This is a genomic window from Azohydromonas aeria (assembly GCF_009760915.1).
Taxonomy (GTDB): Bacteria; Pseudomonadota; Gammaproteobacteria; order Burkholderiales; family Burkholderiaceae_C; genus Azohydromonas; species Azohydromonas aeria.
Genome location: NZ_VIDQ01000002.1, coordinates 56,623 through 112,830, shown reverse-complemented (window position 1 = coordinate 112,830; position 56,208 = coordinate 56,623). Strand labels below are relative to the sequence as shown.

The window sequence follows — 56,208 nt, the reverse complement described above, 5'->3', positions numbered from 1 at the left end:
TGATCGAGGCGGCCACGAAACCCACCAGCGCCGAGCCCAGGTTGAAGCCGGTGAACATCAGCGTCACCATGAGCGAGCGGCGCTTCTCGGGCACGTACTCCGACAGCAGCGTGGTGGTGTTGGGCATGGCCGCGCCCAGCCCGATGCCGGTGAGGAAGCGCAGCACCGCCAGTTCCGTCACGTCACGGGCATAGGAAGTAGCCAGCGTCAGCACCGCGAAGGCCAGCACCGACAGCACCAGCACCTTCTTGCGCCCGACCTTGTCCGAGGCCGGTCCGGCCACCAGCGCGCCGAACACCAGCCCGAACGGGGCGGCGCTCATGACGATGCCGAAGGCCGCGCGCGAGATGCCCCACTCCTGCAGGATCGACGGGGCCACGAAGCCCATGATCGCCACGTCCATGCCGTCGGCGGCCACGATGAGGAAGCACAGCGCGAGCACCAGCCACTGGTAGCCGGACATGCCGCGCGCGTTGATGAAGGCGCGCACGTCCACCGGCGCAGTTGTCGTATTCAAGGTCGTCTCCTGGATCGCGTGGTAACCGGACGGGAAAGCCCCGGATGGGCCCTTGGCAAACCTCGACACGAACCGGCCTTGTGCAGGCTCAATACGCGTCTTGCACCGCTGCTGTAACGTCCCTGAGCGGCGAGTTGCGGCTTGCGTTTTTGGAAAGTCGCGACTGTAAGAAGACGACTCACGCTGTCCAAGATGACAGGACCCCGGGCGCGATAACCCTGCGTTATCGGGTAAACCCTATGGTGATCCCGCGCTCCAGAACGCCGGGTTGTCATTCACGCGCAGAGCCGAACCCACTGAGTTCACGCCACAAGTGCCGTCGGTGTTCGACCGCTCGGCCGACCAGGGTGCAAGCGTTCTGCTGCGAGCACTCCGTGCAGATCCTGGCCCGTGTCAAGGAACTCAGCGAAGCGACGCGCCGCCTCGGCAGCGGCCGCCGCCGCTGGATCGGCGTCGGCTCCGTGCCCTCGCTGCTCTACGGCGTGCTGCCCAACGTCATCCACGACTTCATGCGCCAGCATGCCGAGCTCGACGTCGTGGTGTCGGAGCTGACCTCGGTGGAGCAGATCGAGGCACTCAAGTCCGGCCGCACCGCAGTGGGCATGGTGGCTGCGGGCATCGGCATATCGCTCGTGCCCAGCTCCGTGCAGCGGTTCCGACGCGACGACATCGTTTATCGCCCCATCAGCGACGTCGGCATCGTGTCGTCGATGCTGATGACGACCCGTCTGGACGACCAGTCGGAAGACCTGGCAAAGCTGTGCGAGGCGACTGTCCGGGCCTGCGCGAACGAAGCGGAAATGCCAATCCAAAAAGGCGCCGCATTGCCGCGGGCGCGTAGCCGCAAACAAAGCGAAAGCGCTTCACCGCCGGCCAAGCGCAAGCGCCGCGCTGCTTGACCCATCGGCGCGCTGCTCGTGAGCAGCGGTTCGAGCCCCTGAAGCGGATCTTGGGGCAGCAGCAGGGTACCGATCGGCATGAGCGGGGAATTTCAAATTAGTTGAAACCGGCAAACAACCGGGATGCAGGCAGCGCCGGAATCGATGGACAACACTCCATTCATCGAGCTTCGCCGCCCTACCGTGAGCCTGCGCCAGCCCGGCTCAGCAGCAGGCCGAACCCATACCCACCGAAGGAATCAAGCACCCATCATGTCAGGTCCAACAGCCCCGAAACATTGCTCAACCGCCTTTAGAACCGTGCTGGCCCTGGCGATTGCTGCCGCGATATGGCTTTGGACCATCGATGGTTTTGGCGCATCGATGGGGCCCGCTGCGATGATGGCGGGCGCTGCAGGCCTATTTGCATACCTGTGGGCTGAGCGACTGCTGATCGTGGCGGTGGTGACTCTGTCTCCAGTCCTCGCGCTGCTGGGATTGATCGCGGTCTGGCACGCATGACTTACGCCGTCACCGAGCGTTGCGTGGGCTGCAAGGACACGGCCTGCGTCGCGCCATGCCCGATGGGCTGCTTTATCGAAGGACCGGACGTGCTGGCCATCGAGCCGGACGAATGCATCGATTGTGGGATGTGCGTGGCGGAATGCCCCGTGGACGCCATCCGGGCCGATGTCGAGCTTCGTGCCCACGAGCAACCTTTTGTGCAACGGATGCTGCGGCAGGCGCGTGAGGCGAACTGGCCTCGGATCATCGTACCCAAGTGACGGGGCCGACCTGCGGGCCTGTCGCCTTGCACGAGTGATGCAATGGCGCTGCTGCACCGCTGCCGGCGCGCCAATCGGTCGGCTACGACGGCGGCCACTCGAAGGCATAACCCACGCCGTACACGGACCGGATCGGATCTCGCCCGCCTGCGGTGGCCTCGAACTTGCGGCGCAGGTTGCGCACGTGGCTGTCCACGGTCCGGTCCGTGACGGCGCGACCGTCGTCATGCAGGCGGTTGAGCAAATGGTCGCGCGAGAACACACGACCGGGATGCTCAGCCAGGACTTGCAGCAGCCGGAACTCCGCGGGCGTCAAGTCCAGCGGTGCTCCATCCACCGTAGCTCGCAGCGTGGTGGCGTCAAGGCCAAGTCCCGCTGGTGTGGCCGGCGCCGTGCCCGTGGCCCAGGCGCTGCGCCGCAGCTGCGCCTTGACCCGCGCCACCACCTCGCGCGGGCTGTAGGGCTTGCACAGGTAGTCGTCGGCGCCGAGTTCCAGCCCCAGCAGCCGGTCCACCTCCGCGGTGCGCGCGGTGAGCATGATGATCGGCACTTGCGTGAACGCGCGCAGCTCGCGGCACACCGCCATGCCGTCCTGCCCGGGCAGCATCAGGTCGAGCAGTACCACGCAGGGTACGTGCGTGCGTGCCGCCGCCACGGCCTGCAGCCCGTCGTGCACCACCACGCTGTCCAGGCCCGAGGCGCGCAGGTAGTCCGCCAGCAGCGCCGCCAGCTTGGCCTCATCCTCGACGATCAACACGGGCTGCGTCGTCATGCGATGACCTTCTTGTGCGGCAGCACGACTTCCATCCACACGCCCCCCAGCGGCGAAGGATGCGCGGCAATGCGTCCGCCATGGGCCTGAGCGATGTTGCGGCAGATGGCCAGCCCCAGGCCGGCGCCGCCGCTGGCGCGGCTGCGCGAGCCCTCGGCGCGGAAGAAGCGCTCGAACAGGCGCGGCAGCAACTCGTCGGGCAGCCCCGGCGCGCTGTCGTGGACGTTGACTTGCAAGCCTTCGAGCACGGATCGGGCCTCGATGCGCACCACGCCCGGCGCGTCGGTGTAGCGTCGGCTGTTCTCCAGCAGGTTGTCCAGCAGCTGCAGCAGCCGGGACTCGTCTCCCTGCAGCCGCAGCGGCTCGTCGGGCAGCGCCAGCTCCAGGTGCAGCCCGCTGGCCTCGATGCGCGCGCGGTGCGTGTCGGCGGCGCGCCGCAGCAGCGCGTCCAGATCCAGCGGTGCCATGCGGTAGCTCAGGGCTCCCGCGTCCGACAGCGCCAGCTCGAACAGGTCGTCCACCAGCTCTCCCAACCGTTGCACCTCGCCTTGCAGCGAAGCCACGGCGGCCTGGTTGAGCGGCCGGATGCCGTCCTCCAGCGCTTCGAGCTCGCCGCGCAGCACCGCCAGCGGCGTGCGCAGCTCGTGCGACACGTCGGCCACGAACTCGCGCCGCAGCGCCTCGTTGCGCTCCAGCGTGTGCGCCAGGTGGTTGAAGTCGCGCGCAAGCTGTCCCACCTCGTCGCGGCCCGGCACCTGCACCCGCACCTCGTGGTGGCCGGCGGCCAGCAGGTGCGTGGCGCGCGCCACGCGCCGCACCGGCTCCAGCAGCGCCCCGGACACCCACCACGCGATCAGTGCCGACAGCATGAGTGCCAGCACCGCGGTGGCCAGCGTCGCGTGGTTCTGCCCCTGCTGGAATCGCTCGTCTCCGGCGTCGGCGACCTGCTCGAAGGGCGCCAGCACCAGCCATCCCACGACGCGGCCCTGGTACCTCACAGCTTGGCGCCGCATGTCCGGCGTGACGGCGCGGTAGCCCGCCACCCATTGCAGCTGGGCGTCGAGCAGGCCCAGGCGCACCATCGCACCGGTGAGGTCGGACCGGGGCGGGCCTTCGGCCTGTGCCCGCTGTACCACGTCCATGGGGGCCTCGCGCCCGGGCTGCGGCCGCAGCAGCTTGAACCAGCGCTGCGGCGGACCGTCTCGCAGCCTGTCCCAGCTGCCGTGCTCGGCATAGGCCTGCTCCAGGCGTGGCACGACTTCCGCCATGCCTTCGGCCGCCATCTCGTTGAGATAGCCCAGGAAGCCGCGTTCGAAGTTCCAGCGGGCCGCCGCGCTGACCAGCACCACGGCCAGCCCCGCGGTCGCCAGCACGGCCAGGAAGAGCCGGGTCGAGATGCCGATGCGCATGGGGCCGTATTGGACCGCACGCCTGCGTCGTCATGGCGGCAGCCCGGGCGCGGCACCGGTTCTTCAATTTCCCTGCACATTTGCCGCCCAGCATGGCCGCATGCCTCAAGAACAACTGCATTTCCCGGCAGCGGCCGGACGGGTTGCCCACTCCTGGTGGAGTGGCAGTGTCATTTCCCTGGCCTGCGCCGCGGTCCTGGTCCTGGCCGGCTGCGCGCGGGGCGATGCCAAGGCCCCGCCCCAAGCGCCGCAGGCCACCGAGGTCGGCATCGTCACGCTCGCCGCCCAGCCGCTGGCGCTGCGCACCGAGCTGGCCGGGCGCACCGTGGCCGCGCGCATCGCCGAGATCCGGCCCCAGGTCGGGGGCATCGTGCGCGAGCGGCTGTTCCGCGAAGGCTCCGTCGTGCGCGTCGGCCAGCCGCTCTACCAGATTGACGCGGCCAGCTACGAGGCTGCCGTGCGCAGCGCCCTCGCCGGCGTGGCGCGCGCCCAGGCCACGCTTGATGCGGCGCAGTTGAAGGCCCGGCGCCAGCAGGAGCTGATGAATGCCGACGCCGGCACGCGCCAGGACCTGGAGGACGCGCAGGCCGCGCTGCAGCAAGCCAAGGCCGACCTCGACACCGCGCAGGCCACGCTCGCCAGCGCCGAGATCGACCTCGCGCGCACGCGCATCGCCGCGCCGATCGCTGGGCGCATCGAGACCTCCACCGTCACGCCCGGGGCGCTGGTCACGGCGAACCAGACGATGGCGCTGACCACGGTGCAGCAGCTCGACCCGATCCTGGTGGACGTGCCGCAAAGCAGCGTCGAGGTGCTCAAGCTGCGCCGCCAGATTGCCAGCGGTGCGCTGCAAGGCGGCGAGGTTGCCATCCGGCTCAAGCTGGAGGACGGTTCCACTTACGCGCACGCCGGGAAGCTGCAGGTCAGCGGCGTGACGGTGAACACCACCAGCGGCGCCGTCACGCTGCGCGCCAAGGTGCCCAACCCGGACGGGCTGCTGCTGCCGGGCATGTACGTGCGCGCAGTGCTGGAGCAGGCGCAGGACCCGGCGGCGATCCTCGCGCCCCAGGCCGGCATCAGCCGCAATGCGCGCGGCGAGGCCAGCGCGCTGGTGGTCGGCGCCGACGACAAGGTGCAGCGCCGCGCCGTCACGGTGGCCGAGGCCGTGGACGGGCGCTGGCGCGTGACGCAGGGGCTGCAGAGCGGCGACCGCCTCATCGTCGAGGGCACGGGCAAGGTGCGCGAAGGGCAGATCGTGCGCCCCGTGGCGGCCGGCGCCGCGGTCGTGGCCCAGGCCGCGCCGGCGGCCGACGCGGCCTCCGCAGCGCGCTGAAGGAGGAAACGCCCCCATGGCACGCTTCTTCATCGACCGGCCCATCTTTGCCTGGGTCATCGCCATCGTCGTGATGCTCGCCGGCGCCCTGGCGCTGACCACGCTGCCGCTGGAGCAGTACCCCGACATCGCGCCCACGCGCATCAGCGTCAACGCCACCTACACCGGCGCCTCGGCGCAGACGGTGGAGGACTCCGTCACCCAGGTCATCGAGCAGCGCATGACGGGGCTTGACGGGCTGCTGAGCATGACCTCCACCAGCAGCGCCAACGGCAGCGCCAATGTGAGCTTGAGCTTCGTCGCCGGCACCGACCCGAACGTGGCGCAGATGCAGGTGCAGAACAAGGTGCAGCAGGCCATGACGCAGCTGCCCCAGGCGGTGCAGAGCCAGGGCGTGACGGTGACCAAGACCGGCACCGACTACCTGCTCATCGCCAACCTCACCTCCGACGACCCGACGGTGACGGGTGCCGACATCGGCGACTACGTGGCCAGCACGCTGGTGGACCAGTTCAGCCGCATCGACGGCGTGGGCGAGGTCACGACCATGGGCGCCGCCTACGCCATGCGCATCTGGCTCGACCCGGCTCAGCTGCAGAAATACGCGCTCATGCCCTCGGACGTCAGCGCCGCGCTGACGAACCAGAACACGCAGGTCTCGGCCGGCGCCGTGGGCGCGCTGCCCGCGGCAGCCAACCAGGCGCTCACCGCCACCGTCACCGCGCGCAGCAAGCTGCGCACGGTGGCGCAGTTCAACGACGTGGTGGTCAAGTCCGCCACCGACGGCGCCATCGTGCGCCTGGCCGACGTGGCGCGCGTGGAGCTGGGCAGCGAAAGCTACGGCTTCCAGTCGCGTTACAACGGCCGGCCTTCGGCCGGCATGGGCATCAAGCTGGCCTCGGGCGCCAACGCGCTGGCGGTGGCCGAGGCGGTCAAGGCCAAGCTCGACCAGCTCGGCCCCTACTTCCCCAGCCGAATGAAGGCCGAGATCGGCTACGACAGCACGCCCTTCGTGAAGGTGTCGGTGGAGGAAGTGCTGATCACGCTGGCCGAGGCCATGGTGCTGGTGGTGCTGATCATGGGCCTGTTCATGCAGAGCCTGCGCGCCACGCTGATCCCGGCCATCGCCGTGCCGGTGGTGCTGCTGGGCACCTTCGGCGTGCTGGCGCTGGCGGGCTTCTCGGTCAACACGCTCACGCTCTTCGGCGCGGTGCTGGCCATCGGGCTGCTGGTGGACGACGCCATCGTGGTGGTGGAGAACGTCGAGCGGCTGATGACCGAGGAGGGCTTGAGCCCGCGCGAAGCCACGCGGCGCAGCATGGGCGAGATCACCGGCGCGCTGGTGGGCATCGCGCTGGTGCTCTCAGCCGTGTTCGTGCCCATGGCCTTCTTCCGCGGCTCCACCGGCGTGATCTACCGCCAGTTCTCCATCACCATCGTCTCGGCCATGGCGCTGTCGGTGCTGGTGGCGCTCACGCTCACGCCGGCGCTGTGTGCCTCGCTGCTCAAGCCGGGCAGCCACGCACCTGCGCGCGGCGTGCTCGGCCGCTTCTTCGCCGGCTTCAACCGCCGCTTCGACCAGGGCAGCCACGCGTACCAGTCGGTGGTCGGCCGCACGCTGCGGCGCAGCGGCCGGATGCTCGCGATCTATGCCCTGCTGGCCGCCGGCCTGGCCTGGAGCTTCACCAAACTGCCCACCGCCTACCTGCCCGACGAGGACCAGGGGCTGCTGATGGCGATGGTGCAGCTGCCGCCGGGCGCCACCGACGCGCGCACCGCCGGCGTGCTGCAGCAGGTCGAGGGCTACCTGGCCAAGCAGCCCGAGGTCGCGGGCTACATCGCGCTGCGCGGCATGAGCGGCGACCAGTCCAGCGCCAACCTGTTCGTGCGCCTGAAGCCTTGGGGCGAGCGCAGCGAGACGCGGCAGCAGGCACCCGCGCTGGCCGCGCGCTTCACGAAGGAGCTTGCCGGCGTGCGCGACGCTCGCGTGTTCGTGATGCTGCCGCCGGCCGTGCGCGGCCTGGGCAGCGCCGCGGGCTTCACGCTGGAGCTGCAGGACGTGGGCGGCCTGGGCCAGGAAGCGTTGCAGTCCGCGCGGGACCAGTTCATCCACCTGGCGGCGCAGGACGCGCGCCTGGCCAACGTGCGCGCCAGCGGGCTGCAGGCGGCCTCGCAGCTGCAGGTCAGCATCGACGACCGCAAGGCCGCGGCGCTGGGCCTCTCGACCGCCGACGTCAACAGCACCCTCTCGGCCGCGATGGGCGGGCAGTACGTCAACGACTTCATCCACAACGGCCGCGTCAAGAAGGTCTACATGCAGGGCGACGCGCCCTACCGCATGCAGCCGCAGGACATCCTGGCCTGGCACGTGCGCAACAGCGCCGGGCAGATGGTGCCCTTCGGTGCCTTCGCGACCGTGGAGTGGGGCAGCGGCGCGGCCAAGCTGGAGCGCTACAACGGGCTGTCGGCCTACGAGATCGTGGGCTCGGCCGCGCCGGGCGTGAGCTCCGGCGAGGCCATGGCCGCGGCCGAGGAGTTGATTGCGAAGCTGCAGGAGACCGTGGGCAAGGGCATCGGCTACACCTGGGCGGGGCAGTCCTACCAGGAGCGGCTGTCGGGCTCGCAGGCGCCGGCCCTCTACGCCGTGTCGATCCTGTTCGTGTTCCTGTGCCTGGCGGCGTTGTACGAGAGCTGGGCCGTACCCTTCTCGGTGATGCTGGTGGTGCCACTGGGCATCGTCGGCGCGGTGGGCGCCACCTGGGCCGCGGGCCTGTCCAACGACGTGTACTTCCAGATCGGGCTGCTGACGACCGTGGGGCTCTCGGCCAAGAACGCCATCCTGATCGTCGAGTTCGCGCAGCAGCTGCAGGGGCAGGGCGCCGCCCTGGTGGACGCCGTGCTGCAGGCGGTGCGGCTGCGCCTGCGGCCGATCCTCATGACCTCGCTGGCCTTCATGTTCGGCGTGCTGCCGCTGGCGCTGGCCTCCGGCGCCGGTGCGGCCAGCCGCCGCGCCATCGGCACCGGCGTGCTGGGCGGCATGCTCAGCGCCACGGTGCTGGGGCTGCTGTTCGTGCCGGTGTTCTACGTGGTGGTGCGCCGGCTCTTCGACCGGCGCCGCGGCGAGGCGCCGCCTCAAGCCCACGCAGCCGTGGCCGGGGAGGGCGCGTGATGAAGGCCTTCATGCTCAAGCCCCGTGTCCTGGGCCTGGCCGTGGCGGCGGCGCTGCTTGCCGGCTGCGCCAGCACCGTGGCGCCGTCGTCCGGCACCGGTGCGGCGCTGCCCGTGCCGGCCACGCTGACCGCGGGCGACGTGGCCGGCACGCCCGGCACGCCGCTGCGCGCGGATGCCGCGCTGGAATGGCGCTCGCTGGTGAGCGACGCGCGCCTGGCGCAGCTCATCGAGCTGGCGCTTGTCAACAACCGCGACCTGCGCATGGCGGCCGCCAACGTGCAGGCGGCGCGTGCTCAATACCGCATCAACGACGCGGCGCGGGCACCCACCGTCAGCGCCGGTGTCGGCAGCACGGCTTCGCACAGCCTGGGCAAGACGACCCGGCAGGTCAGCGCCTCGCTGGGCACGACGGCCTGGGAGCTGGACCTGTGGGGCCGGCTGGCGAGCCTGCGCGACGCGGCGCTGGCCAGCTACCTGTCCACCGAGCAGACGCAAATCGGCGTGCAGTCAGCGCTGGTGGCGGAGGTCGGCCAAGCCTGGCTCACGCTGGCGGCGGACCGGCAGCTCGAAGCGCTGGCGCGGCAGACGCTGGACAGCCGCGAGCAGAGCCTGGCGCTGACGCAGCGCCGCCAGGCGCTGGGCGCGGTGTCGCCGCTGGACGTGGCCACGGCCGAAGCGGCGGTGCAGGCCGCGCGCGGCACCTCGGCCCAGGTGGCGCAGCAGCTTGCACAGGACCTCAACGCGCTGCGCCTGCTGCTGGGCGCCGAGCCGCCGGTGGCGCTGCTGCCTGAAGCAGGTGACCAGGCGCAGGCCGGCGTGGACGGCGCCGCGGCGCTGGTGGCCGTGCCGGCGGGGCTGCCTTCGACCATGCTGCTGCGTCGCCCCGACGTGCGGGCGGCCGAGTTGTCGCTGCGCGCAGCAGACGCCGACGTGGCAGCGGCACGCGCCGCCTTCTTCCCTACGCTGTCGCTCACGGCCGCCGCCGGGACGGCCAGCGCCACGCTGGGCGGCCTCTTTGCCGCGGGCAGCGGCGCCTGGAGCTTCATCCCGAGCTTGGCGCTGCCCATCTTCGACGGCGGCGCGCGGCAAGGGGCGCTGGACTACGCCCAGGCGCAGCAGCAAGCCGGACTGGCCAGCTATGACAAGGCCATCCAGACCGCCTTTCGCGAGGTGGCCGACACACTGGCCGAACGGGCCAGCCTGGGGCAGCGCTTGGCGGCGCAACAGGCTCTGGTCGAGGCCTATGCCACCAGCCTGCGCTTGGTTACCGAGCGCCGGCGCCTGGGTGCGGAAAGCGCGCTGGCGGTGCTTGACGCGCAGCGCACGCTGTGGTCGGCGCAACAGGAGCTGGTGTCGCTGCGCCTTGCCGAGCAGGGCAACCGCCTGACGCTGTTCAAGGCACTGGGCGGAGCGTGAAGGCCCAATGGCTTGCGCCCCTGCCCGCTTTTTTTCCCCATGCCTGGTCGTGTGAACCCATGAACCGCATCAAGTACGCGCTGGCCGTGATCCTGGCCGCACTCGCCGCCGCCTGGCTGCTGGCCGACAACCTGTTCCCGCAGCCCCTTACCTACTTCCGCTTCCGCACGGTGTTCATGCAGCTCAGCGGCATCATCGCCATCGGGGCGATGAGCGTGGCGATGCTGCTGGCCCTGCGCCCGAAATGGCTGGAGCCGCACCTGGACGGGCTCGACAAGCTCTACCGGCTGCACAAGTGGCTGGGCATCACGGCGCTGGTGACGTCGGTGCTGCACTGGTGGGTCGGGCAGGGCACGAAATGGATGGTGGGCTGGGGTTGGCTGGTGCGTCCGCCGCGCGGTCCCCGCCCCGACCCGGCCACGCTGGGCCTGGTGGAGGGTTTCCTGCGCAGCCAGCGCGGCCTGGCTGAACAGGTAGGTCTGTGGGCCTTCTACGCCGCGGCACTGCTGATGGTGCTGACGCTGGTGAAGCGCTTCCCGTATCACCTCTTCAGGCAGACGCACAAGTGGCTGGCGCTGGCCTATCTGGTGCTCGCCTGGCACGCGCTGGTGCTCGTGAAGTTCGAGTACTGGCGCCAGCCGGTGGGCTGGCTGGTGGCGGTGCTTCTCGTGGGTGGCAGCACGGCGGCGGTGCTGGCCTTGGCCGGGCGCATTGGGGCGAGGCGCAAGGTGGCCGGCGTCGTCGACGGCCTGGAATGGCACCCGGCGCTGCGGGTGCTGGAGTCGCGCATCCGGCTGCAGCCGGGCTGGCCGGGCCACGCGGCCGGTCAGTTTGCCTTTGCCACCTCGGACCCGCGCGAGGGCGCCCATCCCTACACCATCGCGTCGGCCTGGGACCCGCTGGAGCAGCGACTGACCTTCATCACCAAGGCGCTGGGCGACCACACCGGCCGGCTGCGCGAGCGGCTGAAGGTGGGCATGCCGGTCATGGTGGAAGGGCCCTACGGCTGTTTCGATTTCGGGGACACCCAGCCGCGCCAGATCTGGATCGGCGCGGGCATCGGCATCACGCCCTTCGTCGCGCGCATGAAGCAGCTGGCGGCGGAAGGCGGCAGCGCGGACATTGACCTGTTCCACAGCACGGCGGTGTTCGAGCCGGCTGTCATTGAAAAGCTCCGGACCGATGCCCGGGCGGCGGGCGTGCGGCTGCACGTACTGGTTGACGAGCGGGATGGCCGGCTGGATGGCGAACGCCTGCGTGCAGCGGTGCCGCAGTGGCGTGAGGCGAGCGTGTGGTTCTGCGGCCCGGCCGCCTTTGGCCAGGCAGTGCGCAAGGATCTGTTGGCCAACGGGCTGCCGGCGCGGCAGTTTCATCAGGAATTGTTCCAGATGCGGTGAGGCGGGCGACGTCCGCCCACGCCAGAGCACACCTGTCAGGCAGCGGCCTGCGAGTCCTGGTCCAGGAGACGCAGAAGGCAACCCTGCCACGCTTGGTCGAGGGCGAGCGTGGCGGCGTCGCGCTGCCATGCAAGGTACGTCACGGTTCCGGCCTTGCCAGCAACGCGCCGGCAATGAGAGCCAAACACAATCCGCGCCTTTGCCCTGATGCGCCCGGGGGCGGGCGCCGCGTGCCGTGATCCATTGCCTGCTGGTCGACGATGACCTTGAAATTCGCCTGGCCGTGCAGGCCTACCTGGAACGCTACGGCATGGCCGTGCGCACGGCCGAGGACGGGGCTGGGATGCGCCGCGCGCTGGCCGAGGCGCGCTTCGACGTGGTGCTGCTCGACGTGATGCTGCCCGGCGAGGACGGGCTGGAGCTGTGCCGCCAGGTCGTGCGCGACCCGGGCCTGCCCGTGATCATGCTCACCGCCCAGGGCGACCCGGTCAGCCGCGTGCTCGGCCTGGAGCTGGGCGCCGACGACTACGTCGGCAAGCCCTTCGAGCCGCGCGAGCTCGTGGCGCGCATCCACGCCGTGCTGCGCCGCAGCCGGCGCGAGAGTGGCGGCGGCGCGCCGGCCGCCGAGGCCGCGGGCACACTGGCCTTCGACGGCTGGCGCTTCGACCGGCTGCGCCGCGAGCTGCTGTCGCCGCAGGGCGTGGTGGTGGCGCTGTCGGCGGCGGAGTTCCGGCTGCTGTCGGCCTTCACGGCGCATGCGGGGCGGGTGCTCACGCGCGAGCAGCTCATCGAGCTCACCCGCGTGCCCGGCGTGGAGGCCAACGCGCGCAGCGTCGACCTGGGCGTGTCGCGCCTGCGCCAGAAGCTGGGCGACACGCCGCCGGAGCCGCGGCTCATCCGCACCGTGCGCGGCGAGGGCTACCTCTTCGACACGCAGGTGCAACCGTGAAGCGCTGGCTGCACGACTCGCTGTTCAAGCGTCTCTTCGTGCTGATGTGGGCCGCGCTGGTGCTCAGCCACCTCGCGGCCTTCGCGGCGGTGATGCTGTGGCAGAGGCCGCCACTGCCGGCGACCATGCCGCCGCGCGCGCTGCCGCTGCCCACCTTGCCCTCGCTGCCGCCCACGCCGGGCGTGCCGGACACGGAACTGATGCGGCCGGTGCCCGCACCCGACGCGGACGAAGCGGATGACGCGGACCTGCCCCCGCTGCCACGCCCGCGCGCCGACGGCCTGCCCACGCCGGCGCTGCTGCTGGACTACGGCGTGCGGCTGCTCGTCATCGCGCTGGCGGCCTGGTGGGGCGCGCGCTGGGTCACGGCGCCGATGCGGCGCCTGGCCGACGCCGCCCGGCAGCTGGGCCCGGCCCTGCGCGAAGACGGCTCCGTGCCCGCGCTGGACGAGACCGGCGGCACGGCCGAGGTGCGCGAGGCGGCGCAGGTCTTCAACGCCATGGCGCGGCAGCTGCAGCAGCAGTTCCGCGCCCGCACCCTCCTCATGGCGGCGGTGTCGCACGACGTGCGCACGCCGCTGACGCGGCTGCGGTTGCGGCTGGAGCGGCTGGAAGAGGACGTGCCCCTGGCGCGGCGCTGCATCGCCGACGTGCGGGAGATCGACGCGCTGGTGGAGTCGGCGCTGGAGCTGGTGCGCAGCGAGCAGGCCCAGGAGCCGCTGCGTGCCACCGACCTGCTGGCATTGGCAATGGCCGTGGCCGACGACCGCGCCGAGCAGGGCGGCGCCGTGCGCTGCGAGGGCGAAGGCGCTACCGCTCGGGTGCAGCCCGCGGCGTTGCGCCGGGTCCTCGACAACCTGCTCGACAACGCGCTGCGCCACGGCACGCAGGTTCTGCTTTCGCTGCGGACCGAGCCCGGCTGGGTATGCCTGAGCGTGGACGACGACGGCCCGGGCATCCCCGAGGAGCGGCTGCAGGCGGCGCTGGACCCCTTCGTGCAGCTGGGCGCCGACCCGCGCCGCCACCACCGCGCCGGGCTCGGACTGGGCCTCTACATCGCGCACGACCTGGTGCGGCGCCAGGGTGGCCAGCTGACGCTGGTGAACCGCGCTGGCCGCGGGCTGCGCGCCGAGGTGCGGCTGCCGGCGGCCTGAGAGCCGACACCGATCTCCAGCTCCGGCGCTCGTGTATCGGCGCCGACACACGCAGGCAATGCGGCGCACACGCAGGTTTTTCAGAATGCCTTCCGAGGCTGCACGACGGGGACGGCGGCCAGGTTTACCGCAGGAAGGAAGCGACCATGAGCATCGGAGCGATCAGCAGCGGCAGCGCCGGCAGCGCCGCCTGGGGCAGCGTGCAGCAGCGCCGCCAGCCGCCTACCAAGGAGGAGCTGCTGCAGCGTGCGGACACCGACGGCAGCGGCGGCGTGGACGCCACCGAGCTGCAGAAGCTGCTGGCGCATCGCCCTGGCGCCACGAGCGGCACCACCAGCACCGGCAGCAGCACAAGCACCAGCACCAGCACCGTGGACTTCGCGTCGCTGGACGGCGACACCAACGGCAGTCTCGACGCCACCGAGCTCGACGCGGCCGTGAAGTCTCTCATGCCCAAGCCTGGCTCCACGCTCGAATTCGCCCAGCAGCGCGGCACGGACGGCGGCCCGCAAAGCGGCGGCATGCCGCCCCCGCCGCCCGAAGAAGGCGCCGACGGCAGCACCAGCGCCGGCAGCAGCACCGGCACCACCACTACCACCTACGACCCGCTCGACACCAACCGCGACGGCGTCGTCTCGGCCCAAGAACAGGCCGCCGGCGAGCTGCAGGACATGGTGCAGGACCTGCTCAAGGCGGTCGATGGCAACGGCGACGGTACGCTTGACGGCACCGAGCTGTCCTCGCTGAAGGACGCGATGAGCCAGGCGCTGCAGTCGGCGGCGGGCACGTCCTCGTCCACGCCCGCCGCTGTCGCCGCCTCGTCTTCATCCTCGTCGTCGACCTCCGCCGGCAGCCAGGACGGTGCGCTCGAAGAGCAGGCCGCCAAGCTCGTGAACTGGATGCTGCACCAGTACGCCAGCGCCGGTGCCGCAGGGGCGCAAGCCGCTTCGGGCTCGCAACTCAACGTCAGCGCCTGAGGCGGCGCGGTCGCCACGCTTTACAGCCCGCATGCCGCGGGGCGGATGTCCACTCCCCTCCCTCATCCCCACCCGTCTCCCGGCGTACCGCGCATGCGGGTCCTTTTCTTCACACGCCCGTGAACCCGGCCTTCAGGGAGCCCGTGCCCATGGCCTTGCCTCGCCCCCATACCGTCCCGCAGCCTGCTCCCGTGCCGGACGATGTGCTCGACGAGATCGCGCACCGCGCGAAGGAGAACTGGCCCGACGACACGGCGCAGCAGCGCCGCGCCATGCGGTGCGAGGCTGCCGGCTGGCTGCGGCTGCAGTCCCTGGATTTCGGCCCGCAATGGCCCCTGAGTAGCGCCTTCATCGCCTCGGCGCGGCGCAGCTTCGACGCGTGGCACGAGGTGGCGCTGTGCGTGGAGATGGAGCTGCAGGCGCTGCGCCGTTTGCAGCGCCTGTCCTATCCCGGCATCGGCGCGGGCATCGTCGCGGCCTGGAAACGCCAGGCGCGCGAAGCCGGCGAGGAGTTCCACGCCGGGCAGCTCGAATGGATCGAGCGGCAGGCGCGGAAATACCAGCGCCTGCTCGATGCGGGCCGGACCGCGCGTGTCAGCGCATCCTGCGGTTGACTCCCGCGGCCGAGGTCGTTGACGTGGTCGCCGGGGACGATGTGGATACGGTGCTGGCCACGACGGTGGCGGAAGCCGTCACGGCGGCGTCCACGGCCATGTTGGCGTCCAGCAGGCCGGTGCCGCATTGGCTGCACGCGGCCGGGAAAGGCCGTACCGACGCCTTCAGGCGCGCTTCAACCTCGTCAGGCGTCAGGCTCGGGTTGCGCGAGAGCATCAGCGCCGCCACACCGGCCACGTGCGGCGTGGCCATGGAGGTACCCATGTAAGCGGCGTAGCTGTCGGCACCCGGCGTGGTGGTGCCGGCGTTCAGCGTGGACAGGATGCCCGCGCCGCTGTCGCCGCCGGGTGCGGCCAGGTCCACGACGGCGCCGTAGTTGGAGTACGACGCCTTGCCGCCGCTGCGGTTCACCGCCGCCACCGTCACCACCCCCGTGCAGTTGGCCGGCACGGAGCCGGTGGCATTGGTGTTGGCGTTGCCCGCGGCCACGACCACGACCGCGCCCCTGGCGCGTGCGGCGTTGATGGCGTTCTGGTAGGTGACACCGCAACTGCCGCTGCCGCCCAGCGACAGGTTGAGCACCCGGGCCGGATTCGCATTGGCCGGCACGCCCGCGACGCTTCCGCCCGCGGCCCAGACCATGGCGTCTGCGATGTCGGAGGTGTAGCCGCCGCAGCGCCCCAGCGCGCGCACCGGCAAGACCTTGGCGCCGAAGGCCACGCCGGCCACGCCCACGGCGTTGCCGGTGACGGCCGCAATGGTGCCTGCCACGTGCGTGCCGTGCCAGCTGCTGCTGGCGGCCGAGCCGCTGTAGCACAGCCCGGCGGTGGTCCAGTCGCCAGGATCGGCGGGGTCCGCGTCGCGCCCGCCGCCGTCGTTGGCCGTGGTGGTGTTGGTGACGAAGTCGTAGCCCGCCAGCAGGTTGGCCTTGAGGTCGGCATGCGGGCGCACGCCGGTGTCGATGACGGCCACGACCACGCCGGCGCCGGTGGACTTGTCCCAGGCGGTGGGCAGGTTCATGCCGGCAGTGGTTTCGAACAGGTCCCACTGCTGGGCATAGCGGCTGTCGGTAGGCGTGTACTGCGGCCGCATGATCAGGTCGGGCTCGGCATATTCCACGTCGGCGTCGCCGTTGCGCAGCGTCTGCGCCATCTGCTCCAGCGTGGTCAGCGGCACCGGCCGATCCAGCTTGAAGACATGGGCGCCGTTGGCCGTGGCGCGCAGGTGCTGCACCTGGACGCCATAGGGCTGCACGGCGGCGCGGGCACGAGCCTGGGCCGCCGTCGAGGGCGTGCTGGCGCCGGCGGCGCTGTGGTAGCGCACGATCAGGCGGTCGCTGGCCGGCTCGCTGGCCGAGGCCTGCGCTGCTGAGCCGTCGGCGCGCTGGAAGGCCGCGACCGGCAGGGACTGCAGCGCCAGAAGCGTTGCTGCGGCAACGGCCAGCCGCATGGCCGCAGGACGGCTGGCGGGTGCCTGGCGGTGACGCCGTGATGATGTCGATGGCATGGAACTCCCTTCGCGATGATGGTTTGATCCCGCTGCCGGCTTGCCCGGCAACGGGCGCGCAGGAGTCTGGTGCGCGACGGTTGAGCGCGTATTGCCCGGCCATGTCACGGTTGACACAGGCCGGGCCGGTAGGGCTCAAGGCGTCGTCACCGGCGGCAACTGCGGCCCGGCTCCGGCCGGCACCAGCGGCAGCGCGCCGGGCTGCGCCTCGTCCTGCGCGGCGCGCATGCCCTCGTAGCGCGCGCGTGACAGCGCCGTGGCCTGGGCCTGCGTCTTCATGACCACCGGGCGCAGGAACACCATCAGGTTCGTCTTCTTGCGCGACTGCGTGTCGGTGCGGAACAGCGCGCCGATGCCCGGCAGGCTGCCGAGGAACGGCACCTGTGAGCGCGATTCGCTGCTGCTGTCCTCGATCAGTCCGCCCAGCACCAGCAGCGCGCCGTCGTCCACCACCACGGTGGACTCGATCGAGCGTTTGCTGGTGGAAGGCCCGGCGTTGGTCGTGCCGGCTGCGGTGGTGGAGAGCACCGCCGACGACTCCTGGAAGATCGTCATGCGCACCGTGTCGCCGTCGCCCACCTGCGGGCGCACGCGCAGCGTCAGGCCCACGTCCTTGCGCTCCACGGTTTGGAACGGCGAGGTGGTGCTCGAGGAGGTGCTGGTGGTGTAGCTGCCAGTGATGAAGGGCACGTTCTGCCCGACCACGATTCTTGCCTCCTCGTTGTCGAGCGTGACCAGGTTGGGCGTGGACAGCACGTTGGCGCCGGTGCGCGTCTGCAGCGCGCGCGCCAGCGCGCCCAGCGTGTACGTGCCGGCGATCTTCTGCACCACGCCCATGTTCAGGCCGTTGAGGCTGGAGAGGTCCGACGACGCCAGGGCCGAGGAGCCCTGCGCCGCCGTCACGCTCAGGCCCAGGATGTTGGCCAGACCGCTGCCGAAGCTGGTACCCGCGACTAGCGCCGTGTCGCCCGTCGAGTTGACTGCGCCCTGCCACTGCACGCCCAGCTCGGCGGCCTTGTCGGCGTCGATCTCCACGATCAGCGCTTCCACGTAGATCTGGCTGCGCCGCGCGTCGAGCCGGTCGATGACTTCCCTGACCTGCCGGAACAGCGGCTCCGGCGCGGTCACGACCAGTGAGTTCGTGGCCGGGTCGGCCTGGATGAAGCCGCCGGTCGAAGGCTGCTGCGAGGCCGCCACCGGCGTGGTGGCGGCGGTGGAGTTGCTGCCCGTGGCGCTGGCGCTGCTGGTACTGGTGGTGCTGCCCGTGCCGAGGCCGGAGGCCGTGGCGCCGGACGTGGTCAGGCCCGCCGCCGCGGTGCCGGCCGAGCTGGAAGACGAGCCGCCGCCCGAGGCCGCGGCGCCGGCACTGAAGGCTGCGCGCAGCACGGTGGCCAGCCGGGCGGCGTCGGCGTTGCGCAACGACACGACGTGGATGGCGCCGGCCGGTCCCTGCGCCGGGGCCTCATCGAGCTGCGCCACCAGCTCGCGCACCGCCTGCACCCGCGCCGGGCTGCCGCCGCGCACCACCAGCGCGTTGAGCCGGGCATCGGCAGCGATGGACAGCGCGGCCACTGGCGCCGCTGCGGCCCCTGCCGCCCCCGCGGCCGTGCTGGTGCTTGTGTCCGACAGGCGCTGCACCGTGGCCAGCAGGTCGCTGGCCACGGTGTGTTTCAGGCGCAGCACCTGCACCGTGCCGGCCGCGGGCACGTCCAGCGCAGCCACCAGCCGCGCCAGGCGCTGCAGGTTGTCGGCGTAGTCGGTGATGACCAGCGTGTTGTTGCCGGCATTGGCGTTGATGGTGTTGTTGGCGCTGATGAGCGGGCGCAGCACCGGCACCAGGTTGGCGGCGAGCTCGTGTTCCAGGCGGAACACCTGTGTCAGCACTTCGCCGCCGCGCGCCGCGGCCGGCACGGCACCGGCGCCGACCTGCACGCGCCCGGCCTGCAGCTTGGCGTCGGCCTCGGGCACGACCTTGAGCAGCCCGGCCGAGTCCACCACCGCGAAGCCCAGGCCCCGCAACGCCGCGAGGTAGCGAGCCCAGGCCTGCGCCGGCGTGGACGGCCCGTCGCCGCCGAGCGTGAGCTTGCCCTTGACGCGCGGGTCCACCACGATCGGGCGGCCCAGCATCGCCGCCATGGCCCGGGTCACGGCGGCCACGTCGGCCTCGCTGAAGTCCACCGAAACCACGTCCGCCCGCGCGGGCGCCGCGGCGCGTGGGGCTGCCGCACCCGTGCGCTCGCGCGCGTCGGCGCGGGCGGCCGGCACGGCGCCGGCCCACGCCGCGGCCAGGGCCAGGGCGAGGGCCCGCGGCAGCATCGTGGAGGTTGCCCGGGCAACGGTGGGCCGCGCCGTGCCCGGCATGAAGGGAAAAACCGAACTGCGAAACATGGGCACGATTGTTCGCGCCCGGTGCTGCGCGGTTGTTGAGGCGGCTTGTCAGCGCCGACACATCGGGCCCTTTGCGCTTCACACAGCTTGACGCGGCGGACGCACGGCGTTGATGCACTGCCGCGACCATGCCGGCCTTCCATCCGGTTCGCCCTCCATAGAGCAATGAAGACGTCCACCCGGCATGCGCTGCATGTCACCCTGATTGCCTTGTCGTGCTTCACGGCGGCCGCAGCCGACGCGCGCGCGCATGGACCGGCGGATGCCGTCGCCGCCGTCGCTGCCGAGCCCGCTGTACCTGCCGCTGTCGAGGTGCCGCTGTCGCGCCTGGGCTGGTGGAGGGGCTTCGGCGACGCCGAGTTCGACCAGCTGGTGGCGCAGGTTCTGCGCGCGGCAAGACCCGGCGACGAGGCCGCGCCGCGCGCGGGGCAGCTCGTGCTGGTGCTCCTCGGCGCGCGCGAGTACGCCGTGCATGCGGCGCTGGCCAGCGAGCGGCTGGCCGTGCTGCAGTCACAGCGCCACGCGCTTGCGGCCACCGCGCCGACGCGCGAGGCGGCGCGGTCGCTGGCGCTGCTCGACGAGGAGGTGGAACGCATGCGCACCGGGTTGCGGCAGCACCTGCAACTGCGCGACGCGTGGTTGGCTGCGTGGTCGGTGCTGTCCGGCGCACCGGCCGCGGCGCAGCGGGTGTCGCTGCACCCGACCCTGGAACCGGCACCCGTGCCGCTGTTCGAGGCCCGCGCGCCGCAGCAGCCGCCGTCCTGGGCCCCGCAAGGCGAGGCGGTGCCGCTGCGCCTGGCCGAGCTGCGGCAGGCGCAGGACGAACTCGACGGCGCGCAGGCGCAATTGCAGCGCCGCGAGCGCAACTTCCACGCCTGGCGTGCGCAGGCCACCGCACAGGGCAGCGACCCCAGCGCCGAGGCCGCGCTGCTGGCGCGCTACGGCGAGGTGCTGATGCAACTGGACCGGGTGGTGTCGGCGCGCGGCCGGCTGGCGCTGGCCTGGGTGCAGTTCCACGAGGCGCTGGGCGCCGAGTGAGGTCCGGTCGCCCGGATGCCTTCCAGACAAACGACGAACACATCAACACAACGACACACTGACGAGGGATAGAAGCGTGCAACGCAGAACCATTATCAAGGGATCGCTGGCCCTGGCCGCCGGCTGGGCACTGGCCGGCTGCGGCGGCGGCGATGATGACGACGCCACCGTGCGGCTGCTCAACCTTGCCAGCAGCTACGGCGCGCTGGACCTGTACGCCGACGACGGCGAAACGCTCTCCAGCGTGAGCGCCGACAGCGTCAGCGCCGACGCGAGCCTCTCCGCGGACAGCCACGAGTTCAAGTTGAAGCGCGCGGGCAGCGGTACCGCGTCCGTGACGACCACCCTGACGCTGGCGTCGGGCACGCCCTACACGCTGGTGGCCTACGCCACCGCCGACGCGCTCAAGACCCGGCTGCTGCAGGAGGACGAGGACGCCCCGTCCTCCGGCACGGCCAAGCTGCGCGTGGTGAACCTCGGCACCGCGGCCGGCACGCTGGACGTCTACCTCACCGACACCGACACCGCGCTGAGCGAACTGGCGCCGAACTTCAGCGCCGTGGCCGGCGACGGCGCCAGCGCCTACAACGAGATCAGCAGCGGCAACTATCGGCTGCGCGTCACCGGCACGGGCGACGCCACCGACCTGCGCCTGGACATCGCCGCGCTGGCGCTGGGCTCCGGCACGGTCGTGACGCTGCTGCTCACGCCGGGCAGCGGCGGCGTGCTGGTGCACGGCCACGCGCTGGTGCAGCGCGGCGCGCTGACCGTGGCGCGCAACACCCAGGCGCGCGTGCGCGTGGTGGCCGGCACGCCTGCCGGCAGCGCGGTGTCGGTGGAAGTGGCCGGCACGGCGGTGGCCAGCGGTCTGCGCGCGCTGGCCGTGGGCGCCTACAAGCTGGTGGACGCCGGCAGCATGACGCCCGCGGTGACGGTGGACGGCGCGGCGGTAAGCATGTCTGCGTTGACGCTGGCCGCCGGCTCGGACGTGACGCTGGCCGTGCTGGGCGAGGCCGGCGCGGCCACCTGCCGGGCCATCACCGACGACAACCGGCCCTCGGGCACCAGCACCAACGCGCGGCTGCGCCTGCTGCACGGCGTGGTCGGGCTGGGCACGACGCTGTCGTTGAGCGCCGACTACGGCGCCGTGGCCAGCGAGGTGGCCTACGGCACGGCCTCCGCGCCGACGGGCCTGGTGGCGGGCGATGACATCCGGCTGGAAGTCACGTCCTCGGCCTCGTCCGCCGCGCTGTACCTGGCGACCGACGTGACGCTGGCCGCCGGCCACGTCTACACGGTCTTCCTGCTCGGCCCCGCCACCTCGCCCACCGGCGTGCTGCGGCGCGACCGGTAAGCGCCGGGCGAGGAGCGACGATGAAAGCCCTAGGAAAACAGTTGAACCGGCTGCTGAGCCGGCTGCTGCCGGCGGTGCTGGCCCTGTCAACGCTGGCCTCGGTCGGCGGCTGCGGCGGCGGCGAGCGTGCCGAGCCCTTCGTGCCGACGCGCATCTATGCCTTTGGCGACGAGCTCAGCTTGCTGCAGAGCGACGGGCGCAAATACGGCGTCAACTACTGGGACAGCAGCGCCGGCGCGCTGGACTGCGCCACGTACCCGCTGTGGATCCAGACACTGGCCAGCCACTACGGCATGGCCTTCGAGCAGTGTCCGGGCAGCTACGCCACCTTCAACGCCGTCACGCGCGCCACCGTGGGTGCCACGGTGGCCGGCCTGGAGCAGCAGGTTTCGAGCTACCTCCTCAACGACCAGCCCACTTCGACGCACTTGGTCACCATGCTCGTTGGCAGCCACGACGTGCTGGCGGCCTACCAGGCCTGGCTGGACGGCGCGCGCGGCACCGACGCGGCCAACGCCGCGCAGGCCGCGGTGAAGGTTGCCGCCGAGAACCTGGCGCTGCAAGTAAACCGCGTGGTGCAGGCGGGGGCGCCGGTGCTCATCGGCTTCGTGCCGGACCTGGGCTACTCGCCCTACGCGCAGGCGCAGGAAGCGGCCTATGCCGGCGAGGGCCGCGCCGCGATGCTGTCCACGCTCACCACCGTCTTCAACAACGCGCTGCAGAGCAGTGGTCAGGGTGAGAATTCCAGCAAGGGCCTGGCGTACTACGGCCTGGGCGGCACGGACTACGGGCTGATCCTGGACGGCTCCTCGTGGGTAACGTCGGTGGCCACGGGCTCCAGCGCCGACAGCTACAACGCCACGCCGCTATGCCTGAATACCGCGCGTCTGCCCGACTGCACCTCGCTCACGCTGGCCTCCGGCGCCGACGTGGACAACTGGGTCTGGGCTGATGGCACGCGGCCCGGCGTGGCCTACCAGGCCAAGATGGGCTCGCGCGCGGTGACGCAGGCAACGAATCTGCCGTTCTAGCTGCACACAGGCCTCGAGCGCTCATGAAGCGTTTCGTCGCAAGGGCCGCCGGCATCCTGTCTGGCGTTGCTCAGGCATGGGCATGCCGCAAGGCCTGCACGAACGTCGTGGACAGCCGAGACGGCTGCGGGGAGCGGCGCTGGATCGCCACGAACTGCAGCTCGTACATGCACTCCGGATGCGCCACACGCTCGATCAGCCCCGTGCGCACGAAGCCTTCAGCGTAGTGGTCGGGCAGGAAGCCGACGTAGCAGCCTGAGAGGATCAGCGTGAGGATGGCCTCCTGGTCGCTGACGGCCGCCTGCCGCCGCAGCCGGAAGCGGTGCGTGGCTTCCATGTTGGGCGAGTGAAAGGCCAGGCCCACGTAGTCGTAGTCCTGCAGATCCTTCCACGTGAGGTCCTGGTGGCTCATGCCGAACAGCGGGTGCTGCCGGCCGCAGTAGAGGTACATCTTCTCCCCGAACAGCTCGATGTACTCCAGGCTCTCCGAGCGGCGGTGGTCCGGCACGATGCCCACCTGCAGCCGCCCGTCGATGACGCCGGACTCGATCTCGTTGAGGGTGCTGACCTTGACGTCCAGAAGCGCCTCGGGCGCTGCGCGCTTGAAATCCCGGATGGCTTGCCCGATGCGGGCCTGCGGGTTGGTGACGGTCTTGTCGAACAGGCCGATGGAGAGCGTCCCCACCAGCTCGGCATGCAGATCCCGCACGTCGGTTCGGAACGCGTCCATGGCTTCCAGCAGCCGCAGTGCACCGTCGTACACGCGCTGCCCGTCAGCCGTGAGCGCGAAGCCAGCCCGGCCACGCCGGCACAGGACGAGACCCAGCCGCTCCTCCAGGTCCTTGACATGGCGGCTGACGGTGGAAAGCCCGATGTTGAGCTCCAGCTCGGCAGCACCCAGGCCGCCGCACTCGACCACCGTCTTGAAGATGCGCAGCAGCCGGATCTCGGTGTCGCTGACCTGGCCGAGCAAAGCCTTCTTGACCATTTGGTTTCAATCCAGTGCAAGCAAACTGCGAAACGTGACAGTTTATTGGAGTGGGGTGGCTGCCCAGAATGGCCGCCAACCCAACACCACGGCGGCCTCACCATGGACCTCAGCGACCTGTCCCGCTCCGCACTGCTTCCCACCGAAGCGCAGCTCAATGCCCACTGGATGCCCTTCAGCGGCAACCGCCAGTTCAAGAAGGACCCGCGCATCCTGGTCGAGGCCAAGGGCTGCTACTACCAGGACGCCCAGGGCCGCCAGATCTTCGACGGCCTCTCCGGCCTGTGGACCTGCGGCCTGGGACACGGCCGCACCGAGATCGTAGAAACGGTGTCGCGCCAGGTCGCCAAGCTGGACTACGCGCCGCCGTTCCAGTTCGGCCAGCCGCTGGCCTTCGAGCTGGCCGAGCGCATCACCTCGCTGATGCCCGAAGGGCTGGACCATGTCTTCTTCGTCGGTTCCGGCTCCGAGGCCGCCGACACCTCGCTGAAGATGGCGCGCGCCTACTGGCGCCTCAAGGGCCAGGCGTCGAAGACGCGTTTCATCGGCCGTGCCAAGGGCTACCACGGCGTGAACTTCGGCGGCATCAGCGTCGGCGGCATCGTCGGCAACCGCAAGCTCTACGGCGAAGGACTGCAGTCGGACCACCTGCCGCACACGATGCTGCCGGAGAACGCCTTCAGCCGCGGCATGCCCAAGAACGGCCGCGAGCTGGCCGACAAGTTGCTGGAGCTGATCACGCTGCACGATGCCTCCAACATCGCCGCGGTGATCGTCGAGCCGTTCTCCGGCTCGGCCGGCGTGATCGTGCCGCCGGAAGGCTACCTGCAGCGCCTGCGCGAGATCTGCACCGCGCACAACATCCTGCTGATCTTCGACGAGGTCATCACCGGCTTCGGCCGCGCCGGCGCCTGGACGGGCTCGGAAGCGTTCGGCGTGACGCCGGACATCCTCAACTTCGCCAAGCAGGTGACCAACGGCGTCATCCCGATGGGCGGCGTGGTGGCCAAGGGCGAGATCTACCAGGCGTTCATGGACGCCGCCGGTGCCGAGTACAACATCGAGTTCCCGCACGGCTACACCTACTCGGCGCACCCGGTGGCCTGCGCCGCCGCGCTGGCCACGCTCGACGTGCTGCAGCAGGAGGACATGCCGGGCCGGGTGCGCAGCCTCGCTCCCTACTTCGAGGCGGCGGTGCACAGCCTGCGCGGCTCGAAGCACGTGGTCGACATCCGCAACTACGGCCTCGCCGCCGGCCTGACCATCGCCTCAATGCCGGGCGAGCCCACGCGCCGCCCCTTCGAGATCGCGATGCGCTGCTGGGAAAAGGGCTTCTACGTGCGCTTTGGCGGCGACACGATCCAGCTCGCCCCGCCCTTCATCGCGGGCACCCCGCAGATCGACGCGCTGGTCGGGGTGCTCTCCGACGCGCTTTCGCAGCAGCCCTGAGCGGCGGCCTTCTTCACCGACCCATTTCCCGATTCATCTGCGACCGCAAGCCGCATCGGCGGCCGGTCGCCTCCAGGAGATACACGCCATGACCATCGTTGGACACTTCATCAACGGCCAGCACGTGGCCGACGACCAGCGCACGCAGGAAGTCTTTGACCCGGCGCTGGGCACCGCGACCAAGCGCGTGGCGCTGGCTTCGGCCGCGACGGTGACGGCCGCCATCGCGTCCGCCGAGGCCGCCTTCCCGGCCTGGCGCCAGACGCCGCCGGCCAAGCGCGCGCGCATCATGTTCCGCTACAAGCAGCTGCTCGAGGACAACGCCGAGCGGCTGTGCGCGCTGATCACGGCCGAGCATGGCAAGGTGCTCAGCGACGCCATGGGCGAGCTGCAGCGCGGCATCGAGAACGTCGAGTACGCCTGCTACGCGCCGGAGCTGCTCAAGGGTGAGCACAGCAAGAACGTCGGCCCGGCCATCGACTCCTGGAGCGAGTTCCAGCCGCTGGGCGTGGTGGCGGGCATCACGCCCTTCAACTTCCCCGCCATGGTGCCGCTGTGGATGTGGCCGCTGGCCGTGGTGTGCGGCAACACTTTCATCCTCAAGCCCTCGGAGAAGACGCCGTCGTCCACGCTGCTGCTGGCCGAGCTGGCGCTGCAGGCAGGCCTGCCGCCGGGCGTGCTCAACGTCGTCAACGGCGACAAGGAAGCCGTTGATACCCTGCTCGACAGCCCCGTCGTGCAGGCGGTGAGCTTCGTCGGCTCGACGCCGATTGCCGAGTCGATCTACACCCGTGGCTGCGCCGCCGGCAAGCGCGTGCAGGCCCTGGGCGGCGCCAAGAACCACGCGGTGGTCATGCCCGACGCCGACCTCGACAACGCCGTCTCCGCGCTGATGGGCGCAGCCTACGGCTCCTGCGGCGAGCGTTGCATGGCCATTCCCGTGGTGGTGGCTGTGGGCGATGCCGCGGGCGACGCGCTGGCGCAGCGCCTGACGGCCGAGCTGTCGCGCATGAAGGTCGGCCCGGGCACGGTGGCCGGCAACGACATGGGGCCGCTGGTGACCGGCGCGCACTGGGAGAAGGTGCGCGGCTACGTGGACGCTGGCGTGGGCGAGGGCGCCACGCTGGTGGTGGACGGTCGCAACGTGCAGGTGGCCGGTGGCGCCGAGGGCTTCTTCCTGGGCGGCTGCCTGTTCGACCGCGTCACGCCCGAGATGAGCATCTACCGCGACGAGATCTTCGGCCCGGTGCTGTGCATCGTGCGCGTGCAGTCGCTCGACGAGGCCATCGCGCTGATCGACGCGCACGAGTACGGCAACGGGACCTGCATCTTCACCCGCGACGGCGAGGCGGCGCGGTACTTCACCGACCGCATCAAGGTCGGCATGGTGGGCGTGAACGTGCCGCTGCCCGTGCCGGTGGCCTTTCACAGCTTCGGCGGCTGGAAGCGCTCGCTCTTCGGCGACCTGGGTGCCTACGGGCCGGACGGCGTGCGCTTCTACACGCGGCGCAAGACCATCACGCAGCGCTGGCCGTCGTCGGGCGTGCGCGAGCAGGCCGTCTTCACTTTCCCCAGCAACCAGTGAGATGGCGGCCTCCTTGCGCTCCGCGGCGGTCCTGACCATCGATCTCGACGCCATCGTCGCGAACTGGCTGGAGCTGGCCCGGCGCGTGGCGCCGGGGGCCTGCGCCGCCGTGGTCAAGGCCGACGCCTACGGCCTGGGCGCGGCCCAGGTGGCCGCGGCCCTTTACCGGGCCGGATGCCGCTTCTTCTTCGTGGCGTTGATGGAGGAGGGCATCGCGCTGCGCCCGGTGCTGCCGGCCGACGCCGTCATCCACGTGCTGCACGGCCCGCTGCCCGGCACCGAGCTCGACTGCGTCGAGCATGGGTTGATTCCCGTGCTCAATGCGCCGGACCAGGTCCAGCGCTACCGCGCGCTGGCGCAGCGCCTGGACCGCGTGCTGCCCGCGGCGCTGCAGTTCGACACCGGCATGGCCCGGATGGGGCTGCAGGAACGCGAGCTGGAGCAGCTCGCCGCGCAACGGGACGGATGGCAGGGCATCGACGTGCGCCTGGCCATGAGCCACCTGGTCAGCGCGGAGGAGCCCGACAACCCGCTCAATGCCTTGCAGCTGCAGCGCTTCGAGCGGCTGCGCGCACTGCTGCCCGCCTGCCCGGCCAGCCTGGCCAACTCGTCGGGCATCTTCCTGGGCGGGGCGTACCACTTCAATCTCGCCCGGCCAGGTGCGGCGCTGTACGGGGTGGCCCCAGTCCCGGGCCGGGCCCATCCCCTTCGCAGCGTGATCCGGCTGCAAGCCCGGCTGCTGCAAGTGCGCGACGTGGGCGAAGGCGAGGGCGTCGGCTACAACCATACGTGGCAGGCAGCACGACCCAGCCGCATCGCCACCGTGTCCGTCGGCTATGCCGACGGCTACCTGCGCAGCCTGAGCAACCGCGCCACGCTGCGATTCCGGGGCCACGACCTGCCCCTCGTCGGCCGCGTGTCCATGGACACCGTCACCGTCGACGTCTCGCGCGTGCCGGCCAACGCGCTGCAGCCCGGGACCTTCTTCGATCTCATCGACGAAGTCCAGGACATCAACGCGCTGGCCGCCCAGGCGGGCACCAACGCCTACGAGATCCTGACCCAGCTTGGCCATCGCTACGAGCGCCGCCACCTCGGCAGCAGTGCCGGCAACCTCGCCTGAACGACCAGCATGAAAGTCCTCATCCTTGGCAGCGGTGTCATCGGCACCTCGACGGCCTACTACCTCGCCCGCGCCGGCCACGACGTGACGGTCCTGGACCGCCGCGACGCGGCGGCGATGGAGACCAGCTTCGGCAATGCCGGCCAAGTGTCGCCCGGCTACGCCTCGCCCTGGGCCGCGCCCGGCGTTCCGCTCAAGGCCTTGAAGTGGATGCTGCAGGCGCACGCGCCGCTGGCCATCGGCCTGGACGGCTCGTGGGCCCAGCTGCGCTGGATGGCACAGATGCTGCGCAACTGCAGCGCCGACCGTTATGCCGTTAACAAGGCGCGCATGGTGCGGCTGGCTGAGTACAGCCGCGACTGCCTGCAGCAGCTGCGCAATGACACCGGTATCGCCTACGAGGGTCGCCAGGGCGGCACGCTGCAGGTGTTCCGCACGCAGGCGCAGCTCGACGGCGTGGCCAAGGACGTCGCGGTGCTGCGCGAGGCCGGCGTGCCCTTCGAGATGCTGAGCGCTGCCGAGCTGGCGCGGGCGGAACCGGCGCTGGCCGCCTCATCGCACCTGCTCACCGGCGGCCTGCGCCTGCCCAACGACGAGACGGGCGACTGCCACATCTTCACAACGCGCATGGCCGCGCTGGCCAGCACCATGGGCGTCAAGTTCCGCTACGGCGTGGACGTTGAAGGCCTGAAGATCGAAGGCGGCCAGGTCGCCGGCGTCTACCAGAACGGCAGGCTGCTGCGGGCGGACGCCTACGTGGTGGCCCTGGGTTCGTTCTCGACCGCGCTGCTCAAGGACGTGGTTCACATCCCGGTCTATCCGGTCAAGGGCTACTCGATCACCGTGCCGATCACGGACGCGCAGCGCGCCCCGGTATCCACAGTGCTCGACGAGACTTACAAGGTCGCGATCACGCGCTTCGATGAGCGCATCCGTGTCGGCGGCATGGCCGAGCTGCGCGGCTTCGACATGTCGCTGCGCGAGCGCCGCCGGCAGACGCTGGAGCTGTGCCTGACGGACCTGTTCCCCGGTGGCGGCGACACCGCCAAGGCCAGCTTCTGGACCGGGCTGCGTCCCATGACGCCGGATGGCACGCCGATCGTGGGTGCCACGCCGCTGCGCAACCTCTACCTCAACACCGGGCACGGCACGCTGGGCTGGACCATGGCGTGCGGGTCGGGCCGGGCGCTGGCGGACCTGATGTCAGGACGCAGGCCGGAAATCCAGATCGACGACCTGGGCGTGCAACGCTATGACGCGCCGTCTTGGGCGGCAGCGTCCGCTGGCGGATGGCGGGCTGCGCCGTCCAGCGGCCGTGCGTGACGGCCGATCCTGGTCAATGCGCTCCCGGGTCCAGTGGCCTCGGGAGCCCGATGTCACCCCAGGCAAAACGGCCGAGATGCGCCCTTGCCATGATGGCGCCGAGAGCTACGCCGCCATGCTCAGGCCCAGCTTGACGTTGTCCGTGTAGTTCTCCCGCAGAAAGTCAAAGAAGCTGTCACGGAACTGCCGGGTGTGGGCATGCGCGAGCTCGTCGGCCCGGGCCACGTCGCGCGCCCGGATGGCTTCGAGCATGTCGCCGTGCTCGTCAGTGAGCAGGTAGCCCTCGTTGGTGCGCTCCAGGTAGTCGAAGTGCAGGTGCATCATGCGCCGCCCCTGGTCCAGCAGCCGCTCGTAGAAGCCGGCCAGGTACGGGTTGCGCCCGGCGTTCGCGATGGCCATGTGGAAGTCCTTGTTGGCCGCCGACATGGTCAGGTGGTTGCCGGTCTTGATCGACGCCTCGAAGCGCTTTTGCTGGCGCGCGATGATCTTCAAGTCCTCTTCCGTGCGGCACTCGGCGGCCAGGCGCGCGTTCATGCGCTGCGCGATGTCGAGCGCGTCGATGTACTTCGGAAACGTCGCGATTTCCAGCGGCGCCACGATGGTGCTGCGGTTGGGCAGCGTCACCACCAGCTCCTCTCCCGCCAGCCGGATCAGCGCCTCGCGCACCGGCGAGCGCGACATGTCAAAGCGCTCGGCCAGCGTCGTCTCGTCGAGCAGCTGCCCGGGCTGCAGCTCCAGCGACAGGATCTCCGAGCGCAGGGCGTCGTAGACGCTCCTCCAGCCCGAGCCCTTGGCGCGCTTGCCTTCTTCTTCCTGGTTCATGGGTTTTTTTTCCTGTTTGGGGTTGCGGTGCGTTTCGACCATAGCAGCTCAATTTCCTGTCGACAACGTGTCTTTTCCTATTGCCTTGCCGACAACGTGACGACATACTGAAATTGTCGTCACAGTGCCGACACAGCGATTGAAAGTTCCCGTCGCGACCCGCGCCGCAAGAGGCGCACGGCGACGCCAGCCCGTCAAGGAGAGAGAACATGAAGTCCCCGAAACTCACCATTCGCGCCACCCGGCTTCTGGCCGCCGCGGCGCTTGGCACGGTGGCCGTGGCGGCCACGGCGCAGCAGCCCGGCCCGGGCTACTGGCAGCAGGTGCAGAAGAACGGCGTGCTGCGCTGCGGCGCGGCGGTGGCGCCGCCCTACGTCATGCGCGACCCGGCCACGGGCGAGTACAGCGGCTTCTTTGCCGACCTGTGCCGGCAGTTCGCCGACACGCTCAAGGTCAAGGCGCAGTTCGTCGACACCAACTGGGACAACCTCGTCACGGGGCTGCAGTCGGGCAAGTGGGACATGTCGATGGCCCTGAACCGCACGCCGGCACGGGCCATGGCCGTGAATTTCTCCATCCCGGCCATGCAGTACCAGATCTCGCTGGCCTACAACAAGAGCAATCCCAAGCTGGCGGGCAACCCGCGCAGCATCGCCGACATCGACAAGCCCGAAATCACCCTGGCCGTCATGTCGGGTACGGCCCAGGACAAGGCGCTGTCCGCGGCCGTCAAGAAGGCCAAGGTGCTGCGCCTGCCCAGCGCGGACGAGACGCGGCTGGCCGTCATCTCCAAGCGCGCCGACCTGGTGGTCGATGCGTCGGACACCAACCTGCTGTTCACGCAGTCCAACGCCGACTGGGCGGTGGCCTTCAACCCGGTGCCGGCCCTGGCGTCGCAAGGCGTGGCCTTCGGGCTGCCGCTGCAGCTGTCGGCCGCCGACGTGGCGGTGGTGAACATCTTCCTGGAAGAAAAGGTGGCTACCGGCGAGGTCGAGGCACTCATTCGCAAGGCATCCGACCAGGTTCTGAAGGTCGCCGCGAAGAAGTAAGCCCCTCACTTCAGGCAAACAACCGGGAACTCACATGGTCATGAATTCGATGCTCGCGGCAGCCCGCGCGCTGGCACCGCGCCAGTGGCTCACGCCCGAGGCCTCGGCCTCCGCTTCGACGTCCAAGGAGACAAGCGTGACATCTGGCTCGACACAGCCGCTCGTCAAGGTCGCTGGCCTGCACAAGAGCTACAGCCCGCAGGTCCAGGTGCTCAAGGGCCTGGACATCGAGATGAAGCCCGGTGAGCGCCTGGTCGTCATCGGGCCCAGCGGCGGGGGCAAAAGCACGCTGCTGCGCGTGATGATGGGCCTGGAGCAGATCGACAAGGGCTCTGTCACCTTCGACGGCAAGCCCTACATCTCGGCCGACGGCGGCGGCAAGACGCGCATCGACACCAATGTGCGCCGCGAGATCGGCATGGTGTTCCAGCACTACACGCTCTTTCCCCACCTCAACATCGTCCAGAACCTGATCCTGGCACCGTGCAAGGTGCGCGGCGAGTCGAAGCAGGTGGCCACCGAGCGGGCGGAGGGGCTGCTGGCGCGCTTCGGCCTGGCCGCCAAGGCCAAGGCCTACCCGAGCCAGCTTTCGGGTGGCCAGAAGCAGCGCGTGGCCATCGCGCGCGCGCTCATGCTGGAGCCCAAGCTGATGCTGTTCGACGAGGTCACGTCCGCGCTCGACCCGGAGCTGGTGGCCGAGGTGGAACAGGTGATCATGCAACTGGCCGGCCAGAGCCTGCCCATGATGATCGTGACCCACGACATGTGGTTCGCCAAGAACATCGCCTCGCGCGTGGTGTTCTGCGCCGGCGGCGTGGTGGTGGAGGACGGCCCGCCCGAGCAGGTGCTGGGCTCGCCCAAGCATGAGCGCACGCGCGAGTTCATCGACCGCGTCTTCCACATCAAGCAGTGAGGAGCCGGGCATGGACTACAGCTTCGACTTCCACGCCATCAGCCAGCACGGCGCGCCGCTGCTCAAGGGGCTGGTGACCACGGTGCAGCTCACGCTCGCGGCCAACGTCGTCGGCCTAACGCTGGGCTTCGGCATCGCGCTGCTGCTGCTGAGCCGCTGGGCCGCGCTGCGCACGCCGGCCATGCTCTTCGTCGAGTTCTTCCGCTGCACGCCGGCCATCGTGCAGGTGATCTGGATCTTCTACTGCGTGCCGATCCTCTTCGACGTGTACTTCGACGCGCTGACCATGGGCGTGCTGGCGCTGGGCCTGAACCTGGCCGCGTTCAACGCCGAGGCCTACCGGGCAGCGATCCAGACCGTGCCGCGCGAGCAGCTCGATGCCGGCATCGCGCTGGGGCTCAACCCGCTGCAGCGCATCCTGCACATCGTGCTGCCCTCGGCCGTGCGCACCTCGATTCCCGTGCTCATCACCAACGGCATCGGCACCTTCCAGCAAAGCGCGCTGGTGGCGCTGGTGGCCGTCGAGGACCTGATGTACGTCGGCAAGTCGCTCGCCACCGAGACGTACCGGCCGATCGAGACCTTCACCGTGATCGCGCTCGTCTACTTCGCCGTCTCGTTCCCCGTGTCGCAGCTGGTCGAGTACTTGCAGCGGCGCCGCGGCCCGGTGGCGCACTGAAAGGCCCAAGCCATGAACATCGATTTCTCGGTCGTGCTCGGCTTCAAGGAGGCCCTGCTGCAGGGCCTGCTGATGACGCTCAAGCTCACGCTGATCTGCATCGTCCTGGGCTGCGCCCTGGGCTTCCTCGTGGGCCTGGCGCGCGGCTCCGGCAGCCGGCTCGTGCGCGGCGCCATCAGCCTCTACGTCGAGTTCTTCCGCGGTACGCCCGTGATCGTGCAGCTGTTCTGGATCTTCTTCTGCCTGCCGCTGGTGCTGGGCGTGGAGCTGTCGAACCTGGCCTCCGCGGTGATCGCGCTGACGCTCTACATGGGCGCCATCACGAGCGAGACCTTCCGCTCCTCGCTCAAGAGCGTGGGCCGCGAGCAGTACGACGCCTGCATCGCGCTGGGCCTGCCCCGGCACACGCAGATCACCCGCGTGGTGCTGCCCCAGGCGGTGCTGCGCGCCGTGCCGACGCTGCTGTCCAACTGCGTGAGCCTGTTCAAGGAAAGCGCGCTGGTCTCGGCGGTGGGCATGGCCGACCTGATGTTCATCGGCCAGAACATCTCCAACAACACCGCGCGGCCCATCGAGGTGCTGACCGCCGTCGCGCTCCTGTACTTCGTCATTGCGTTTCCCCTGACCCGGGCCGTGACCACCGTCGAACGACGCGTGCTCGCCAAGCTCGCGGCCTGACTCAACGGCTTCGCAGCCTCAACCTTTCCTCACCCACCCCACTGGAGATCACCATGAAAATGACCGGTGTCATGCCCGCCCTCGTCACCCCCTTCGATGCCAAGGGCAAGATCGACTTCAATGCCTACGAGAAGCTGCTGACCAAGCTGCGTGCCGACGGCGTCAAGGGCTGGGTGCCTTGCGGCTCCACGGGCGAGTACAACGCCCTGACGGCCGACGAGCGCGCCGCCGTGCTGAAGTTCGTCGCCGACTTCGCCAACAAGGACGAGCTGCTGATTGCCGGCACCAACGCCGGCTCGACCTGGGAAGTCATCCAGCACACCGAGCGCGCCCGCGAGCTCGGCTACAAGACCGTGCTGCTGTCGGCACCCTTCTACGCCACGCCGGCGGTGGACGAGCTGATCCAGCACTACCAGGCGGTGCTGGACGCGGTGGACGTCGAGATCGTGCTCTACAACTACCCGCCCAAGGTCGGCGTGGAAGTGGGGCTGGACGTGCTCGACGCCTTCAAGGACGAGCCGCGCGTGATCGGCATCAAGGAGTCCAGCGGCAACCTGCTGCGCGCCATCGACATCCGCAGCCGCTACGGCGACCGCTACCAGCTCACCAACGGCTCCGACGACCAGACGCTGGACTTCTTCCTGTGGGGCGCCACGTCCTGGATCTGCGGCCCGGCCAACTGCATGGCCAAGGCCTGCGTGGACCTGGTCAACACCATCGAGCGTGGCGACTGGCTGGCCGCGCGGGACAAGATGCAGGTGATCTACGGCGCCATGTCGAGCCTGGAGAGCGGCAAGTTCGTGCAGAAGGTCAAGTACGGCTGCGAGCTTGCGGGCACGCCCGTGGGCGTGGGCCGCGCGCCGCTGCAGCCGCTGACCGACGCGGAGAAGGCTGCGTTCCGCAAGGCCATGGAGCCGGTGCTCGGCTAAGAAGAAATGGCGCTGAACACCCTTGCATCAGCGCCGACCGTCGTGGTCGGCGCCGGCATCATCGGCGCCGCGGTGGCTTTCGAGCTGCAGCGGCGCGGCCAGCAGATCGTCCTGGTGGACCGGGACGAGCCCGGCCGCGGTGCCTCCTTCGGCAACATGGCCAGCATCGCGGTGACGGAGTTCCTGCCGTCGTCGCGGCCGTCGATCTGGTCGCAGATCCCGCGCTGGATGCTTGATCCGCAGGGGCCGGTTCGATTGCGCCCGTCGTACCTGCCGCGCCTGACGCCCTGGTTCCTGCGCTTCATGGCCGCAGGGCGGCCCTCGCGCGTGCGCGAGCTGGAATCGGCCGGCGCGGCGCTGTGCAAGCGGGTGTACGACGACCTGATGCCGATGCTCTCGGCCATCGGCGCCACCGACATGCTCAGCACCGAGGGGTGCCTGAGCCTCTATGCCGACGACGCCGAACTGGCCGCGGACCGCGAGCACCTCGAGGTCATCGAGCGCTTCGGCATCGCCCACCAGGTGCTCGATGCCGACGCGCTGCGCGCGCTGGAGCCGGGCATCAGCCGGGACATCCGGCACGCCGTGCTGTTTCCGGAGAACCGCACGGTGCGCGACCCCTACCGGCTCGTGCTGGCGCTGGTGCAGCGCTTTTGCGAGCTGGGCGGCCAGCTCGCCTCGGGCAACGTCATGGGCTTCGAGCGCTCCGAGGGGCGCATCACGGCGCTGCGCCTGGACGGCGGGCGGCGCATCCCGGCCGCAACGCTCGTCCTGTGCGCCGGCGCCTACACGGGGCGCCTGTCGAAGCTGCTCGACGAGGCCATTCCGATGGAGACCGAGCGCGGCTACCACACGCAGATCATGGTGCCGGGCACGTCGCTGCGGCACTCGCTGATCTGGCCCGCGCGGGCTTTCATGGTGAGCCCGACCGCCGGCGGCATCCGCGTGGGCGGCACGGTGGAGATGGCCGGGCTGGACGCCCCGCCCGACTACCGCCGTGCCAAGGTCCTGGTGGAGCGGGCCAAGCAGGCACTGCCCGGGCTGGAGGCGCGCGAAGCCACCGAGTGGATGGGGCACCGGCCGGCGCTACCCGACACCGTGCCGGTCATGGGCCCGTCGGCAAAGACGCGCGGCGTGTTCTATGCCGCAGGGCATGGGCACCTGGGCCTCACGTACTCCGCCACGACGGCGCGGCTGATGGCCGACCTGATCACGGGCGCCCGGCCACCGATCGACATGCGGCCGTACCGGGTTAGCCGGTTCTGACCGTCAGCAAGTTTCTGTTCCTTCGGCCGCAGCGGTGGACGCCAGGTCCACCGCCGGCATGAGATCTAAAGCACCTCTGGAGCATTCGCCATGCGCACACAGCTTTTCATCAACGGCCAATGGGCCGATCCTGTGCGGAAGGGAACCTTCCCGGTCGTCAACCCGGCTACGGAAACCGTCATCCACCATGCGCCAGCCGGCACGGCCGAGGACATCGACGCGGCGGTGAAGGCGGCACGGGCTGCCTTCGATGACGGCCCCTGGCCGCGCATGAAGGGTGCTGAGCGGGCGAAGTACCTGCGGGCCATGGCGAAGGCCATCCGCTCGCGCCAGGACGAGCTGGCGCGGCTGGAGGTCGCGGACAACGGCAAGCCCCTGCCCGAAGCCAGCTGGGACATCGGCGATGCCGCGGGCTGCTTCGACTACTACGCGGGCCTGGCCGAAGCGCTGGACCAGCAGCCGGAAGAAGCGATCGCGCTGCCCGACGACCGCTTCACGTCCAAGGCGGTGCGCGAGCCGCTGGGCGTGGCCGGCGCCATCGTGCCCTGGAACTACCCGCTGCTGATGGCATCGTGGAAGGTCGCCCCGGCACTGGCTGCGGGCTGCACCATGGTGCTCAAGCCCTCCGAGCTGACGCCGCTGACCGCGCTGGAGCTGGGTGCCATCGCGCAGCAGGTCGAGCTGCCGCCCGGCGTGCTCAACATCGTCACCGGCACCGGGCCGGACGCCGGCGCGCCGCTGAGCAGCCATCCGAGCGTGGACAAGCTGGCCTTCACGGGCTCCGTGCCCACCGGCTCGAAGATCATGGCGGCCGCCGCGCGCGACATCAAGAAGGTGAGCCTTGAGCTCGGCGGCAAGTCGCCCTTCATCGTCTTCGACGACGCCGACGTGGCCCAGGCCGTCGAGTGGATCATGTTCGGCATCTTCTGGAACCAGGGCCAGGTGTGCTCGGCGACCTCGCGCGTGCTGGTGCAGGACGGGCTGTACGACAAGCTGCTGGAGCGCCTGGTGCAGGAAGCCCGCCGCATCAAGATCGGCAACGGCCTGGACGACGGCACGCTGCTCGGACCGCTGGTCTCCAAGGGCCAGTTCGACAAGGTGCTGTCCGCCGTAAGCCAGGCGCAGGAGGAGGGCGCCACGGTGGCCACGGGCGGGCGGGCCGCCGGCGGGTTTGCGGCCGGCTACTTCATGGAACCCACGGTGCTGGTGGACGTGCCGCTGGACAGCGCGGCCTGGAACGAGGAGATCTTCGGCCCGGTGGTGTGCGTGCGGCGCTTCAGCGACGAAGGCGAGGCCGTGCGCCTGGCCAACGACAGCATCTTCGGCCTGGGTGCTGCGGTCATGTCCACGGACAGCGAGCGAGCGGAGCGCGTGGCCGCGGCGCTGCGCGCGGGCATCGTCTGGATCAACTGCTCGCAGCCCACGTTCACGGAAGCGCCCTGGGGCGGCTACAAGCAGTCCGGCATCGGCCGCGAGCTGGGCCACTGGGGCCTGGACAACTACCTGGAAACCAAGCAGATCACACGCTACGTCAGCGACGCGCCCTGGGGCTGGTACATCAAGTGAGAGGCGGACCGAACATGAAGTGGGACCGCTCTATCCAGCTGGCCCTGGTGCACTGCCAGGGTGAGATCGGCAAGGTCGTGCTCGCCGGAGCACCGGAGATTCCGGGTGCGACGATGGCCGACAAGATGAACCACATCAACCAGGTCGATGATGGCTTTCGCCGTTTCGTCACCTCGGAGCCGCGCGCCGGCGTGGCGATGTCGGTGAATCTGCTGGTCGAGCCGACGCGGCCGGACGCCGATGCCGGCTTCATCGTGCTGCAGGCCGACCGGGCGCACCCGATGTCGGGCAGCAACTGCATCTGCGTCGTGACGGCCCTGCTGGAGACGGGCAGGGTGCCGATGGTGGAGCCGCAGACCGTGGTGCGCCTGGACACGCCCGCCGGGCTGATCACGGCTACCGCACGCTGCGAGGGCGGGCGCTGCCTGTCAGTGAGCCTGGACAACGTGCCAGCCTTCGTCGAGGCGCTGGACCGAATCGTGGACACGCCGCGTTGGGGACCGATCCGGGTCGACGTGGCGTTCGGCGGCGTGTACTACGCCATCGTCGATGTCGAACAGGTCGGCCTTGCCATCGACCCACGCCATGCGCGCGAGCTGGCCGAGGCCGGCATCGAGCTCAAGGCGCTGCTGGCGCGGCAGGTGAGCGTGCAGCACCCAGAAGTCCCGGGCATCGATGAGATCGCCTACGTGATGTTCCGCGGCCGCGAGGCCGATGGCGCGGTGCGCACCTGCACGACGCTGCAGCCCGGGCGCGTGGACCGCTCGCCGTGCGGCACCGGCAGCTCGGCCAACCTGGCGGTGCTGCATGCTCGCGGCGAGGTGAAGGTGGGTGATGCGCGGCGCTCGCGCTCCATCATCGGCGGCGAATTCACGGCCGAGGCGATTGGCGAGACCACCGTGGCCGGCCGCCCAGCCGTGCTGCCGCGCATCACCGGCCGGGGCTGGATTTACGGAATGGAGGAGCTGCGGCTGGATGCGGACGATCCGTTCCCGGCCGGCTTCGCACTGTCGGACACCTGGGGGCCCCAGGTCGGCGAACTGAACGGAACCAGGGAGTGACCACCATGAGCGACAACCACCAGACGCTCGTGGGCCGAGCCATCCTCGTCACCGGCGCATCGGGCGGCATTGGCGCCGCCATCGCCGAACGCCTGGCGCACGAAGGCGCAACGCCGATCATCCACTACAGCCGCGACGAACGCTCCGCCCACGCGCTGCTGGAGCGCATCGGCGGCAAGGGCCACCTCGTGCAAGCCGACCTCTCGACGACGGATGGCCCCACTGCGCTGTGGAACCGGGCCGTGGCAGCGGCCGGCCGTGTCTACGGCCTCGTCAACAACGCCGGCATCCGCACCGAGTGTCCAATTGATGCCTCGGTCGAGGCTTGGCACGCCGCCTGGACTTCGGAGCTGCAGGTGAACTTCCTTGCGGCGGCCGATCTGTGCAAGGCCGCCATCCTGCACTTCCGCGGGTACAAGGAAGGCCGCATCGTCAACATGTCCAGCCGCGCCGGGCAACGCGGCTACGCGGCCGAGGCGCTGCCCTATGGCGCCACCAAGGCGGCGCTGATCAACCTGACGAAATCCATCGCGCGCAGCTTCGGCAAGGATGGCATTACGGCGGTGGCGCTGGCACCGGGATGGGTGCGTACCGACATGGCCAAGGACTTCGTGGCTCGTCACGGCGAGGCTGCCGCGGTCGGGGACATCCCGATCGGCTCGATGGCCGAGCCCGCGGAGATCGCGGAGTTGGTGGCCTTCGTGCTGCGGCCCTCGCAGCGTTCGCTCAACGGCGCCACGCTCGACGTGAACGGCGGCAGCTACATCCGCTGACCCGGCAATTCGATCCAGTTCAACACTCGGCAGGAAACAAGCATGAAGCGTTTCGAAAACAAGGTGGCCCTGGTGACGGGCGCCGGCGGCGGCATTGGCTCGGCCATTTGCCAGCGCCTGGCCCAGGAAGGCGCGCGCGTCGTCGTCACCGACGTGAACATGGACGCCGCGCGCACGGTGGCGGCGCAAATCGCGGCGCAGGGCGGCGCGGCTGTTGCCGTCGTGGCCGACATCGCCCAGGGCAAGGCCTGCGCCGAGCTGATCGCCGGCGTCGTCGCCGAGCATGGTCGCATCGACGTGTTGGTCAACAACGCAGGCATCAACCGTCGCGGCAACCTGCTGGCCATCAGCGAGGACGACTGGCACGCCTGCTTTGCCGTCAACGTGGACGCGATGTTCCACCTGTGCCGGGCAGCGCTGCCGCACATGATTGCGGCCGGCGGCGGGGCCATCGTCAACACCGCGTCGCAGTGGGGCCTGTACCCGGCACCCAACCACATCGCCTACAACGTGACCAAGGCCGCGGTCGCCTCGTTCACCCAAAACCTGGCGCGCGACTACGCGCCGCACAAGGTCCGCGTCAACGCCGTGTGCCCGGGCGAGATTCACACGCCGATGCTGGAAGCCGGCGTGAAGCGAGCCGGACGCACCATCGCGGACCTTGACAAGCTGGTGCCTTTCGGGCGCATCGGCAAGCCCGAAGAGGTGGCGGCGCTCGTGGCCTTCCTGGCTTCCGACGAGGCGCCGTTCATGTGCGGCTCGCTGGTCGAGATCACCGGCGCTCAGGCTGTGGCATGACGCTGTAACTCATGTGGAGAAATTCGATGTCCGTTGAAAAAGTTGCTCTCATCACGGCCGGCGGGTCCGGCATGGGCGCCGCTGCTGCGAAACGGCTGGCTCAGGACGGCTACCGAATTGCCGTGCTGTCCTCCTCCGGCAAGGGTGAGGCACTCGCCCAAGAACTCCGTGGCATCGGCGTTACCGGCTCGAACCAGTCCAACGATGACGTGAAGCGGCTGGTCGATCTGGCGATGGAACGGTGGGGGCGAATCGACGCGCTGGTCAATTCCGCCGGTCACGGCCCGCGCGCGCCGATCCTCGACATCACCGACGACGACTGGCAAAAGGGCATGGAGGTCTATTTCCTGAGTGCCGTGCGGCCGACACGACTGGTCGCGCCCATCATGGCGGCACAAGGAGGCGGGGCGATTGTCAACATCTCCACGGCCTGGGCGTTCGAGCCTTCCGAGATGTTCCCGACTTCGGCAGTGTTTCGAGCGGGGTTGGCAAGTTTCACGAAGATTTTCGCTGATACCTATGCGGCCAAGAACGTCCGCATGAACAACGTCCTGCCTGGCTGGATTGACAGCCTACCTGCTACCGAGGCGAGACGCGACAGCGTGCCGATGAAGCGCTATGGGAGTGCCGTTGAAATTGCTGACACCATCTCTTTCCTGGTATCGGATGGTGCAGGCTACATCACTGGCCAGAATATCCGGGTTGATGGCGGCCTCACCCGCACCGTTTGATCGGCTTGCACGCAGAAAATTTCCGTGCAAGGGGTGCATGAGCGGAGATATACCTCTTGGAAACGGTTTTTCCTCCAATTTGTACGGCACGCTCATCCAGACCCATGTTAAGCACAAGAGCACTCGGCGCAAGTACGGCAGTGACAATGACCGGCCAGCCTGAGAATTGGCGCGACTGGAAAATCAGCGATGACACGTATGAATAAAAGACCGATCCGGACTGAATGACGTCTCGGCAGGTTAAATTGCTCGCTAAGGGCCTTCTTGAACTGCTTTAAATCACACATGGCGATAACAAGCATCTCATGGCCGCCGGCTCGCGACGGCCACGAGAACAGTCAGCCGACGTGCTGCAAATCGCTCAGCGGATCGACACCGCTCGACCGGTGCCTACGTTCGAACTGGCAGCACGGCGGATGATTTCATCCCCGTCATCCTTCAGGACAAACCCATCCTGCACGTTTTTCTTGACCGCAGCCGTCACAGCTCGCACGTAAGCGTCCTTGCTGCGATAGAGCTGCGACAGCTTTGCGTCACTGAACGGGATGTGCATGCCGTAGTTGTTCGGACATCCGGGCGTCATGCCCGTCTGGTCGCCACGATTGGTAGCGGTCGGTACCTCCACTTCTGCCTGACGAATACCGCCGTACGACAGTCCGTTGCCATCCCGCGGGATCACAGCAGGATTCACCGAGGTCATCAGGATCGGCTCGGCACGGGGAGGTTCGATGCCCTTCAAAACCCAACGCGACAAATGGTGGTACCCCGAGTTGAGCACGTAGCGCAAGGGTACGTGGCTGGCTGGTTCCGGCTCGCAGGTGAGACTCGGCGGCGTCAGCTTGTCCCGCACGGCCAACCCCTGACGATATTGAACCCACCAATAGTCCACGTGGGCTGCGCCGGCGATCTCCCACTCGCGCAGTGTCGGCGAATCTGGCTGCCGAGTTGCTCCCAGCCCATAGAGCATCAGTTCCGTTTCACTGATGATTCTCATCATCGGCGTACTGACGTCCGTACGGAACGGTCCGCCAAATACCTGAACCAGGAAACCATCCACCAACTGATGCATTGGCTGGATGCTGTTGTAGTACGACGTGAGCCGACCGGCCGATTGGGACTGCCCCACTGCGAGTACAGCCTTGGGCTTCAGGTTGCCCAGGATCTGATTATTGCCCGGTGCCTTGATTGCCTTGATTACCTGCGAGTAGATGTCGTAGGACAGCGAATCGTCGGTGATCGCACCGCCCGCTGTCACGTCCAAACTGCCGTACCGTTTGGGGCTCCAGTCCTTCAGTCCGGTGCTGGGCTGATGGATCCCGACACGCTGGGCATCCACTCGCACGAACGCATAGCCTTCTCTGGTCAAGTATTCCTTGGAATAGTGCCAGTGAAGATCGATGCCATATCCCGACGTGACGTTGGCCCACTCGACTAACACGATACCGTTAAATTTCTGCCCTTCCACCGGGCGCCGCACGACGACGCGGGTCTTGTACGGGTGCCCGGACGACACTGCAACGGCATTTGCCATGGATGGCGTTTCGTAGCGCGTAGCGGTTCCCTGGACGAAGAACTCTTCCTCTACATATCCGGCTGCAGCAAGATCAAACTGCGGCTCCGAGGCGAAGAACGGGTAGTCGCGGCTGAGACCAGCGCCCGGCGTTGCATTCACGGAGACAGGTCCGATGACCTGGGGAGTGGAAACTGCGTTGCCGGCACTGGTGATGTACTGACCGCCAAGCCCAGCCTGCACCGGGTGCAGAACCATGGTGGCGCCGATAAGCGCCGCAACGGCGGCAGACTTCAGTATGCGCGGATGCATGGCTGGTTTCAGGCTCATTTGCTTTGTCTCCGATTTGGAATGACTCCTAACAGGCGCATTCCGTTGATATGTCATCTGGCGAACATTCGACTGTTGAATGTGACGTCCAGTCCGTAATCCGGTTTTCTCCGGCAACGGCATGTTGACGTGCATTAAGCAGTGCCCGCAAATGAATATTTTTCAAAGCATGTTGAAAATACGTCAACATTCGCGAGGAGCACACCGTCCTTGGTTTTCTTGCCAAGTTGCTCGCACACGCAAATGAATTTTCTCCGGGATGGATTATTTCAAAGGACCCACGTCAATACCCGGAGCAAGGGGTTGAGTATGGGCGTACTGCTTGACCGTGATGCAAGTGCCTTGAGAGGAGGACCGACAAGCCCTTTCGTTTGGATCCATTTCAACTTCAACTTGGAAGTGAACCAACATTCCAAGGCTTCGCTTGGACCAAACACGTCGAGCATCGTGTTCAAGTCCGGCCAGTGCGATCACCACGTGCTTTCGACGTCTTGCAGGGTGTCGAAGATGCGGTTGTGGAAGTGCTTCTCGCGCAGCCCGTCCCATAGCGGCTCCACGGGGTTGAGTTCAGGCGAGTACGGCGGCAGCAGCACGGGGCGCACGTTGGGCGGCCACCGCAGTGCGGCTTGGTGGTGCCAGAGTGTCGCGACTACGGACAGTCGCCATGCGCACCACCGTCCCGAAAGATGTTGAGAATGGCTAGCCGATCTGAGCGTCCCGGTGCGCGAGCGGTACCCCGCCTCAGCACTTAAGGGCTCCAAACTCAGAGCACAAAGCAGCCGAGCGACTGCTTGACACAGTTCCTCTGCAAGTGGCAGCGCAACAACGCTACTCCACGGCCTTGACCATGTCCTCGACCACCTTCCTGGCGTCGCCGAACACCATCATGGTCTTGTCCATGTAGAACAGCTCGTTGTCCAGGCCGACGTAGCGCGGCCATTCTTCGCTTGTTCAAGATCACGGTCTTGGCCTTGGAGGCCTCCAGGATCGGCAGGCCGTAGATCGGGCTGCCCTTTTGGAAGGCAGCCGGCGCTGCCACGCGCTGGGCGTGCGCTGCGTGCGGATGCGGCCCAACGTGATGCAGGGCGTGCGCCGGTGGGGCGAGGACTGGGACCCGGTGTGGAGCGTGCTGCAGGCGCTGGCGAACGCGGCTTGAGCCGCAACTGCTGCCCGGAGCGGGGCCCGTCACGCTGCCGGCGTGGATTGCACTGCGCATAGATAAAATGCGGCCGGTATGGAGCCACCGGCCTGCCGCCGCAGGCCTGCTAACCCGGACAGGCCATGAACGACTCTTCCTCTTCCACGCCGCCCGGTGGCATCGTCCCGGTGGTGGCCGGCCGCGTGCTGGAGCTGCTGACCTCCGGCAACTGTGCCGTTGGCGACCGCATCACCGAGCAGTCGCTGGCCGACGCGCTGGGCGTCTCGCGCTCGCCGGTGCGCAAGGCGCTGCAGTACCTGCAGACGCTCGGGGCGCTGAGCTCCAGCCCGAATCGCGGCTTCCAGGTGGCGCAGGACGCGGCCCAGCTGCGCGCCATCCGCATCAGCGACGACGAGTCCGACGAGGCGATCTACATGCGCATCGTGCAGGACCGGCTCGACGAGGCCATCGACGAGGAAGTGTCCGAGGCCGAGCTGATGGAGCGCCACGGCCTGACGCGGCTGCAGGTGCAGCGCGTGCTCAACCGCATGGCGCGCGAGGGCCTGGCCGAGCGCAAGCCGGGCCGCGGCTGGCTGTTCCGCGCCGTGCTCAACACCGTGGATTCGCACCGCGAAAGCTACCGCTTCCGCATGATCATCGAGCCTGCCGCCATCCTGGAGCCGACCTTCCGGGTGGACCGCGCGCTGTTCGACAAGGTGCGCCAGCAGCAGCAGGCGCTGCTCGACGGTGGCATCGAGCGCTGGAGCGCGGCCGAGCGCTTCCGCGCCGGCGCCGAATTCCACGAGGCCATCGTGGCCTGCGCCCACAACCGCTTCCTGCTCGACGCGCTGCACAACGTGAACCGGCAGCGCCGCGTCATCGAGTACCACTGCCAGACCAATTCCGCGCCGGACCGCGAGCGCATGCGCCGTCAGTGCGACGAGCACCTGGCGCTGCTGGACCTGCTCGAAGCCGGCGAGCGCATGGAGGCCGCGCACCGGCTGCGCCAGCACCTCGACGTGGTGCGCGCCATCAAGACCGACGACAAGGCGGCCGCCGCGTCGCCGCAGGCGTCCCGCGCCGGCGAGCTGGCCGTGGAGATCCACCTCTAGCGCCCGCGCGCCGGGCCGGCCCGGCCCCGGGGTACGTGGAACTGCGGATCCGATTGTTTGTATTAACTATTGATCTGGTGCAATCCAGTCCGTACACTTCGGGGCATGGCATCGGTGATGCCGGTCCCTTTCGGTCTGGAGACAAGCATGAAGATCCTCGTGTTGCCGGGTGACGGCATTGGTCCTGAAATCGTCGATGCCGCCGTGGGCGTGCTCAAGGCAGCGGACGCCAAGTTCAAGCTCGGCCTGTCCTTCGACTACGACGACGTCGGCTTCACCAGCCTGGAAAAGCATGGCACCACGCTGCGCGAAGAGGTGCTGGCCAAGGCCCGCAGCTGCGACGGCATCATCCTGGGCACGCAGTCGCACGCCGATTACCCGGCGCCGGAAAAGGGCGGGCGCAACGTGTCGGCGGGCTTCCGCATCGGGCTGGACCTGTACGCCAACGTGCGCCCGGCGCGCACGCGCTCCTTCCTGGAGTCGAACATGAAGCCGGGCAAGCGCATGGACCTGGTCATCATGCGCGAGGCCACCGAGGGCTTCTATCCCGACCGCAACATGGCCCGCGGCTGGGGCGAGGTCATGCCCAGCCCCGACATGGCGCTCTCGACCCGCAAGATCACGCGCCACTGCAGCGAGCGCATCGCGCGCCGCGCCTTCGAGCTGGCCATGAAGCGGCGCAGGAAGGTCACGGCCATCCACAAGGCCAACAGCTTCCACATGACCGACGGCCTGTTCCTGGAAGCCGTGCGCCACGTGGCCAAGGACTTCCCGGAAGTGCAGCTCGACGACCTGCTGGTCGATGCCTCCACCGCGCACCTGGTGCGCAACCCCGAGCGCTTCGACGTGCTGGTGGCCACCAACTTCTACGGCGACATCCTCTCGGACCTCGCCAGCGAGCTCTCCGGCAGCCTGGGCCTGGCCGGCTCGATGATGGCCAGCGACACGCACTGCTGCGCGCAGGCCCAGCACGGCTCGGCGCCCGACATCCAGGGCCAGGACAAAGCGAACCCCGTGTCGATGATCCTGTCGGTGGCGATGCTGGCGCAGTGGATGGGCGGCCACCACGGCGTGCCGGCCCTGACTGAAGCCGGCGACGCCATGCATGCCGCGGTGGACCGCGTGCTGGAAAATCCGGCCACGCGCACGGCCGACCTGGGCGGCACGCTGGGCTGCAAGGCCTTCGGCGAGGCGGTTGCACGCGCACTCTGACAAGGAACATTCCCATGCTGCTGGGCTGCATTGCCGACGACTTCACGGGCGCCACCGACCTGGCCAACAACCTGGTGCGCGCCGGCATGCGGGTGGTACAGACCATCGGCGTGCCTGATGAGGGCGCAACCGTCGAGGCCGACGCGGTGGTGGTCGCGCTCAAGTCGCGCACCATCGAGCCCGGCGACGCCGTGGCCCAATCGCTGGCCGCGCTGCACTGGCTGCGCGCGCGCGGCGCGGGGCAAATCTACTTCAAGGTCTGCTCGACTTTCGACTCCACCGAGCGCGGCAACATCGGCCCGGTGGCCGAGGCGCTGGCCGACGCGCTGGGCGCGGAGTTCGTGCCCGTGTGCCCGGCCTTCCCCGAAAACCAGCGCACGGTGTTCAAGGGCCACCTCTTCGTCGGCGACCTGCTGCTCAGCGACAGCAGCATGCGTCACCATCCGCTCACGCCCATGACGGACGCCAGCCTGGTGCGCGTGATGCAGCGCCAGTGCCGCGGCCGTGTCGGCCTGGTGGAGCACGCCGTGGTGCGCCAGGGTGCGGACGCCGTGCGCGCGCGCATGCAGGCGCTGCAGGCCGAAGGCGTGCGCTTCGGCGTGGTGGACGCCATCGCCAACGACGACCTGATGGCCATGGGCCAGGCCTTTACCGGGCTGCCGCTGCTGGTGGCCGGCTCCGGCGTGGCCATCGGGCTGCCGCAAAACCATGGCTTGACTGCCAGCGCCGCCGCGGCCGAGCTGCCGCGCGTGCCCGGCGCGCGCGCCATCGTCTCGGGCAGCTGCTCGCCGGCCTCCAACGCGCAGGTGGTGGATTTCTTGCGCCGCGGTGGCGAGGCTTTTGCGGTGGAGCCGCTGCGCATCGCCGCCGGCGAGGACGTGGCCGGCGAGGCGCTGCGCTGGGCGGCGGACCGCCTGGGTGACCAGCCCGTGCTGTTCTACGCCACGGCCGAGCCCGAGGCCGTGAAGGCGGTGCAGGCACGGCTGGGCGTGGAGGAGGCCGGGGCGCTGGTCGAGCGCACGCTCTCAACAATAGCGCTCGGCCTCGTCGAGCGCGGCGTGCGCCGGCTGGTCGTGGCCGGCGGCGAGACCTCCGGCGCCTGCGTGCAGGCGCTGCAGGTGGAGCGGCTGCGCATCGGGCCGCAGATCGACCCGGGCGTGCCCTGGTGCCACGCGCCGTCGCCCGCGGCCGGGGCGCAGGGGCTGCTGCTGGCGCTCAAGTCCGGCAACTTCGGCACGGTGGACTTCTTCACCAAGGCGTTCACTTTGCTGGAGCAGGGCGTATGAGCGAGAACGAACTGCGCGACGAGATCTGCCGCGTCGGCCGCAGCCTGTTTGAGCGCGGCTACGTGCACGCCACGGCCGGCAACGTCAGCGTGCGGCTGGACGACGGCGGTTTTCTCATCACGCCCACCGACGCCTGCCTGGGCTTTCTGGAGCCGCAGCGCCTGGCCAAGGTTTCAGCCGAGGGTGAGCAGCTGGGCGGCGACCGCGCCAGCAAGACGCTGGCGCTGCACCGGCGCATCTACGCGGCTGCGCCCGAGGCGCGCTGCGTCATCCACACGCACTCGACGCACCTGGTGGCGCTGACGCTCTCGGGCGTGTGGGGCCGCGAGGCCATCCTGCCGCCGATCACGCCGTACTTCGTGATGAAGGTCGGGCGCGTGCCGCTGATCCCGTACCACCGCCCGGGCGACCCGGCCGCGGCCGAGCTGGTTGCCCACGCGATCGAGGCAGGCCGGCAGCAGGGCACGCTGCTGTCGGCCGTCATGCTGGACCGCCTGGGCCCCAACGCCTGGGCTGCCACGCCGGCCGCCGCCATGGCGGTGCTTGAAGAGCTGGAGGAGACGGCCCGGCTGTGGCTGCTCGCGCAACCGAAACCCGCGCCGCTGGACGAGGCCGCCATCGAGGAGCTGCGCCAGGCCTTCGGTGCGGCTTGGTGAACTTGGAGCCCTTGAATGTCTGCAGACACCGCCGCCGCCCCGCGCATCGCGCTCATCCACGCCGTGTACGTCGCCATGGCGCCGGTGGAAGCCGCGTTCCAGGCCGACTGGCCGCAGGCCCGGCGCGTCAACCTCGTGGATGACGCGCTGCCGGCGGACCTGGAGCGCGACGGCGAGCTCACGCCCGCCATGCACGCGCGCATCCGGCGCCTGGCCGCGCATGCCATCGACGGCGGCGCCGACGCCGTGCTTTTCACCTGCTCGGCCTTTGGCGAGGCCATTGCCGCGGCGGCGGCCGTGCTGCCGGTGCCCGTGCTCAAGCCGAACGAAGCGATGTTCGAGGCCGCGCTCGGCGCCGGTCGGCGCATCGGCATGCTCGCCACCTTCGCCGCGGCCGTGCCGCAAATGGAAGAGGAGTTCCGCGCCATGGCACGCGAGCGCGGCGTGGACGCCACACTGGAGGTGCTGTGCCTGCCCGAGGCCCTGGCCGCGGCCAAGGCCGGCGACATGGCGACGCACGACCGGCTGCACGTCGAGGCTGCGCCGCGCCTGGCGCATTGCGACGCGGTGATGCTGGCGCACTTCTCCAACTCACGCGCCCAGGCCGCGGTGCAGGCCGTGCTGCCGTGCCCGGTGCTGAGCGCGCCGGCGGCGGCGATCGAGGCGCTCAAAGTGCGGTTGGGCTTGTCGGGCTGAACCGGGTCGCCTTTCCGGCCCGAATGCAAAAGGGGCCCGCCGTGAGGCGGGCCCCTTTGTTTCAGCTTTCTCAATGCCAGTGAAACAACGGGCGGCTGGCCGGAGCCGAGCCTGGCATCAGCCCTGGCCCGCGGCCCAGTACGTGCGCACGTTGCAGAACTCGCGCACGCCCGCGGCCGCCAGCTCGCGGCCGTAGCCCGACTTCTTCGTGCCGCCGAAGGGCACGCGCGCGTCCGACGCCGTGATGGCGTTGATGAAGGCCGCGCCCGTGGTGATGCGCTTGGCGACCTGCACGCCGCGCTCGCGCGAGCCGGTCCAGACGCTCACCGACAGGCCGAAGGGCGTGGCGTTGGCCAGCTCGACGGCGTGCGCGTCGTCGCGCGCCACGGCGATCGCCGCAGCGGGACCGAAGGTTTCCTCGTCGAATACCGCCATGCCCGGCGCCGCGTCGGCGATCACGGTGGGCTCGAAGTAGTAGCCCGCGCCGTCCACAGGCCGGCCGCCGGCCAGCAGCTTCGCGCCGGCCGCCACCGAGCGCTCGATCTGGCGCTGCAGCGCCTCGCGTAGGTCGGCGCGCGCGAGCGGCCCCACCTGCGTGGCCGCGTCGGTCGGGTCGCCCACCACCAGCGCGCGCGCGCCCTGCACGAACAGTTCCGTGAAGCGTTCGGCCACTGCTGCCGAGACGATGAAGCGCTTGGCGCACACGCAGCTCTGCCCGGCGTTGTGGAAGCGCGCCTTCACGGCCGCGGCAGCGGCGGCCGGCACGTCGGCGTCGTCGAGCACGACGAAGGCGTCCGAGCCGCCCAGTTCCAGCACCGACTTCTTGGACTCGCGCCCGGCGGCCGCGCCCACAGCGGCACCCGCGCGGTTGGAGCCCGTCAGCGTCACCGCGGCGATGCGGTCGTCGGCAATCAAGCGGTCGATGGTGGCGGGCACTTGAGCTTCAGACACCACCAGCGTCGTCACCAGGTGCGCGGGCAGCCCGGCATCCAGGAACAGCCTTTCCAGCGCCAGCGCGCAGCCCGTGACGTTGGGCGAATGCTTCAACAGCACGCCGTTGCCAGCCGTGAGCGACGGGATGGCAAAGCGCATCACCTGCCACACCGGGAAGTTCCAGGGCATCACGGCCAGCACCAGGCCGATGGGCTCGTAGCTGACCCAGGCCTGCGCGCCGTCGATGGCGACGGGCTCGTCCGACAGCAGCCGCTCGGCATGGTCGGTGTAGTACAGCGCCGTGACGGCCGACTTCTCCAGCTCGCCGGCGGCTTCCGCCAGGGGCTTGCCCATCTCGGCGGTGATCAGCCGTGCAAAGGCGTCCTTCTGGCGCCGCAACTCGTCGGCCAGGCGGCGCACGGCGGCCACGCGCACTGCCAGCGGCTGTTGTCCCCAGGCCTTGGCGGCGGCATGGCTGCTGGCCACGGCTTGGTCGACTTGTTCCGGCGTCCAGCTCTCGTAGGTCTTGAGCGCGGCGCCGGTGGTGGGGTTGATGGTGGTGATCGCGTGGGTCATGGCGTGGGATTCGTGAAGATGAAAGTGCTCCGCCTGCCCGGGACTCCCGGGCGGGCTGAAAAGGATTGCGGCGGGTGAGGGCGGCGCGGCGCGCCGTGGCGGATCAGTCGCTGGCCGGCGTGAACAGCGTGCCCAGCGGGTTGGCGTTCGAACCGTACGCTTCACCTTGCGGCTGCACGCCGCCGGCTTTCTCGCGCGCGGCGTCGCGCAGGTGCAGCCGCATGAAGTCGGCCGCCGCCTCGCGCTGGCCCGTCAGCAGCAGGTCGATGAGCACCAGGTGCTCCTTGCAGCGCCGCGCGGCGGCGGTGCGGTCCACGGCCTTGCGGTACTCCATGAGCCGGCGCAGCCGGTTCACGCGCCGGAGCGCATCGGCCATGAAGACGTTGCCCGAGAAGCTCGCGATGGTTTCGTGCAGCCGCGAGTTGGCGTCGAAAAGCTGCACGGGCGATGCCCACTCGGCCGCGCCGTCCACCAGTGCCTGCTGCTCGGCGCGGCACTTGCGCAGGGCCGAGGCGTCCAGCGCCCAGGTCGGCTCCAGGATGGCGGCCGGCTCCAGCAGGATGCGCAGCCGGTAGCCCTGGTCGTAGGCGGCACCGGTGCTCAGCGTGGGCAGAAACTGCCAGCCATTGCCCGGCAGCCGCTCGATCCAGCCTTCGTGGGTGATGCGCCGCAGCACGGCGGCCAGCCGCGCGCGCGTCACGTCGTAGCGGCGCATGAGCTCGTTTTCCGTGAGCCGCTCCGGCAGCTGCCCTTCCAGGCGGTCCTGGGCGATCCTGAGGTAGATCGGCTCGTCCTCGTCTGCCGGCGGCAGGGCCAGCGCTGGCGCAGCCTGCATGCGCTCGGCCACGGCATAGCCGCCTTCGGGACGTGGCACGATGACCTGGCGCTGCGCCAGCAACTGCATGGCCTCGCGCACGGGCGAGCGCGACACGCGGAAGCGCTCCGCCACCGCCCGCTCGGGCAGCGGCGTGCACGCAGGCACCTGTTCCTCGGCCAGCCAGGCTTCAATGCTGGCGGCCAACTGCTCAGAAAGTCCACGTGCCATGTCCGTCATTATCGATCTCCGTGCGGATGCGCCTGGCCGGCGCGGGTGCTGCGCCGCTGTCGCTTCAGTCGGGCCGGATGCCGCGGTCCTTGACGACCTTGCTCCAGCGCTGGGACTCGCTCGCCACGAAGCCGGCGAAGGCCTCGGGCGTGCCGCCGCCGACCACGTTGCCGGGGTCGGTGATGCGCTTCGCGACGTCGGGCATCTGCAGCGCTTGGTTGATGGCCTGGTTGAGCTTGGCAACGATGGCCGGCGGCGTGCCCCTGGGTGCCACGATGCCGAACCAGTTGGAGATTTCCATGTCCTTGATGCCCAGCTCCCCAAAGGTCGGCACTTCGGGCAGCGAGGCCAGCCGCTTGTCGTGGGCCACGGCCAGCGCGCGCATGCGCGGCGGGCTGGATTTCAGGTAGCCCATGGCCGCAGGCACCATGTCGAACATGTAGTCCACCGTGCCGCCGAGCAGGTCGTTGGTGGCCGGGCCGCCGCCGCGGTAGGGGATGTGCACGGCGTCAGTGCCGGTGACGCTGTTGAACATCTCGCCGGCCAGGTGGAACGAGCCGCCCGAGCCTGCCGAGGCGTAGCTGAGCTTGCCGGGCTGGGCCTTGGCCGCAGCCACGAGATCCTGCACGCTCTTGAAGGGCGACTTTTCGGCGCTGACGATCAATACCAGCGGGCCCTTCTCGATCAGCACCACCGGCACCAGGTCGCGCTGCGGGTCGAAGGGCAGCTTCGGAAACAGCGCCTTGTTGACCGCCATCGGCGCGAAGTTGCCGATGCCGATGGTGTGGCCGTCGGGCGTGGCGCGGGCGATGAAATCCGTGCCGATGTTGCCGTTGCCGCCGGGCTTGTTGTCCACCACCACGGCCTTGCCCAGGATCACGGCCAGCTTCTCGCCCAGCTGGCGCGCCCGCGTGTCGGAGCTGCCGCCCGCGGCGTAGGGCACGATCAGCGTAATGGGTTTATTGGGGAAATCCTTGGCCGCGTCCTGGGCCAGGCCCAGGGCCGGCCAGGCCAGCGCCGCGCTCACCGTGCCCAGCAGCAGGGCACGGCGCGTCTTGTTCGATGCCGTCATGTCGTCTCCTTGTTGTGCTGATGGAGTCAGAGCGCGCGTGCGACCGCTTCGCCGAAAGCCTTGCAGCCCATGCTGCCGCCGAGGTCAGCGGTGCGCGTGGCCGGGTTGGACAGCACCCGGTCCACGGCCGCGTCGATCGCGGTGCCCGCCTCGAACAGCGCCGGCGCGCCGTGGTGCTCGCCCATCCACTGCGCCAGCATCGCCACCGACAGGATCATCGACACCGGATTCGCCTTGTCCTTCCCCTGGATGTCGGGCGCCGAGCCGTGCTGGGCCTGCGCGCAGCACAGCTCATCGCCGGCCATCACCGAGCCGGCCAGGCCCAGGCTGCCGGACAGCTCGCTGGCCAGGTCCGACAGGATGTCGCCGTAGAAGTTGGTGGCCACCAGCACGTCGAAGCGCTCGGGGTTGCGCACCAGGTGCGCGGTGGAGGCGTCCACCAGCAGGTCGTCGAGCTGCACCTCGGGGAAGTCCTTGGCGACGTGGCGCACGGCCTCCAGGAACAGGCCGTCGGTCATGTGAAAGCTGTTGGCCTTGTGGATGGCCGTGACCTTCTTGCGCCGCTTCATTGCCAGCTCGAAGGCGCGGCGCGCGATGCGCTCGCTGCAGTGGCGAGTGATCTTGCGGGTGGACAGTGCCATGTCGGGGCTGGGCATCATCTCGCCCCAGCCGCGCGCCATGTTGCGGTCCGGGTAGAAGCCCTCAGTGGCCTCGCGCATGATCACGAGGTCCATGCGCTTGCCGGGCTTCATGTTCGACTCCAGGAAAGAGCGCGTGCGGGCCGGGCGCACGTTGGCGTAGAGGTCGAGCTGTACTCGGAACGCCGCGGAGATGTTGCGGCCACCCTTTTCCGGCGCCGGGTAGTCGGCATGCGATTGCGTGCCCAGGATGATGCCGTCATAGCCGCGGGCCTTCTGCAGCACCTCCTCGCGCAGCGTGGTGCCGTGACGATCCAGGCTGGCGAAGCCGACGTCCTCGTAGTCGTAGGACAGGCCCAACTTGAACTTGGCGTCGGCGGCCTTGAGCACGTTGACGGACGCTTCGACGATCTCGGGGCCGATGCCGTCGCCGGGGAGAACCAGGATCTTCATGGTGATGCCTTTAGGGAGGGGTGGGGTGGAGGGAGAGGGGCGGGGGAGGAAAGCTGAGGGGCCGGCGCTTCAGTCGAGTTTGATGCCGGCGTCCTTGATGACCTTGGCCCAGCGTGTGGACTGCGCCTTCATGAACTCGCCCATCTGCGCGGACGTGCCGCCGACGGGCACGGCGCCGATGGCGTCGAGCTTGACCACGACGGCCGGGTCCTTGAGCACGGCGTTGACCTCGGCGTTGAGCCACTGCACGGCCTCAAGCGGCGTTCCCTTGGGCGCCACGAAGCCGTACCAGGCCGGCACGTCGAAGTCCTTGAACCCCTGCTCGGCGAAGGTCGGCACGCCGGGCAACTCCTTCAGGCGCTGGGCGGCGGCCACGCCGATGGCGCGCACCTTGCCGCCCTTGGCGTGCGGCAGCGCCGAGGTCGAGGTGTCGAACATCATCTCGATCTGGCCGCCGACGAGGTCCGTCATGGCCGGGGCGCTGCCTTTGTAAGGGATGTGCACCAGGTCCACGCCGTTCTGCAGCTTGAACAGCTCGCCAGCCAAGTGCACCGAGGTGCCCGCGCCGCCGGAGCCGAAGTTGAGCTTGCCCGGCCGGGCCTTGGCCGCGGCGACCACGCCGGCCACGTCCTTGATTGGCGAGAACGCGGGAACGACCAGCACGGTCGGTGCATTGGCGACGTGCACCACCGGGATGAAGCTCTTGTCGGCGTCGTAGCGCAGGCCCGAGTACAGGTGCGGGTTCGCCGACAGCGTGAACTGCCCCAGCAGCACGGTGTAGCCGTCGGGCGCGGCGCGCGAAGCCGCCTCGTTGCCGATGTTGGTGCCGCCGCCGCCGCGGTTGTCGATGACGAAGCTCTTGCCCGTGCGCTCGGAGAGCTTGGCCGTGATCATTCGGGCGACGTTGTCGCTGCCGCCGCCTACGGCGAAGGGCACGATCACCGTGACCGGTTTGCTGGGATAGGCCTGGGCCAGCGCCAGGGAGGGCAAAAGCGCGAGCGCAGGGGCGCCCAGCGCCAGCCCAAGGGCAAGGCGTCGATTCATGGGTCGTGTCTCCGGTGTTTTGGGTGGGCGCGGCGTCAGAACGGCTGCAGCACCGTGGCGACGTGCTCGACCTGCGGCGCGCTTTCGAAGCAGTGGCCGACCAGGCGGCGCCAGGCCTGGAAGTCGTCGGAGCCGCGGAAAGTGACCGTGTGGTCCTCCAGCGTTTCCCACTGCACCACCAGCCGGTAGTGCGTGGGCTGCTCGATGCCGCGCTGCAGCGCCAGGCCGCGGCAGCCGTGGGCGCGCTGGAACAACGGCGCGGCCTCGGCCACGCCCTGCTCGAACGCGGCTTCCATGCCGGCTTTCACGGTGATGTGGGCGATCTCGGTGATCACTTGTTGTGCTCCGCGGAGACGAAATTGGTCACACCGGTCTCGGTGAGCGTGCGCGTGGCGTCGAGCCGGGCATAGATCCACAGGATCTTCATCGGCTGCGTGTCGGAGAGGTTGCGGAAGCGGTGCGAGAGGTTGGGCGGCAGCCAGGTCGTGTCCAGCGGTTGCAGCTGCACCGACTCCTGCCCCTCGATGTCGAGCATGGCCTCGCCTTCGAGCAGCACCACGCTCTCTTCGCAGTTGTGGCTGTGGAACGGGATCTTGGTGCCGGCGCCGAAGCTGGTGATGCCGTTGATGAAGGCCGTGGCGCCCACCGAGGGGCCGACCAGCGGCGTGGTGCTGGCGCCGCCGCCGCGGTCGTGGGTCTTGATTTCGGACGGGCGCAGCACGGCGGCGCGGCGCGTGTCGGTTTGGGGTGCGGTCATCGCGGGTCTCCGGGGGGTGTTCGGCGGTGTTCTGGAAGGCGGGGCGGGCTTCAGGCCGCGGCTTCAGCGGCGAAACCGTAGAGCGCGGCGGGATTGCTCACCAGCACCTGGCGCAGCGTGGCGGCGTCGGGCATCCAGCAGCGCAGCGCGGCGAGGCTGGCGCCCAGGTCGACTCGGCGGAAAGGCTCGATGCGGCCCGGGTCGCGCGCGCCCGATCCGCCGCCTGTGTGCGGCCAGTCCGAGCCCCACAGCAGCCGGTCGGGACGGGCCTGGAGGAGCGCGCGCGCCAGCGGCGCCAAGTCCGGGTAACCGGGCGCGTCGATCGAGGCGCGGTAGAAGGCCGAGAGCTTGAGCCAGACGCGGCCCGTGTCCAGCAGCGCCATTAGCGTGCACAGCGGCGGCTGCGCCGGGTCGGCGTCGGCCGCGCGCAGGCCGGCGAAATGGTCCAGCACCAGCGGGACTCGGAAGTCCGGCAGCGCCTGCGCCACGGTGGGCAGCAGCGAGGCCGCGCAATGCACCTGCACGCACCAGCCGGGCAGGTCCACGGCGGCCGCGGCGCGGCGCAGCTCGGCCAGCACGCGCACCGGGTCGGCCTCGTGGCGCACTTCCAAGTTCAGACGGATGCCGCGCACGCCGGCGCCGTGCAGCGTGAGCAGCTCATGGCGCGTCACGCGCTCCAGGTGCACCACGGCGATGCCGCGGCAGCGGTCGGGGCCCAGCTGCGCGATGGCGTCGAGGATGCAGGCGTTGTCGGTGCCGTAGACGCTGGGCTGCACCAGCACCACGCGCTCCAGGCCCAGCCGCGCATGGCACTCGCGCAGCGCCGCGACGCTGGCCGCGCCCGGCGTGTAGCTGCGGCCGGCCAGGAAGCCGAAGCGCGCCGGGTCGAACACGTGGACATGCGTGTCGGTGGCACCGCGTGCCGGCAGGGCGTGGTCCGTCGTTGAGGGCGTGCGGGTGGGCATGGGCGTTTCGAGTGCTACGGTTTCTGGTCTTATATGAATATAAAAAACCAACAAGAGATTGAACAATACGTGCTTCCACGTAGGCCAGGTCTCGCGGAATGCCAGCTTGGTGAAGTGCCAGGCTATCGGCCGAAACGTGAATCACCTTCGCTTCACCATGAAGCAACGATGTCGTCGGAGAAGAGCGTCGCGGTGCCGGGCCGCAACTGACCGGTGCTGTCCGGTCAGTCGGGCTTCAACATTCGATTGGACTTAAGAAGTAATGAAATACCATGAAAAAGACGTGGAAACTACTTCACTCCGGCTGGATGCGCGCCTCGCGAATCACCCGCGTCCAGCGCTCCACTTCGGTCTTGATGAAC

53 protein-coding genes and 1 pseudogene (2 of these 54 cut by a window edge) are annotated in these 56,208 nt (G+C 69.4%); 35 read left to right on the top strand and 19 right to left on the bottom strand.

Going from position 1 to position 56,208, the window contains the following annotated elements; all coding sequences use genetic code 11:
* Positions 1 to 463: the beginning of an MFS transporter gene (locus tag FJ694_RS02305; RefSeq protein ID WP_157264259.1), read on the bottom strand. The gene continues 806 nt to the left of window position 1, outside the view; the window shows 463 of its 1,269 coding nt (coding positions 1–463); the start codon lies at positions 461 to 463; its stop codon lies off the left edge, out of view.
* A gap of 428 nt (positions 464 to 891) precedes the next feature.
* Here FJ694_RS02305 and FJ694_RS02300 point away from each other — a divergent pair, with 428 nt between their 5' ends.
* The 3 genes from FJ694_RS02300 to FJ694_RS37745 all read left to right on the top strand — a co-directional run bounded on the left by FJ694_RS02300 (position 892) and on the right by FJ694_RS37745 (position 2,180).
* Positions 892 to 1,416 (top strand): type 2 periplasmic-binding domain-containing protein, encoded by a 525-nt coding sequence (locus tag FJ694_RS02300; protein ID WP_157264035.1) that lies wholly within the window; start codon positions 892 to 894, stop codon positions 1,414 to 1,416.
* 300 nt (positions 1,417 to 1,716) lie between these two features.
* The gene (locus FJ694_RS36635) at positions 1,717 to 1,917 is read left to right on the top strand and encodes a hypothetical protein (RefSeq protein WP_198320693.1); all 201 of its coding nucleotides are present in this window, start codon (positions 1,717 to 1,719) and stop codon (positions 1,915 to 1,917) included.
* Complete coding sequence (locus tag FJ694_RS37745; RefSeq protein ID WP_157264033.1) at positions 1,914 to 2,180, top strand: ferredoxin family protein; 267 nt, start codon at positions 1,914 to 1,916, stop codon at positions 2,178 to 2,180. Before FJ694_RS36635 ends, FJ694_RS37745 begins: the two co-directional genes overlap by 4 nt.
* An 82-nt stretch (positions 2,181 to 2,262) precedes the next feature.
* Here the strand turns inward: FJ694_RS37745 and FJ694_RS02285 are convergent, their stop codons facing one another.
* Positions 2,263 to 2,952 carry a response regulator gene (locus FJ694_RS02285; protein ID WP_157264032.1) on the bottom strand — a complete coding sequence of 230 codons (690 nt, stop codon included), beginning with the start codon at positions 2,950 to 2,952 and terminating at the stop codon, positions 2,263 to 2,265.
* Positions 2,949 to 4,361: an ATP-binding protein gene (locus tag FJ694_RS02280; RefSeq protein WP_157264031.1), complete on the bottom strand. Its 1,413-nt coding sequence runs from the start codon at positions 4,359 to 4,361 to the stop codon at positions 2,949 to 2,951. Before FJ694_RS02280 ends, FJ694_RS02285 begins: the two co-directional genes overlap by 4 nt.
* A 100-nt stretch (positions 4,362 to 4,461) precedes the next feature.
* Here FJ694_RS02280 and FJ694_RS02275 point away from each other — a divergent pair, with 100 nt between their 5' ends.
* From FJ694_RS02275 to FJ694_RS02240, 8 genes are all read left to right on the top strand, one after another.
* Entirely contained in the window at positions 4,462 to 5,694 is a 1,233-nt protein-coding gene (locus tag FJ694_RS02275; protein ID WP_157264030.1) for an efflux RND transporter periplasmic adaptor subunit, read from the top strand.
* A 16-nt stretch (positions 5,695 to 5,710) separates the two neighbouring features.
* Positions 5,711 to 8,863: an efflux RND transporter permease subunit gene (locus FJ694_RS02270; protein WP_157264029.1), complete on the top strand. Its 3,153-nt coding sequence runs from the start codon at positions 5,711 to 5,713 to the stop codon at positions 8,861 to 8,863.
* Positions 8,863 to 10,281, top strand: a complete 1,419-nt coding sequence (locus FJ694_RS02265) for an efflux transporter outer membrane subunit (RefSeq protein ID WP_232539861.1) — start codon at positions 8,863 to 8,865, stop codon at positions 10,279 to 10,281. The genes FJ694_RS02270 and FJ694_RS02265 overlap by 1 nt, the downstream gene beginning before the upstream one ends.
* 59 nt (positions 10,282 to 10,340) lie before the next feature.
* On the top strand, positions 10,341 to 11,678 hold the full coding sequence (locus tag FJ694_RS02260; protein WP_157264028.1) for a ferredoxin reductase family protein: 1,338 nt from the start codon (positions 10,341 to 10,343) through the stop codon (positions 11,676 to 11,678).
* 235 nt (positions 11,679 to 11,913) lie between these two features.
* Positions 11,914 to 12,627 (top strand): response regulator, encoded by a 714-nt coding sequence (locus FJ694_RS02255; protein WP_198320692.1) that lies wholly within the window; start codon positions 11,914 to 11,916, stop codon positions 12,625 to 12,627.
* Positions 12,624 to 13,781: an ATP-binding protein gene (locus FJ694_RS02250; protein WP_157264027.1), complete on the top strand. Its 1,158-nt coding sequence runs from the start codon at positions 12,624 to 12,626 to the stop codon at positions 13,779 to 13,781. The genes FJ694_RS02255 and FJ694_RS02250 overlap by 4 nt, the downstream gene beginning before the upstream one ends.
* A gap of 146 nt (positions 13,782 to 13,927) precedes the next feature.
* Complete coding sequence (locus FJ694_RS02245) at positions 13,928 to 14,758, top strand: hypothetical protein (protein ID WP_157264026.1); 831 nt, start codon at positions 13,928 to 13,930, stop codon at positions 14,756 to 14,758.
* Positions 14,759 to 14,907: 149 nt separating this feature from the next.
* Positions 14,908 to 15,372 carry a hypothetical protein gene (locus FJ694_RS02240; RefSeq protein WP_157264025.1) on the top strand — a complete coding sequence of 155 codons (465 nt, stop codon included), beginning with the start codon at positions 14,908 to 14,910 and terminating at the stop codon, positions 15,370 to 15,372.
* Here FJ694_RS02240 and FJ694_RS02235 read toward each other — a convergent pair.
* Together FJ694_RS02235 and gspD are read right to left on the bottom strand one after the other, a co-directional pair.
* Complete coding sequence (locus FJ694_RS02235) at positions 15,353 to 16,822, bottom strand: S8 family peptidase (protein ID WP_157264023.1); 1,470 nt, start codon at positions 16,820 to 16,822, stop codon at positions 15,353 to 15,355. The two genes, FJ694_RS02240 and FJ694_RS02235, sit on opposite strands and share 20 nt — an antisense overlap.
* A gap of 192 nt (positions 16,823 to 17,014) precedes the next feature.
* Positions 17,015 to 19,267, bottom strand: coding sequence for a type II secretion system secretin GspD (gene gspD / locus FJ694_RS02230; protein ID WP_157264021.1), 2,253 nt, complete (start codon positions 19,265 to 19,267; stop codon positions 17,015 to 17,017).
* 165 nt (positions 19,268 to 19,432) lie between these two features.
* On the opposite strand from gspD, the gene FJ694_RS02225 reads away from it, so the two are divergent.
* From FJ694_RS02225 to FJ694_RS36630, 3 genes are all read left to right on the top strand, one after another.
* Positions 19,433 to 20,305: a polyadenylate binding domain-containing protein gene (locus tag FJ694_RS02225; protein WP_157264019.1), complete on the top strand. Its 873-nt coding sequence runs from the start codon at positions 19,433 to 19,435 to the stop codon at positions 20,303 to 20,305.
* A 76-nt stretch (positions 20,306 to 20,381) separates the two neighbouring features.
* A complete protein-coding gene (locus FJ694_RS02220; protein WP_157264017.1) occupies positions 20,382 to 21,659 on the top strand; it encodes a DUF4397 domain-containing protein in 1,278 nt (425 codons plus the stop codon).
* Between the two features lie 41 nt (positions 21,660 to 21,700).
* The gene (locus tag FJ694_RS36630) at positions 21,701 to 22,690 is read left to right on the top strand and encodes an SGNH/GDSL hydrolase family protein (protein ID WP_198320691.1); all 990 of its coding nucleotides are present in this window, start codon (positions 21,701 to 21,703) and stop codon (positions 22,688 to 22,690) included.
* A gap of 70 nt (positions 22,691 to 22,760) precedes the next feature.
* On the opposite strand, the gene FJ694_RS02215 is transcribed toward FJ694_RS36630, so the two are convergent.
* Positions 22,761 to 23,678: a LysR family transcriptional regulator gene (locus tag FJ694_RS02215; RefSeq protein WP_198320690.1), complete on the bottom strand. Its 918-nt coding sequence runs from the start codon at positions 23,676 to 23,678 to the stop codon at positions 22,761 to 22,763.
* A 102-nt stretch (positions 23,679 to 23,780) separates the two neighbouring features.
* On the opposite strand from FJ694_RS02215, the gene aptA reads away from it, so the two are divergent.
* The 4 genes from aptA to FJ694_RS02195 all read left to right on the top strand — a co-directional run bounded on the left by aptA (position 23,781) and on the right by FJ694_RS02195 (position 29,158).
* Positions 23,781 to 25,127, top strand: coding sequence for an omega-aminotransferase AptA (aptA, locus tag FJ694_RS02210; protein WP_157264015.1), 1,347 nt, complete (start codon positions 23,781 to 23,783; stop codon positions 25,125 to 25,127).
* Between the two features lie 88 nt (positions 25,128 to 25,215).
* Complete coding sequence (locus FJ694_RS02205) at positions 25,216 to 26,712, top strand: CoA-acylating methylmalonate-semialdehyde dehydrogenase (protein WP_157264013.1); 1,497 nt, start codon at positions 25,216 to 25,218, stop codon at positions 26,710 to 26,712.
* Position 26,713: 1 nt separating this feature from the next.
* Positions 26,714 to 27,835 carry an alanine racemase gene (gene alr / locus FJ694_RS02200; RefSeq protein WP_157264011.1) on the top strand — a complete coding sequence of 374 codons (1,122 nt, stop codon included), beginning with the start codon at positions 26,714 to 26,716 and terminating at the stop codon, positions 27,833 to 27,835.
* Positions 27,836 to 27,844: 9 nt separating this feature from the next.
* Positions 27,845 to 29,158, top strand: coding sequence for a D-amino acid dehydrogenase (locus FJ694_RS02195; RefSeq protein WP_157264009.1), 1,314 nt, complete (start codon positions 27,845 to 27,847; stop codon positions 29,156 to 29,158).
* A 105-nt stretch (positions 29,159 to 29,263) separates the two neighbouring features.
* Here the strand turns inward: FJ694_RS02195 and FJ694_RS02190 are convergent, their stop codons facing one another.
* Positions 29,264 to 29,980 (bottom strand): GntR family transcriptional regulator, encoded by a 717-nt coding sequence (locus tag FJ694_RS02190; RefSeq protein ID WP_157264007.1) that lies wholly within the window; start codon positions 29,978 to 29,980, stop codon positions 29,264 to 29,266.
* Between the two features lie 209 nt (positions 29,981 to 30,189).
* Between FJ694_RS02190 and FJ694_RS02185 the strand changes: the two genes are divergently transcribed.
* From FJ694_RS02185 to FJ694_RS02135, 11 genes are all read left to right on the top strand, one after another.
* Positions 30,190 to 31,029: a substrate-binding periplasmic protein gene (locus FJ694_RS02185; RefSeq protein WP_157264005.1), complete on the top strand. Its 840-nt coding sequence runs from the start codon at positions 30,190 to 30,192 to the stop codon at positions 31,027 to 31,029.
* 40 nt (positions 31,030 to 31,069) lie between these two features.
* Positions 31,070 to 31,942, top strand: coding sequence for an amino acid ABC transporter ATP-binding protein (locus tag FJ694_RS02180; RefSeq protein ID WP_232539860.1), 873 nt, complete (start codon positions 31,070 to 31,072; stop codon positions 31,940 to 31,942).
* A 10-nt stretch (positions 31,943 to 31,952) separates the two neighbouring features.
* On the top strand, positions 31,953 to 32,621 hold the full coding sequence (locus FJ694_RS02175; protein ID WP_157264003.1) for an amino acid ABC transporter permease: 669 nt from the start codon (positions 31,953 to 31,955) through the stop codon (positions 32,619 to 32,621).
* Between the two features lie 12 nt (positions 32,622 to 32,633).
* Positions 32,634 to 33,299 carry an amino acid ABC transporter permease gene (locus FJ694_RS02170; protein ID WP_157264001.1) on the top strand — a complete coding sequence of 222 codons (666 nt, stop codon included), beginning with the start codon at positions 32,634 to 32,636 and terminating at the stop codon, positions 33,297 to 33,299.
* A 53-nt stretch (positions 33,300 to 33,352) separates the two neighbouring features.
* Positions 33,353 to 34,228 carry a dihydrodipicolinate synthase family protein gene (locus tag FJ694_RS02165; protein ID WP_157263999.1) on the top strand — a complete coding sequence of 292 codons (876 nt, stop codon included), beginning with the start codon at positions 33,353 to 33,355 and terminating at the stop codon, positions 34,226 to 34,228.
* A gap of 6 nt (positions 34,229 to 34,234) precedes the next feature.
* On the top strand, positions 34,235 to 35,494 hold the full coding sequence (locus FJ694_RS02160) for an NAD(P)/FAD-dependent oxidoreductase (protein ID WP_157263997.1): 1,260 nt from the start codon (positions 34,235 to 34,237) through the stop codon (positions 35,492 to 35,494).
* Positions 35,495 to 35,584: 90 nt separating this feature from the next.
* A complete protein-coding gene (locus FJ694_RS02155) occupies positions 35,585 to 37,060 on the top strand; it encodes an aldehyde dehydrogenase family protein (protein ID WP_157263995.1) in 1,476 nt (491 codons plus the stop codon).
* 14 nt (positions 37,061 to 37,074) lie between these two features.
* Positions 37,075 to 38,121, top strand: a complete 1,047-nt coding sequence (locus FJ694_RS02150; RefSeq protein WP_198320689.1) for a proline racemase family protein — start codon at positions 37,075 to 37,077, stop codon at positions 38,119 to 38,121.
* A 5-nt stretch (positions 38,122 to 38,126) separates the two neighbouring features.
* Positions 38,127 to 38,894 carry an SDR family NAD(P)-dependent oxidoreductase gene (locus FJ694_RS02145; RefSeq protein ID WP_157263991.1) on the top strand — a complete coding sequence of 256 codons (768 nt, stop codon included), beginning with the start codon at positions 38,127 to 38,129 and terminating at the stop codon, positions 38,892 to 38,894.
* Between the two features lie 42 nt (positions 38,895 to 38,936).
* Positions 38,937 to 39,692: an SDR family NAD(P)-dependent oxidoreductase gene (locus tag FJ694_RS02140; RefSeq protein WP_157263989.1), complete on the top strand. Its 756-nt coding sequence runs from the start codon at positions 38,937 to 38,939 to the stop codon at positions 39,690 to 39,692.
* A 26-nt stretch (positions 39,693 to 39,718) separates the two neighbouring features.
* On the top strand, positions 39,719 to 40,423 hold the full coding sequence (locus FJ694_RS02135) for an SDR family oxidoreductase (RefSeq protein WP_157263987.1): 705 nt from the start codon (positions 39,719 to 39,721) through the stop codon (positions 40,421 to 40,423).
* 361 nt (positions 40,424 to 40,784) lie between these two features.
* On the opposite strand, the gene FJ694_RS02130 is transcribed toward FJ694_RS02135, so the two are convergent.
* From FJ694_RS02130 to FJ694_RS02120, 3 genes and pseudogenes are all read right to left on the bottom strand, one after another.
* A complete protein-coding gene (locus FJ694_RS02130; protein ID WP_157263985.1) occupies positions 40,785 to 42,263 on the bottom strand; it encodes an alpha/beta hydrolase domain-containing protein in 1,479 nt (492 codons plus the stop codon).
* 470 nt (positions 42,264 to 42,733) lie between these two features.
* Positions 42,734 to 42,865, bottom strand: coding sequence for a transposase (locus FJ694_RS02125; RefSeq protein WP_259373143.1), 132 nt, complete (start codon positions 42,863 to 42,865; stop codon positions 42,734 to 42,736).
* Positions 42,866 to 43,091: 226 nt separating this feature from the next.
* Positions 43,092 to 43,311: pseudogene (locus tag FJ694_RS02120) on the bottom strand (NAD(P)(+) transhydrogenase (Re/Si-specific) subunit beta); the annotation flags it as partial.
* Between FJ694_RS02120 and FJ694_RS36625 the strand changes: the two are divergent.
* From FJ694_RS36625 to FJ694_RS02095, 6 genes are all read left to right on the top strand, one after another.
* A complete protein-coding gene (locus tag FJ694_RS36625; RefSeq protein ID WP_198320704.1) occupies positions 43,279 to 43,419 on the top strand; it encodes a hypothetical protein in 141 nt (46 codons plus the stop codon). The pseudogene FJ694_RS02120 and the gene FJ694_RS36625 overlap by 33 nt on opposite strands.
* A gap of 125 nt (positions 43,420 to 43,544) precedes the next feature.
* On the top strand, positions 43,545 to 44,513 hold the full coding sequence (locus FJ694_RS02115) for a GntR family transcriptional regulator (protein ID WP_157263981.1): 969 nt from the start codon (positions 43,545 to 43,547) through the stop codon (positions 44,511 to 44,513).
* 147 nt (positions 44,514 to 44,660) lie between these two features.
* Entirely contained in the window at positions 44,661 to 45,725 is a 1,065-nt protein-coding gene (locus FJ694_RS02110; protein ID WP_157263979.1) for an isocitrate/isopropylmalate dehydrogenase family protein, read from the top strand.
* 14 nt (positions 45,726 to 45,739) lie between these two features.
* A complete protein-coding gene (gene otnK / locus FJ694_RS02105) occupies positions 45,740 to 47,011 on the top strand; it encodes a 3-oxo-tetronate kinase (protein ID WP_198320688.1) in 1,272 nt (423 codons plus the stop codon).
* Entirely contained in the window at positions 47,008 to 47,667 is a 660-nt protein-coding gene (locus tag FJ694_RS02100) for a class II aldolase/adducin family protein (RefSeq protein WP_157263977.1), read from the top strand. Before otnK ends, FJ694_RS02100 begins: the two co-directional genes overlap by 4 nt.
* 15 nt (positions 47,668 to 47,682) lie before the next feature.
* Positions 47,683 to 48,363 carry an aspartate/glutamate racemase family protein gene (locus FJ694_RS02095; RefSeq protein ID WP_157263975.1) on the top strand — a complete coding sequence of 227 codons (681 nt, stop codon included), beginning with the start codon at positions 47,683 to 47,685 and terminating at the stop codon, positions 48,361 to 48,363.
* 117 nt (positions 48,364 to 48,480) lie between these two features.
* Here FJ694_RS02095 and FJ694_RS02090 read toward each other — a convergent pair whose 3' ends face one another.
* From FJ694_RS02090 to FJ694_RS02050, 9 genes are all read right to left on the bottom strand, one after another.
* Positions 48,481 to 49,872, bottom strand: a complete 1,392-nt coding sequence (locus tag FJ694_RS02090; protein WP_157263973.1) for an NAD-dependent succinate-semialdehyde dehydrogenase — start codon at positions 49,870 to 49,872, stop codon at positions 48,481 to 48,483.
* 103 nt (positions 49,873 to 49,975) lie between these two features.
* Complete coding sequence (locus tag FJ694_RS02085; protein ID WP_232539859.1) at positions 49,976 to 50,926, bottom strand: GntR family transcriptional regulator; 951 nt, start codon at positions 50,924 to 50,926, stop codon at positions 49,976 to 49,978.
* A 55-nt stretch (positions 50,927 to 50,981) separates the two neighbouring features.
* Complete coding sequence (locus FJ694_RS02080; RefSeq protein WP_157263971.1) at positions 50,982 to 51,989, bottom strand: Bug family tripartite tricarboxylate transporter substrate binding protein; 1,008 nt, start codon at positions 51,987 to 51,989, stop codon at positions 50,982 to 50,984.
* 26 nt (positions 51,990 to 52,015) lie between these two features.
* Positions 52,016 to 53,080: an isocitrate/isopropylmalate dehydrogenase family protein gene (locus FJ694_RS02075; protein WP_157263969.1), complete on the bottom strand. Its 1,065-nt coding sequence runs from the start codon at positions 53,078 to 53,080 to the stop codon at positions 52,016 to 52,018.
* Positions 53,081 to 53,149: 69 nt separating this feature from the next.
* Entirely contained in the window at positions 53,150 to 54,124 is a 975-nt protein-coding gene (locus tag FJ694_RS02070) for a Bug family tripartite tricarboxylate transporter substrate binding protein (RefSeq protein WP_157263967.1), read from the bottom strand.
* Between the two features lie 35 nt (positions 54,125 to 54,159).
* The gene (locus FJ694_RS02065) at positions 54,160 to 54,459 is read right to left on the bottom strand and encodes an antibiotic biosynthesis monooxygenase family protein (RefSeq protein ID WP_157263965.1); all 300 of its coding nucleotides are present in this window, start codon (positions 54,457 to 54,459) and stop codon (positions 54,160 to 54,162) included.
* Complete coding sequence (locus tag FJ694_RS02060) at positions 54,456 to 54,881, bottom strand: cupin domain-containing protein (protein WP_157263963.1); 426 nt, start codon at positions 54,879 to 54,881, stop codon at positions 54,456 to 54,458. Before FJ694_RS02060 ends, FJ694_RS02065 begins: the two co-directional genes overlap by 4 nt.
* 50 nt (positions 54,882 to 54,931) lie before the next feature.
* On the bottom strand, positions 54,932 to 55,846 hold the full coding sequence (locus FJ694_RS02055; RefSeq protein WP_157263961.1) for an amidohydrolase family protein: 915 nt from the start codon (positions 55,844 to 55,846) through the stop codon (positions 54,932 to 54,934).
* A 295-nt stretch (positions 55,847 to 56,141) separates the two neighbouring features.
* A protein-coding gene (locus FJ694_RS02050) for a tripartite tricarboxylate transporter substrate binding protein (RefSeq protein WP_157263959.1) crosses the window boundary here: on the bottom strand, positions 56,142 to 56,208 show its 3' end. 947 nt of this gene lie beyond the right edge of the window; only the last 67 of its 1,014 coding nucleotides appear in the window; the start codon falls outside the window, past its right edge; the stop codon is at positions 56,142 to 56,144.

Coding starts and splice junctions, on each gene's coding strand:
- FJ694_RS02115 (WP_157263981.1), top strand. CDS start 43,545: ATGAACGACTCTTCCTCTTCCACGCCGCCCGGTGGCATCGTCCCGGTG.
- alr (WP_157264011.1), top strand. CDS start 26,714: ATGGCGGCCTCCTTGCGCTCCGCGGCGGTCCTGACCATCGATCTCGAC.
- FJ694_RS02070 (WP_157263967.1), bottom strand. CDS start 54,124: ATGAATCGACGCCTTGCCCTTGGGCTGGCGCTGGGCGCCCCTGCGCTC.
- FJ694_RS02280 (WP_157264031.1), bottom strand. CDS start 4,361: ATGCGCATCGGCATCTCGACCCGGCTCTTCCTGGCCGTGCTGGCGACC.
- FJ694_RS02205 (WP_157264013.1), top strand. CDS start 25,216: ATGACCATCGTTGGACACTTCATCAACGGCCAGCACGTGGCCGACGAC.
- otnK (WP_198320688.1), top strand. CDS start 45,740: ATGCTGCTGGGCTGCATTGCCGACGACTTCACGGGCGCCACCGACCTG.
- FJ694_RS02100 (WP_157263977.1), top strand. CDS start 47,008: ATGAGCGAGAACGAACTGCGCGACGAGATCTGCCGCGTCGGCCGCAGC.
- FJ694_RS02180 (WP_232539860.1), top strand. CDS start 31,070: ATGAATTCGATGCTCGCGGCAGCCCGCGCGCTGGCACCGCGCCAGTGG.
- aptA (WP_157264015.1), top strand. CDS start 23,781: ATGGACCTCAGCGACCTGTCCCGCTCCGCACTGCTTCCCACCGAAGCG.
- FJ694_RS02265 (WP_232539861.1), top strand. CDS start 8,863: ATGAAGGCCTTCATGCTCAAGCCCCGTGTCCTGGGCCTGGCCGTGGCG.
- FJ694_RS02170 (WP_157264001.1), top strand. CDS start 32,634: ATGAACATCGATTTCTCGGTCGTGCTCGGCTTCAAGGAGGCCCTGCTG.
- FJ694_RS02195 (WP_157264009.1), top strand. CDS start 27,845: ATGAAAGTCCTCATCCTTGGCAGCGGTGTCATCGGCACCTCGACGGCC.
- FJ694_RS02160 (WP_157263997.1), top strand. CDS start 34,235: ATGGCGCTGAACACCCTTGCATCAGCGCCGACCGTCGTGGTCGGCGCC.
- FJ694_RS02165 (WP_157263999.1), top strand. CDS start 33,353: ATGAAAATGACCGGTGTCATGCCCGCCCTCGTCACCCCCTTCGATGCC.
- FJ694_RS02190 (WP_157264007.1), bottom strand. CDS start 29,980: ATGAACCAGGAAGAAGAAGGCAAGCGCGCCAAGGGCTCGGGCTGGAGG.
- FJ694_RS02285 (WP_157264032.1), bottom strand. CDS start 2,952: ATGACGACGCAGCCCGTGTTGATCGTCGAGGATGAGGCCAAGCTGGCG.
- FJ694_RS02130 (WP_157263985.1), bottom strand. CDS start 42,263: ATGAGCCTGAAACCAGCCATGCATCCGCGCATACTGAAGTCTGCCGCC.
- gspD (WP_157264021.1), bottom strand. CDS start 19,267: ATGTTTCGCAGTTCGGTTTTTCCCTTCATGCCGGGCACGGCGCGGCCC.
- FJ694_RS02270 (WP_157264029.1), top strand. CDS start 5,711: ATGGCACGCTTCTTCATCGACCGGCCCATCTTTGCCTGGGTCATCGCC.
- FJ694_RS02215 (WP_198320690.1), bottom strand. CDS start 23,678: ATGGTCAAGAAGGCTTTGCTCGGCCAGGTCAGCGACACCGAGATCCGG.
- FJ694_RS02185 (WP_157264005.1), top strand. CDS start 30,190: ATGAAGTCCCCGAAACTCACCATTCGCGCCACCCGGCTTCTGGCCGCC.
- FJ694_RS02260 (WP_157264028.1), top strand. CDS start 10,341: ATGAACCGCATCAAGTACGCGCTGGCCGTGATCCTGGCCGCACTCGCC.
- FJ694_RS02090 (WP_157263973.1), bottom strand. CDS start 49,872: ATGACCCACGCGATCACCACCATCAACCCCACCACCGGCGCCGCGCTC.
- FJ694_RS02240 (WP_157264025.1), top strand. CDS start 14,908: ATGGCCTTGCCTCGCCCCCATACCGTCCCGCAGCCTGCTCCCGTGCCG.
- FJ694_RS02145 (WP_157263991.1), top strand. CDS start 38,127: ATGAGCGACAACCACCAGACGCTCGTGGGCCGAGCCATCCTCGTCACC.
- FJ694_RS02175 (WP_157264003.1), top strand. CDS start 31,953: ATGGACTACAGCTTCGACTTCCACGCCATCAGCCAGCACGGCGCGCCG.
- FJ694_RS02245 (WP_157264026.1), top strand. CDS start 13,928: ATGAGCATCGGAGCGATCAGCAGCGGCAGCGCCGGCAGCGCCGCCTGG.
- FJ694_RS37745 (WP_157264033.1), top strand. CDS start 1,914: ATGACTTACGCCGTCACCGAGCGTTGCGTGGGCTGCAAGGACACGGCC.
- FJ694_RS02140 (WP_157263989.1), top strand. CDS start 38,937: ATGAAGCGTTTCGAAAACAAGGTGGCCCTGGTGACGGGCGCCGGCGGC.
- FJ694_RS02085 (WP_232539859.1), bottom strand. CDS start 50,926: ATGACGGACATGGCACGTGGACTTTCTGAGCAGTTGGCCGCCAGCATT.
- FJ694_RS02225 (WP_157264019.1), top strand. CDS start 19,433: ATGAAGACGTCCACCCGGCATGCGCTGCATGTCACCCTGATTGCCTTG.
- FJ694_RS02080 (WP_157263971.1), bottom strand. CDS start 51,989: ATGACGGCATCGAACAAGACGCGCCGTGCCCTGCTGCTGGGCACGGTG.
- FJ694_RS02150 (WP_198320689.1), top strand. CDS start 37,075: ATGAAGTGGGACCGCTCTATCCAGCTGGCCCTGGTGCACTGCCAGGGT.
- FJ694_RS02155 (WP_157263995.1), top strand. CDS start 35,585: ATGCGCACACAGCTTTTCATCAACGGCCAATGGGCCGATCCTGTGCGG.
- FJ694_RS02235 (WP_157264023.1), bottom strand. CDS start 16,822: ATGCGGCTGGCCGTTGCCGCAGCAACGCTTCTGGCGCTGCAGTCCCTG.
- FJ694_RS02055 (WP_157263961.1), bottom strand. CDS start 55,846: ATGCCCACCCGCACGCCCTCAACGACGGACCACGCCCTGCCGGCACGC.
- FJ694_RS02110 (WP_157263979.1), top strand. CDS start 44,661: ATGAAGATCCTCGTGTTGCCGGGTGACGGCATTGGTCCTGAAATCGTC.
- FJ694_RS02075 (WP_157263969.1), bottom strand. CDS start 53,080: ATGAAGATCCTGGTTCTCCCCGGCGACGGCATCGGCCCCGAGATCGTC.
- FJ694_RS02275 (WP_157264030.1), top strand. CDS start 4,462: ATGCCTCAAGAACAACTGCATTTCCCGGCAGCGGCCGGACGGGTTGCC.
- FJ694_RS02060 (WP_157263963.1), bottom strand. CDS start 54,881: ATGACCGCACCCCAAACCGACACGCGCCGCGCCGCCGTGCTGCGCCCG.
- FJ694_RS02135 (WP_157263987.1), top strand. CDS start 39,719: ATGTCCGTTGAAAAAGTTGCTCTCATCACGGCCGGCGGGTCCGGCATG.
- FJ694_RS02095 (WP_157263975.1), top strand. CDS start 47,683: ATGTCTGCAGACACCGCCGCCGCCCCGCGCATCGCGCTCATCCACGCC.